Source organism: Streptomyces sp. NPDC050548, from assembly GCF_044457385.1.
Lineage (GTDB): Bacteria > Actinomycetota > Actinomycetes > Streptomycetales > Streptomycetaceae > Streptomyces.
Genome location: NZ_JBITGV010000009.1, coordinates 335,652 through 382,026, shown reverse-complemented (window position 1 = coordinate 382,026; position 46,375 = coordinate 335,652). Strand labels below are relative to the sequence as shown.

Annotated in this window: 43 protein-coding genes and 1 pseudogene (1 of these 44 running past the window's edge); 20 read left to right on the top strand and 24 right to left on the bottom strand. The window is 71.3% G+C overall.

Annotation, left to right across the window (positions count from 1 at the left end):
• Positions 1–297 precede the first annotated feature (297 nt).
• A complete protein-coding gene (locus tag ACIBJH_RS26265) occupies positions 298–2,022 on the bottom strand; it encodes an ABC transporter substrate-binding protein (protein WP_399119301.1) in 1,725 nt (574 codons plus the stop codon).
• Between the two features lie 46 nt (positions 2,023–2,068).
• A complete protein-coding gene (locus ACIBJH_RS26260) occupies positions 2,069–2,965 on the bottom strand; it encodes a proline iminopeptidase-family hydrolase (RefSeq protein ID WP_399119300.1) in 897 nt (298 codons plus the stop codon).
• Positions 2,966–3,094: 129 nt separating this feature from the next.
• Here ACIBJH_RS26260 and ACIBJH_RS26255 point away from each other — a divergent pair, with 129 nt between their 5' ends.
• Positions 3,095–3,979 carry a FadR/GntR family transcriptional regulator gene (locus tag ACIBJH_RS26255; protein WP_399119299.1) on the top strand — a complete coding sequence of 295 codons (885 nt, stop codon included), beginning with the start codon at positions 3,095–3,097 and terminating at the stop codon, positions 3,977–3,979.
• Between the two features lie 230 nt (positions 3,980–4,209).
• Here the strand turns inward: ACIBJH_RS26255 and ACIBJH_RS26250 are convergent, their stop codons facing one another.
• A complete protein-coding gene (locus tag ACIBJH_RS26250; RefSeq protein ID WP_399119297.1) occupies positions 4,210–5,052 on the bottom strand; it encodes a PhzF family phenazine biosynthesis protein in 843 nt (280 codons plus the stop codon).
• Between the two features lie 49 nt (positions 5,053–5,101).
• On the opposite strand from ACIBJH_RS26250, the gene ACIBJH_RS26245 reads away from it, so the two are divergent.
• The 3 genes from ACIBJH_RS26245 to ACIBJH_RS26235 all read left to right on the top strand — a co-directional run bounded on the left by ACIBJH_RS26245 (position 5,102) and on the right by ACIBJH_RS26235 (position 10,071).
• Positions 5,102–6,148 carry a permease gene (locus ACIBJH_RS26245; protein ID WP_399119296.1) on the top strand — a complete coding sequence of 349 codons (1,047 nt, stop codon included), beginning with the start codon at positions 5,102–5,104 and terminating at the stop codon, positions 6,146–6,148.
• Positions 6,145–6,873: a TIGR03943 family putative permease subunit gene (locus ACIBJH_RS26240; protein WP_399119295.1), complete on the top strand. Its 729-nt coding sequence runs from the start codon at positions 6,145–6,147 to the stop codon at positions 6,871–6,873. The genes ACIBJH_RS26245 and ACIBJH_RS26240 overlap by 4 nt, the downstream gene beginning before the upstream one ends.
• A 75-nt stretch (positions 6,874–6,948) precedes the next feature.
• On the top strand, positions 6,949–10,071 hold the full coding sequence (locus ACIBJH_RS26235; RefSeq protein WP_399119294.1) for an ATP-binding protein: 3,123 nt from the start codon (positions 6,949–6,951) through the stop codon (positions 10,069–10,071).
• Here ACIBJH_RS26235 and ACIBJH_RS26230 read toward each other — a convergent pair.
• Together ACIBJH_RS26230 and ACIBJH_RS26225 are read right to left on the bottom strand one after the other, a co-directional pair.
• Complete coding sequence (locus ACIBJH_RS26230) at positions 10,052–10,843, bottom strand: ABC transporter permease (RefSeq protein ID WP_399119293.1); 792 nt, start codon at positions 10,841–10,843, stop codon at positions 10,052–10,054. The two genes, ACIBJH_RS26235 and ACIBJH_RS26230, sit on opposite strands and share 20 nt — an antisense overlap.
• Positions 10,840–11,811, bottom strand: a complete 972-nt coding sequence (locus ACIBJH_RS26225; protein WP_399119292.1) for an ATP-binding cassette domain-containing protein — start codon at positions 11,809–11,811, stop codon at positions 10,840–10,842. Before ACIBJH_RS26225 ends, ACIBJH_RS26230 begins: the two co-directional genes overlap by 4 nt.
• Before the next feature lie 243 nt (positions 11,812–12,054).
• Here ACIBJH_RS26225 and ACIBJH_RS26220 point away from each other — a divergent pair, with 243 nt between their 5' ends.
• Complete coding sequence (locus tag ACIBJH_RS26220; protein ID WP_399119291.1) at positions 12,055–12,507, top strand: phospholipase; 453 nt, start codon at positions 12,055–12,057, stop codon at positions 12,505–12,507.
• Between the two features lie 75 nt (positions 12,508–12,582).
• On the opposite strand, the gene ACIBJH_RS26215 is transcribed toward ACIBJH_RS26220, so the two are convergent.
• Entirely contained in the window at positions 12,583–13,362 is a 780-nt protein-coding gene (locus tag ACIBJH_RS26215; protein WP_399119290.1) for a DeoR/GlpR family DNA-binding transcription regulator, read from the bottom strand.
• A gap of 123 nt (positions 13,363–13,485) precedes the next feature.
• Here ACIBJH_RS26215 and ACIBJH_RS26210 point away from each other — a divergent pair, with 123 nt between their 5' ends.
• Both ACIBJH_RS26210 and ACIBJH_RS26205 read left to right on the top strand, forming a co-directional pair.
• Positions 13,486–14,367, top strand: a complete 882-nt coding sequence (locus ACIBJH_RS26210) for an SIS domain-containing protein (RefSeq protein ID WP_399119288.1) — start codon at positions 13,486–13,488, stop codon at positions 14,365–14,367.
• 16 nt (positions 14,368–14,383) lie between these two features.
• Complete coding sequence (locus tag ACIBJH_RS26205; RefSeq protein ID WP_399119287.1) at positions 14,384–15,253, top strand: ketose-bisphosphate aldolase; 870 nt, start codon at positions 14,384–14,386, stop codon at positions 15,251–15,253.
• Here ACIBJH_RS26205 and ACIBJH_RS26200 read toward each other — a convergent pair.
• Entirely contained in the window at positions 15,243–16,376 is a 1,134-nt protein-coding gene (locus ACIBJH_RS26200; RefSeq protein WP_399119320.1) for a methyltransferase, read from the bottom strand. The two genes, ACIBJH_RS26205 and ACIBJH_RS26200, sit on opposite strands and share 11 nt — an antisense overlap.
• Before the next feature lie 78 nt (positions 16,377–16,454).
• On the opposite strand from ACIBJH_RS26200, the gene ACIBJH_RS26195 reads away from it, so the two are divergent.
• The 4 genes from ACIBJH_RS26195 to ACIBJH_RS26180 all read left to right on the top strand — a co-directional run bounded on the left by ACIBJH_RS26195 (position 16,455) and on the right by ACIBJH_RS26180 (position 19,974).
• Positions 16,455–17,096 carry an alpha-ketoglutarate-dependent dioxygenase AlkB family protein gene (locus tag ACIBJH_RS26195; RefSeq protein ID WP_399119286.1) on the top strand — a complete coding sequence of 214 codons (642 nt, stop codon included), beginning with the start codon at positions 16,455–16,457 and terminating at the stop codon, positions 17,094–17,096.
• A gap of 114 nt (positions 17,097–17,210) precedes the next feature.
• Positions 17,211–18,425 (top strand): ROK family protein, encoded by a 1,215-nt coding sequence (locus tag ACIBJH_RS26190; RefSeq protein WP_399119284.1) that lies wholly within the window; start codon positions 17,211–17,213, stop codon positions 18,423–18,425.
• Between the two features lie 106 nt (positions 18,426–18,531).
• Positions 18,532–18,783, top strand: coding sequence for a hypothetical protein (locus ACIBJH_RS26185; RefSeq protein ID WP_026178689.1), 252 nt, complete (start codon positions 18,532–18,534; stop codon positions 18,781–18,783).
• A 9-nt stretch (positions 18,784–18,792) separates the two neighbouring features.
• Positions 18,793–19,974, top strand: coding sequence for a flotillin family protein (locus ACIBJH_RS26180; protein WP_093630662.1), 1,182 nt, complete (start codon positions 18,793–18,795; stop codon positions 19,972–19,974).
• Positions 19,975–20,000: 26 nt separating this feature from the next.
• Here the strand turns inward: ACIBJH_RS26180 and ilvY are convergent, their stop codons facing one another.
• The gene (gene ilvY / locus ACIBJH_RS26175; protein ID WP_399119283.1) at positions 20,001–20,855 is read right to left on the bottom strand and encodes an HTH-type transcriptional activator IlvY; all 855 of its coding nucleotides are present in this window, start codon (positions 20,853–20,855) and stop codon (positions 20,001–20,003) included.
• A gap of 88 nt (positions 20,856–20,943) precedes the next feature.
• On the opposite strand from ilvY, the gene ACIBJH_RS26170 reads away from it, so the two are divergent.
• Entirely contained in the window at positions 20,944–22,413 is a 1,470-nt protein-coding gene (locus ACIBJH_RS26170; protein WP_399119282.1) for a ketol-acid reductoisomerase, read from the top strand.
• Between the two features lie 7 nt (positions 22,414–22,420).
• Here ACIBJH_RS26170 and ACIBJH_RS26165 read toward each other — a convergent pair whose 3' ends face one another.
• From ACIBJH_RS26165 to ACIBJH_RS26140, 6 genes are all read right to left on the bottom strand, one after another.
• Complete coding sequence (locus ACIBJH_RS26165; protein ID WP_399119281.1) at positions 22,421–23,170, bottom strand: TIGR03943 family putative permease subunit; 750 nt, start codon at positions 23,168–23,170, stop codon at positions 22,421–22,423.
• Positions 23,167–24,180 carry a permease gene (locus ACIBJH_RS26160; RefSeq protein ID WP_399119280.1) on the bottom strand — a complete coding sequence of 338 codons (1,014 nt, stop codon included), beginning with the start codon at positions 24,178–24,180 and terminating at the stop codon, positions 23,167–23,169. Before ACIBJH_RS26160 ends, ACIBJH_RS26165 begins: the two co-directional genes overlap by 4 nt.
• Before the next feature lie 96 nt (positions 24,181–24,276).
• Complete coding sequence (locus ACIBJH_RS26155; RefSeq protein WP_399119279.1) at positions 24,277–25,203, bottom strand: phosphotriesterase; 927 nt, start codon at positions 25,201–25,203, stop codon at positions 24,277–24,279.
• Positions 25,197–25,781, bottom strand: coding sequence for a DUF4865 family protein (locus tag ACIBJH_RS26150; protein WP_399119278.1), 585 nt, complete (start codon positions 25,779–25,781; stop codon positions 25,197–25,199). Before ACIBJH_RS26150 ends, ACIBJH_RS26155 begins: the two co-directional genes overlap by 7 nt.
• Positions 25,782–25,792: 11 nt before the next feature.
• Complete coding sequence (locus ACIBJH_RS26145; protein WP_399119277.1) at positions 25,793–26,188, bottom strand: cupin domain-containing protein; 396 nt, start codon at positions 26,186–26,188, stop codon at positions 25,793–25,795.
• 12 nt (positions 26,189–26,200) lie between these two features.
• On the bottom strand, positions 26,201–26,788 hold the full coding sequence (locus tag ACIBJH_RS26140; RefSeq protein WP_399119275.1) for a TetR/AcrR family transcriptional regulator: 588 nt from the start codon (positions 26,786–26,788) through the stop codon (positions 26,201–26,203).
• A gap of 190 nt (positions 26,789–26,978) precedes the next feature.
• Here ACIBJH_RS26140 and ACIBJH_RS26135 point away from each other — a divergent pair, with 190 nt between their 5' ends.
• Genes ACIBJH_RS26135 through ACIBJH_RS26125 form a run of 3 tightly spaced genes read left to right on the top strand, consistent with a single transcriptional unit; the run spans position 26,979 to position 30,579 of the window.
• Positions 26,979–27,275, top strand: a complete 297-nt coding sequence (locus tag ACIBJH_RS26135; protein WP_093630669.1) for an SHOCT domain-containing protein — start codon at positions 26,979–26,981, stop codon at positions 27,273–27,275.
• The gene (locus ACIBJH_RS26130) at positions 27,272–28,021 is read left to right on the top strand and encodes an ABC transporter ATP-binding protein (protein ID WP_399119274.1); all 750 of its coding nucleotides are present in this window, start codon (positions 27,272–27,274) and stop codon (positions 28,019–28,021) included. Before ACIBJH_RS26135 ends, ACIBJH_RS26130 begins: the two co-directional genes overlap by 4 nt.
• The gene (locus ACIBJH_RS26125) at positions 28,018–30,579 is read left to right on the top strand and encodes an ABC transporter permease (protein WP_399119273.1); all 2,562 of its coding nucleotides are present in this window, start codon (positions 28,018–28,020) and stop codon (positions 30,577–30,579) included. The genes ACIBJH_RS26130 and ACIBJH_RS26125 overlap by 4 nt, the downstream gene beginning before the upstream one ends.
• 337 nt (positions 30,580–30,916) lie before the next feature.
• Here the strand turns inward: ACIBJH_RS26125 and ACIBJH_RS26120 are convergent, their stop codons facing one another.
• Positions 30,917–31,492, bottom strand: coding sequence for an ATP-binding protein (locus ACIBJH_RS26120; protein WP_399119272.1), 576 nt, complete (start codon positions 31,490–31,492; stop codon positions 30,917–30,919).
• Positions 31,493–31,813: 321 nt separating this feature from the next.
• Complete coding sequence (locus ACIBJH_RS26115) at positions 31,814–32,140, bottom strand: hypothetical protein (protein ID WP_019075127.1); 327 nt, start codon at positions 32,138–32,140, stop codon at positions 31,814–31,816.
• Between the two features lie 339 nt (positions 32,141–32,479).
• Here ACIBJH_RS26115 and ACIBJH_RS26110 point away from each other — a divergent pair, with 339 nt between their 5' ends.
• Positions 32,480–33,604, top strand: a complete 1,125-nt coding sequence (locus ACIBJH_RS26110; protein ID WP_399119271.1) for a PLP-dependent cysteine synthase family protein — start codon at positions 32,480–32,482, stop codon at positions 33,602–33,604.
• An 87-nt stretch (positions 33,605–33,691) separates the two neighbouring features.
• Here ACIBJH_RS26110 and ACIBJH_RS26105 read toward each other — a convergent pair whose 3' ends face one another.
• A complete protein-coding gene (locus ACIBJH_RS26105; RefSeq protein ID WP_399119270.1) occupies positions 33,692–34,165 on the bottom strand; it encodes an SRPBCC family protein in 474 nt (157 codons plus the stop codon).
• Positions 34,166–34,246: 81 nt separating this feature from the next.
• Positions 34,247–35,077, bottom strand: a complete 831-nt coding sequence (locus ACIBJH_RS26100; protein ID WP_399119269.1) for a DeoR/GlpR family DNA-binding transcription regulator — start codon at positions 35,075–35,077, stop codon at positions 34,247–34,249.
• A 290-nt stretch (positions 35,078–35,367) separates the two neighbouring features.
• On the opposite strand from ACIBJH_RS26100, the gene ACIBJH_RS26095 reads away from it, so the two are divergent.
• Positions 35,368–37,734: a hypothetical protein gene (locus ACIBJH_RS26095; protein WP_399119268.1), complete on the top strand. Its 2,367-nt coding sequence runs from the start codon at positions 35,368–35,370 to the stop codon at positions 37,732–37,734.
• Here ACIBJH_RS26095 and ACIBJH_RS26090 read toward each other — a convergent pair.
• The 4 genes and pseudogenes from ACIBJH_RS26090 to ACIBJH_RS26075 form a co-directional block, all read right to left on the bottom strand.
• Positions 37,704–40,139 (bottom strand): right-handed parallel beta-helix repeat-containing protein, encoded by a 2,436-nt coding sequence (locus tag ACIBJH_RS26090; RefSeq protein ID WP_399119267.1) that lies wholly within the window; start codon positions 40,137–40,139, stop codon positions 37,704–37,706. The two genes, ACIBJH_RS26095 and ACIBJH_RS26090, sit on opposite strands and share 31 nt — an antisense overlap.
• A gap of 106 nt (positions 40,140–40,245) precedes the next feature.
• Positions 40,246–40,851 (bottom strand): hypothetical protein, encoded by a 606-nt coding sequence (locus tag ACIBJH_RS26085; RefSeq protein WP_399119266.1) that lies wholly within the window; start codon positions 40,849–40,851, stop codon positions 40,246–40,248.
• Positions 40,852–41,057: 206 nt separating this feature from the next.
• A pseudogene (locus ACIBJH_RS26080) lies at positions 41,058–41,150 on the bottom strand (MOSC domain-containing protein); the annotation flags it as partial.
• Between the two features lie 45 nt (positions 41,151–41,195).
• On the bottom strand, positions 41,196–41,627 hold the full coding sequence (locus ACIBJH_RS26075) for a DUF6643 family protein (RefSeq protein WP_019075119.1): 432 nt from the start codon (positions 41,625–41,627) through the stop codon (positions 41,196–41,198).
• Positions 41,628–41,924: 297 nt separating this feature from the next.
• On the opposite strand from ACIBJH_RS26075, the gene ACIBJH_RS26070 reads away from it, so the two are divergent.
• Complete coding sequence (locus ACIBJH_RS26070) at positions 41,925–43,217, top strand: TerD family protein (RefSeq protein ID WP_399119318.1); 1,293 nt, start codon at positions 41,925–41,927, stop codon at positions 43,215–43,217.
• Between the two features lie 4 nt (positions 43,218–43,221).
• Here the strand turns inward: ACIBJH_RS26070 and ACIBJH_RS26065 are convergent, their stop codons facing one another.
• Positions 43,222–44,400: a glycosyltransferase gene (locus ACIBJH_RS26065; RefSeq protein ID WP_399119265.1), complete on the bottom strand. Its 1,179-nt coding sequence runs from the start codon at positions 44,398–44,400 to the stop codon at positions 43,222–43,224.
• A gap of 57 nt (positions 44,401–44,457) precedes the next feature.
• Between ACIBJH_RS26065 and ACIBJH_RS26060 the strand changes: the two genes are divergently transcribed.
• The gene (locus ACIBJH_RS26060) at positions 44,458–45,243 is read left to right on the top strand and encodes a glutamate racemase (protein WP_399119264.1); all 786 of its coding nucleotides are present in this window, start codon (positions 44,458–44,460) and stop codon (positions 45,241–45,243) included.
• A gap of 106 nt (positions 45,244–45,349) precedes the next feature.
• A complete protein-coding gene (locus ACIBJH_RS26055) occupies positions 45,350–45,895 on the top strand; it encodes a hypothetical protein (RefSeq protein ID WP_399119263.1) in 546 nt (181 codons plus the stop codon).
• A 15-nt stretch (positions 45,896–45,910) separates the two neighbouring features.
• On the opposite strand, the gene ACIBJH_RS26050 is transcribed toward ACIBJH_RS26055, so the two are convergent.
• Positions 45,911–46,375, bottom strand: partial view of an O-antigen ligase family protein gene (locus ACIBJH_RS26050; protein WP_399119317.1) — the end only. Its footprint extends 603 nt past the window's final position; 465 of the gene's 1,068 nt are visible here — the last part of the coding sequence; its start codon lies beyond the right edge, outside the window — the gene reads right to left on this strand; the stop codon is at positions 45,911–45,913.

Here is a 46,375-nt window from a genome sequence, read left to right as displayed (position 1 = left end):
GTCTCAAGGGCGTGGGAGGTGCCCCCACTCGCCGCACCGGGCGAAAGCCCACGTACAACCAGTACGAGGGCTTCCACCCGGCACTGGGCCCCCCCGCGGGCGGGGGGGCCCCCCCCCCCCCCCCCCCCCCGCCCCCCCCCCCCCCCCGCGCCGGCCCCCCCCCCCCCCCCCCCCGCCCCCGCCGCCCCCGCCCCCCCCCCCCCCCCCCCCCCCCCCCCCCCCCCCCCCCCCCCCCCCTCCGCCAGGGGCCCGGCGGGCGCCGGGCCTCCGGAGCGGCCAACTCGGTTGGGGCGGTGCTCACTTGACCCATGTCTGGCCGACGAGCATGTAGAACTGCTTGCTGAACTGGTAGTTGCCCAGCCGCTTCGACGTGAAGTCGATGATCTTCGGGTTGATCAGCGGGACGACCGGCGACTGCCGCATGACCTCCTGATCGATCGCGCCCCACTGCGTGTTGGCGGCCGTCGGATCGCTCTGCGCGGTCTTCAGCGCGGTCTGCATCTTCGCGTCGACGCCCTTGTCGCAGAAGCCCGAGATGTTGATGCTGGAGTCGCTTCCCGGGTGGAACGCGGCGCAGGAGAACAGCACGTTGAGGAAGTCCGAGGCCGCCGGATAGTCCTGGTACCAAGAGGTCAGGGCGAGTTGGACCTTGTTCTTGGTGTTCTGGATGTAGGTGAACTGGATGTTCGCCGACAGCGGCTTGAGCGTCGCCTTGTAGCCGAGCTGGGTGAGCAGGCTCTGCAGGTACTGCCCGATCGACTTGTTGACGTCGTCGTCCTGGGTGACGATGCCGACCTCCTGCCCGGCGGTACCGGACTGCTTCACCAGTGCCTTGGCCGTGGCGAGGTCCGCGGCCGTCCAGGTCTTGCCGCCGCCCTTGGTGTAGTCGCAGGAGTCGACGTGCCCGGGGAAGCCCGGCGGCAGGATCGTGCACGCCGGGGAGGCGAGGTTGGTGCCGCCGTACAGCCGCACCACGGCGGACCGGTCCACGGCCCAGTTGATGGCCTGGCGCGCCAACTTGTTGTTGAACGGAGCCGTGTTGACGTTCAGCGTCGCGTACCAGAACGCGGTCAGCGGGTTCACATGCGCCTGGGCGGTGTACTTGGTGCCTATCTCGTTGAGCCGGTCGGCGGGCGGCGGATCGTACATCCAGTCCGCCTGGCCGTTCTCGACGGCGGTGACCTCGGACTCGACGGTCTGCCCGAAGGTGTAGTCGATCTCGTCCGGGTACCCCTGCGGCTCGGCCTCCCGCGACCACTCCTTGAAGTGCGGGTTGCGCACCAGCTTCAGCGCGCGGTTCGGGTCGTAGGAGGCCGCCATGTACGGGCCGGTCGTCGGCAGCGGCTTCGTGCCCGCGTCCTTCGCCGGCGAGTCCTTCGGCATGATGCTGGCGTGCGGGACGGCCAGCTTGTACGGGAACTCCGAGTCCGCCGCGGTGAGGTTGATGGTGACGGTGTTCGCGGTCGCGTCGCCGGTCACGCCGCCCTTGAGCGTGCAGGACGCGGGTGTCTTCAGGCAGGCGGTGGCGCCGACGATGCCGTTGTAGAAGGTGCCCGCGGTGGGGCTGGAGACCTTGAAGATGCGCTGGAAGGACGCCACCACGTCGTCGGTGGTCAGCGCCTTGCCGTTGGAGAAGCTGATGCCCTTGCGGAGCGTGAAGGTGTACGTCTTCCCGCCGTTGCTGACCTTCGGCATCGCTGCCGCCAGGTCCGGGACGACCGTGAACGACGACTGGCCGCCGACCTTCTTGAACGACAGCAGCCCGTCGTACATCGACTGGTACAACTGCCAGTACTGGAGCGTGTAGTTGACCTGCGGATCGAGGCTGCCCGCCGCCGCGTGGGCGACGAGCTTCAGCGTGCCGCCCTTGTGCTGCGGCAGGAAGGCGGAAGAGCCGGACGCCGACGAGGACGTGGTCGCGTCGGCGGAGGAACCGTCGCCGGAGGACGAACAGGCGGCGGTGGTCAGGGCGAGGGCGACGGTGGCGGCGGCGAACGCGCTCCGTCTCGTGGTGCGGGACATCCAGGGAACTCCCGTCGGGGGAACGGCTGTTGGGTCGGCCGGGGGATCAGTCGGTGGAGTCGAGGAAGGTGCCCACGACCCGGAGGTAGAGCTCTTCCTCCTCGACGTGGGGCATGTGGCTGGAGTGCTCGAACATGTGCCAGCGCACGTCGGGGATGTGGTCGGCGAAAGGGCGCAGCGTCTCGGGAGTCGCCTCGTCGTACCGGCCGGACACCAGCAGGGTCGGTGCCTCGATGAGATGCAGCCGGTCGATCACGGACCAGTCCTTCATGGTGCCGACGACATGGAACTCGTTCGGCCCGTTCATCGTGTGGTACACGGTCGGATCGGCCGCGATGTTCTCCCAAGTCGCCTGTACCTCGGGCGGGTTGGGGTTCATACGGCACACATGGCGTTCGTTGAAGACCTGCTCGGCGGCGAGGTAGTCGGGGTGGTCGGTGGTTCCGGCCGCCTCGTGGGCGAGCAGAGTGCGCTGGACCTCGGGCGGCAGCTGGCCGCGCAGTTCGGCCGCCGCCGCGAGCCACAGCTCCATGGACGCGGGGGAGTTGGCGATGACCAGTCCGCGCAGCCCGGCCGGCCGGCGTACCGCGTGCTCGGCTGCGAGCATGCCGCCCCAGGACTGCCCGAGGAGGTGATAGGCATCGGCGATGCCCAACTCCTTGAGGAGATTGTCGAGTTCGTCGAGAAAGAGCTGGACGGTCCAGAAGTCGGCGCCCTCGTCGGGCAGATGGGTGGACAGCCCGGTGCCGAGCTGGTCGTAGTGCACGACGGGCCGTCCCTGCTCGGCGATGCCCGCGATGCTGAGGGTGTAGTTGTGACCGGCGCCGGGGCCGCCGTGCAGGACGACCAGCGGTGTCCTGCCGGGCTCGCCGGTGATCCGGTACCAGGTGGAGTGGCCGTTGAAGTCGACGGTGCCGGTGTGATTCGGTTCGGGAATCGCCACGCGATGGCCTCCCAGGAGGGCCGTCCGCCAGGCCGAATTCCGGGCCCGGCCTCTGGCTGAAACGAAAAGGATGTGACGGATGGCTGTGATGGTGATTGGGTAAAAGGTCAGCGCACAAGACCTTTTGGCGTGGGCTGGGCAAGACGTAACGACGAGTTCACGTGGCCCGCCCGCGTTTACAGCAGCGGCATTGAAGGGGGAGGACAGCTGACATCCGTACCTGAGGCATCCGAGGCCGGGGACGAGTTCTCACGCGTCCTCGACCGTGTCCTCCTCGGCGGCTCCCCGTCCTCCGCGCTGCGCCCGGTCCGGGTCGCCTCGGCGGTCGACGAGGTGTCCGACCGGCTGCTCACCGCGATCGCCGTGGGCGACTTCCTGCCGGGCGAGCGGCTGCCGGCCGAGCGCGAACTCACCGGTCTGCTCCGGGTCAGCCGCCCCACCGTGCGCGAGGCGGTCGCCCGCCTCCAGGCCGTGGGCGTGGTCGAGATCCGCCGCGGGCGCAACGGCGGGACCTACGTCCGGGACAGCTGGACCGAGGCGACGGCCACCGCCGTCCGGCACACCCTGCTGCCCCGCTGGGAGGAGTTCGAGCAACTCTTCGACCTGCGCGGCCTGGTCGAGGGCATGGTCGCCGCGACGGCCGCCCGGCGCCGGGGCCCGAAGGACCTCGACCCCATGCGGGACGCCCTGTCCGCCTACCTCGACGCGAGCACCCCGCGCGACGCGCACACCGCCGACAGCGCCTTCCACCAGGCCGTCCGCGCCGCCACGGGCAACCCCCAGATCGTCATGCTCAGCCAGGACCTGCTGGCCCGCATCAGCCTCGGCTTCCCCGTCGAACCCTGGGGCAGGGGCGAACAGACCCAGTTCCATCAAGGCGGCGAGGACCACAAGGCCCTGTACGAGGCCATCGCGGCGGGCGAGCCCGAACGCGCCGAGGAGATCGCCCGGGGCCACTTCACGATCAGCGCCGACCTGATCCGTGACGTACTGGAGCGGGTCCGGGCCCGCTAGGCCGTGTCCGCGAAGTCCCGCCTGCCCTGCGGCGCCCGGCACGCTCCCCCACTGTCTCAAGGGCGTGGGAGGTGCCCCCACTCGCCGCACCGGGCGAAAGCCCACGTACAACCAGTACGAGGGCTTCCACCCGGCACTCCCCCAGCCTTCGGCCGGGGGACCCCCAGAGCACGCACCGGACGCTGCAGTGCCCGCCCTCCGGGCGGACGACGGGACTTCGCGGACACGGCCTAGACGCCCAACTCCCGCACGGCACCGGCGACTTCCGCGATTCCGCCCAGCCGCAGCACGGGTCGCGCGCTCGCGGTGATCGTGGCCGGGCTGCCCAGGGGGTCGCCCATGTCTACGGCGATCTCGGTGATGCCCCGCTCGGCCAGGTCGGCGGCGAGGCACGCGGTGCTGTTGGCGTTCGCGATGTCCTCCGGGACGCCGATCGACGGCGCGAACATGCGTGCCGCGATCCGACCGGAGCGCTCCGGCACCGAGTAGACGTAGCAGCCGAGGAGTCCGAACCGGTCGCAGGCCGCGCGGAGTCCCTCGAAGTCCGGTGCCAGCGCGGCGAGTTCGGCGCGCGAGGCGACCGGGACGAGCAGGCGCGCCCGCCCGACCGAGGCCACGCGGGCGCCTGGCGCGAGTGTGTCCGAGGTGACGCCCAGCGTGGGCAGGACGAGTGCGCGCTCGTCGGCGGTCGGCTCGCGCAACGCGACGGGACCCGGGTCGAAGACGGCGCGGAACCGTGCCCCCTCCCGTACTGCCCACCCGGCGAAGGAACGCCCCGCCGCGTAGAGGGAGGCCCGGTACTCCGCGACTCCGGCACGGTCCGCGAGGTACGCGAGGGCGGCGACCGTACCGTGGCCGCACGCGGGCAGTTCGCCCTCGGCGGTGAAGAAGCGGAGCGACACCCCGGACTCGCGCACCGAGACGAAGACGGCGTGCGAAGTCTCCGCGAGGACCGGCACCCGACGCCGCTCGTCCTCGCTCAACGGCACCTCGTCCAGCACCGCGGTGGGGCTTCCGCCGGCGCCCTCGCGCAGACACGCGCGGACGATCGTGACGGACAGTCGGCTGATCACGCGAGAACCGTACTATGTTCTGTCGCAACATCAGACATTCGGAGCAAATATGCCAAAAACGGATGAGCTGCTTGATGTGACGGAGGCGGTGGCCCCGGCCACCGTCCACCCACCCGAGCGACGGCGCCGCCGCCTCCCGCGCAGACCCCCGCCCACGACGGCGCTCGTCACCGTCCTCGGCCTCGCGGTCTGCGCCCTCCTGCTGTCGGGCACACCGTGGCTGAACGGCCCCGCCGTGGCCGCCTGGCGCACCGTCTGCCTGGCCATCACCGTGCAGGCGCTGCCCTTCCTCCTCCTCGGCACCGCCCTGTCCGGGGCGATCAACGCCTTCGTGCCGGCCGACCTGTTCACCAAGGTGCTGCCCCAGCGCGCGGTGCTCGCCGTCCCCGTGGCCGGCCTCGCCGGAGCCGTCCTGCCGGGCTGCGAATGCGCGTCCGTGCCGGTCGCCAACAGCCTGATCCGCCGGGGCGTCACCCCGGCCGCCGCGTTCGCGTTCCTGCTGTCGGCGCCCGCGATCAACCCGATCGTGCTGACCGCCACCGCAGTCGCCTTCCCGGGCAGCCCCGCCATGGTGCTCGCCCGGCTGCTCGCCTCGCTCGCCACCGCCGCCGTCATGGGCTGGCTCTGGCTCTGGCTCGGCCGTACGGAATGGCTGCGCCCGGTCGTCCGGCACACCGGACACCGGCACGGGCACAGCCGCTTCACGGAGTTCCGGCTCGGCTTCCAGCACGACTTCCTGCACGCGGGCGGCTTCCTCGTGCTGGGCGCGATGGCCGCGGCCACCTTCAATGTGACCGTCCCGCGCTCCGTCCTCGACACCTTCTCCGGCTCGCCCTGGCTGTCCGTGCTGTTCCTGGCCGCGCTCGCCGTCGTCCTCGCGGTCTGCTCCGAGGCCGACGCCTTCGTGGCGGCCTCACTCACCGGCTTCTCACCCACCGCCCGGCTGGCCTTCATGGTGGTCGGCCCCATGGTCGACCTCAAGCTGATCGCCCTCCAGGCCGGCACGTTCGGCCGGGCGTTCGCCGTCCGCTTCTCCACCGCGACCACCGTCGTCGCTGTGGCCGCCAGTGTCCTGATCGGAGGCGCCCTGCTGTGAAGCGCACCGCACAGATCGCGCTCCTGACCCTGACCGGCCTGGGCCTCCTGCACAGCGCCCTCTTCACCGACCTCTACCTGCGCTACGTCAAGGAGGGCCTGCGCCCGCTGCTGATCGTCTCCGGCGTTCTCCTGCTGCTCCTGGGCCTGGCCCACGCGGCGTTCGACCACGACACCGGTGAGAAGAAGGACCACGCCCACGGCCACGACCACTCCACCGCACCCCGCATCGCCTGGCTCCTCTTCCTCCCCGCGCTCAGCCTTCTCCTCTACGCCCCGCCCGCCCTCGGCGCGTACACGGCAGCGCACGCCGGCCGCGAGACCGTCAATCAGCAGAAGGGGTTCGCCGCACTGCCCGCGACCTCACCCCTCCCGATGACCCTCACGGACTTCACCACCCGGGTCCAGCAGGACAAGCAACGCGCCATCAAGGGCCGTACCGTCGAGATGACCGGCTTCGTGACACCGGGACAGGGCGGTGCCTGGGACCTGACCCGCATCATCTTCACCTGCTGCGCGGCCGACGCCCAGACCGTCAAGATTCGGATGTACGGCACCCCCGCCCCGCCCGCCAACACCTGGCTCGCCGTCACCGGAACCTGGCACACCCAGGGCGCCCTCGGCACCAAGTCCGCTGCGGCGGCCCTCGACGTCCACAGCACCCGGCCCATCGCCCAACCCGTCAACGCCTTCACGGACGACCTGCCCCTCACACCCACCCGCTGACGCGAACTGCCGCTGCCGACACGGGCGTTCGGACAGCGGGAGCCGCGAGGCCCCGACCTTGGTTAACCTGCACGGGTGACCACCGACCTGACCTTGCTGCCCCGCGTCGCCCATCGCGGACAGGAGATCACCGCGCCCCGGCTGCGCGGCCTGCTCGCGCTGCTCGCCGGCGATCTGCGCACCGGATGCAGCACCGAGCGGCTGGTGGCGGGGCTGTGGCCGGACGAGTTGCCGGAGCGGCCCGGCAAGGCGGTCCAGGTCCTCGTGTCCCGGGCCCGGGCACAGTTGGGCGCCGACGTCATCGCCAGCACCCCGACCGGCTACCGGCTCGCCCTCGCCGAGGACCAGGTCGACAGCTCCGTCCTGCTGCTGCACGCCTCGGCCAGCGCCGACCGGTCCAGGGCCGGGGACCATGCGGCAGCCCTGGCCGCCGCCGACGCCGGACTCGCCCTGTGGGAGGGCACTCCGGACGGCGACCCCGACAGCGCCGACCCGGTGGCCGTACTGCGCGCCGAACGCGCCCCCGTCCACGGCACGCTCGTCCGCGCGCGGGCCCTCGCGCTCGCCCGCCTGGGGCGGCACGCGGAGGCGGCCGGCCCGCTCGCCGCGGCCGCCGCCGAGCATCCGCGCGACGAGGAGGTGCTCGCCGAACTCCTGCGCGGCGAGGCCGCGTCGGCGGGCCCGTCCGCAGCCCTGATGCGCTACGAGGCGTACCGCAGGGAACTCCGCGACGACCTCGGCACGGACCCCGGCGCCGGACTCAAGGCCGTGCACAAGGAGTTGCTGAACGGCGAGGCACCCGTGGTCAGACACGGCGTCCCGCACGAACCGAACCCCCTCCTCGGCCGGGACGAGGACATCGCGGCCGTCGAGCGGGCGCTGCACACCTCCCGCGCCGTCACCGTCGTCGGGCCCGGCGGCCTGGGCAAGACCCGGCTCGCGCACGCCGTCAGCCGCCGGGCCGAACAGCGCATGGTGTACTTCGTGCCGCTCGCCGGTGTCACGGCCGACGCGGACGTGGCCGCCGAGGTGGCCTCCGCGCTCGGCGCGGGCGGCATGAGCGGGCCCGCCGCCGGCGACCCGGTGAACGCCGTCCTCGGCATCCTCGGCAACGGGCCCGCCCTGCTGGTCCTCGACAACTGCGAACAGATCGTCCGGGGTGCTTCAGCCCTCGTCCAGGCCCTCGTCTCGTCCTCCAAGGACCTGCGGGTCCTCGCCACCAGCCGCGCCCCGCTGGGCCTCACCTCCGAGGCGGTGTACGCGCTCCCGGAGCTGGGCCTCGCCACCTCCGTCGAGCTGTTCACGCAGCGGGCGCGCGCCGCCCGTCCCGGTGTAGAACTGCCGTCGGGCGCGGTGACCGAGCTGTGCCGTCACCTCGACGGGCTGCCGCTCGCCGTGGAGTTGGCCGCGGCGCGGGTGCGCGTCCTCTCGGTGCCGGACATCGCCCGGCGTCTCGGCGACCGGTTCGCGCTGCTGCGCGGCGGCGCACGGGACGCACCCGAGCGGCACCGCACGCTGCACGCGGTCGTGGAGTGGAGCTGGAACCTCCTCGCGGAGGACGCCCGGGCCGCGCTGCGCACCCTCTCCGTGTTCCCCGGCGGCTTCCTCGCCGAGGCGGCGGAGCAAGTCCTCGGCGAGGACCCGCTGTTCCTCCTGGAGCAACTGGCCGACCAGTCGCTGCTGACCGTCGCCGACACCCCGGCGGGCGTACGGTTCCGCATGCTGGAGACCGTACGGGAGTTCAGCGCGGCCCGGCGCACCGAGGCGGGCGAGGACGAGACGGCCGTAGACCAATTCCTGCTCTGGGCACGGGACTTCGGGGTCGCGTTCCACGACTGGTTCTTCGGCTCGGAACCGCGCGCTGCCTGGGAGCGGATCAGGGGCGAGCAGGACAACCTCGTGCTGGCCCTGCGGTACGCCCTGGCCCGGACGGACTGTCCAACTATCGCCGCCCTCACCGCGGTTCTCGCCGCCCTGTGGTCGACCGGTTCCAGCTACCCCCGCCTCACCGCGCTCGCCGCGGACACCGGCCCGCCGCTGTCGCACTACCGCCCCGAGCCCGAGTACGTCGAAGTCGCCCGCGCCGCCGCGGTGTTGTGCACGGCGAGCCTCTTCATGGGTTTCGGCCCGCAGGTCGTACGGCAGCTCGTCACCCTCCGGCGGCTGCCCCCGGCCCCGCCGGACACCCTGCTGCGCGCCATCTCGGCCGTGCTGGGCGCGGTCCCCGAGATGCTGCCCCCGGACTACGGCGTGCTGCGCGAACTCTGCGACAGCGAGCGGCCGTTGCTCGCGGGCATCGCCGAATGCGTCGCCACCTACGTCTGGGAGTACGAGCACGACATCGACCGCTCGCTCGCCTCCGCCCGGCGCAGCATCGAGGCACTGGCGCCGGTCGACCACCCCTTCCTCCAGGTCCTCGGGCACGCCCGGCTGAGCGAGCTGTGCCTGCAGACGGAGCAGGGGGAGGCCGCGTACGAAAGTCTCAGGGCGGCGCTCGCGGCGTTGCCACGACTCGGTGACGAGCACGACTCCATCGGCGTCCGCTGGGGTCTCGTCCTCGCGTGTCTGCAGCGCGGCGAACCCGACGAGGCCGAGTTCTGGCTGCGGCAGGCGGAGGAGCGCAACCCCGCGCACAAGGACGACGTCTACAGCCCCGACTTCGGCGGCCGTGCCGAGATCGCGCTCGCCCGCGGGCTGACGGAGGTCGGACTCGGCCTGTGGCGCCGCAACGTGGAGGCGATCACCGCGGTCGGTTCGACGGGGAGCGACGACCCCTTCTACGACCGGTGGCTGCTCCAGGTCCAGTCGGCGGCGGTGACGGCACACGCGCACGCCGACCGGCTCGGGCTTGTCACGGACGTGGCCGACCGGCTGCGCCGGCGGTTGCGCACGCTGCTCGCGGGACCGGCCCGCTCGCCCATGGAACTCCCCATGTTCGGGACGGGGTTGCACGCCCTAGGCATGGCCGGGATCGTCTCCGGCGACGCCTCCGCCGTACGGTTGATCGCGCTCGCCGAACGGCTGCGGGTGCTGCGCGACTTCCAGCCGACCATGTCGGCGGAGCGTGCCCGGCGGGCGGCCCTGGACGCCGACAGGGCGGCGTACGCCGACGCGGTGTCGGAGTTCGCCGCCCTGGAGCGGGACGAGCTGCGGGAGGTGGCCCGCGCTGTCATGGCGGTTACTTCGGATCGCGGTTGAACTGTGCCGTCGACCAGCGGTAGCCGAGCACGGTGAGCCCGACGCACCAGGCGAGCGCGATCCACCCGTTGTTGCCGATCCCGGTGCCCAGCAGCAGACCGCGCAGGGTCTCGATGGCCGGGGTGAAGGGCTGGTACTCGGCGATCGGCTGGAACCAGCCCGGCATCGTGTCGGCCGGGGTGAAGGCGCTGGAGATGAGCGGGAGGAGGATCAGCGGTGTCGCCATGTTGCTGGCCGCCTCGGGGTTGGGGCTCGCCATGCCCATCCCGACCGCGATCCAGGTGAGCGCCAGGGCGAAGAGCGCGAGCAGCCCGAAGGCCGCCAGCCACTCCAGGACCGTGGCGTCCGTGGACCGGAAGCCGATGGCCACGGCGACGGCACCGACCAGGATCAGACTGGCGAGCACCTGGAGCACACTGCCGACGACGTGCCCGATGAGGACGGAGCCGCGGTAGACCGCCATCGTGCGGAAGCGGGCCATGAGCCCCTCGCTCATGTCCATGGAGACGGAGACCGCGGCCCCGATCACGGTGCTGCCGATGGTCATCACCAGGAGGCCCGGGACGAGATAGGCGATGTACTCGGAGCGGTCGGCACCGCCCCCGCCGATGCCCGCGCTCATCACGTTGCCGAAGACGTAGACGAAGAGCAGTAGCAGCATGATCGGGGTGAGCAGCAGGTTCAGGGTCATCGACGGGTAGCGCCGGACGTGCAGCAGGTTGCGGCGCAGCATCGTGGACGAGTCGCGGACGGCGAGGGCGAGAGTGCTCATCGGGCGTTCTCCTTCGGCTGGTGGGGGACCTTGCTGTCGCCGGTGAGGGCGAAGAACACGTCGTCGAGGTCGGGGGTGTGCACGGTCAGTTCGTCCGCCTCGATGCCGGCGGCGTCCAACCAGTCGAGGACGGCCCGCAGTTCGCGCTGGCTGCCGTCGCTGGGGATCTGGAGTGACAGCGCCTCGTCGTCGCGGGTGACCTCGCGCAGGGCGGTGGCGGCGGACTGGTAGGCGACCGGGTCGGTGAAGCGGAGCCGGACGTGTCCGCCGGGGACGAGCCGCTTGAGTTCCTCGGCGCTGCCCTCGGCGGCGATCCTGCCGTCGTTCAACACCGCGATGCGGTCGGCGAGTTCGTCGGCCTCGTCCAGGTACTGGGTGGTGAGGAAGACGGTGACCCCGTCGGCGACGAGCGTGCGGATGATGCCCCACATGGTGTGCCGGGAGCGCGGGTCCAGGCCGGTGGTCGGCTCGTCGAGGAAGATGATCCGCGGGCTGCCGACGAGCGTCATGGCGATGTCGAGGCGGCGCTTCATGCCGCCGGAGTAGGTGGAGGCGGGCTTCTTCGCGGCCTCGGTGAGGTCGAAGCGGGCGAGGAGTTCGGCGGCCACCCGGCGTCCCTCCTTCCGCGGCAGGTGATGCAGATCGGCCATGAGGAGCATGTTCTCCTCGCCGGTGATCAGTCCGTCGACGGCGGAGAACTGCCCGGTGACGCCGATCGCGGCCCGTACGGCCTGCGGGTCCACGGCCAAGTCGTGGCCGCCGACGCGCAGTTCGCCGGCGTCGGCGGCGATGAGGGTGGAGAGGATCTTGACGGCGGTGGTCTTGCCGGCGCCGTTCGGGCCGAGCAGGGCGAACACCGTGCCGGCCGGTACCGCCAGGTCGATGCCGTCGAGGACCGTCTTGTCCCCGTAGGCCTTGCGCAGCCCCTTGGCCGCGATGCCCAGTGAGTGCGATGTCGTTGAAGTCATGCCGCAGAGCGTGCGGCAGGCCGCATTCAGCGCGGTTTCACGACGGTTTCACTGCCCCGGAACCGGGTCGCCCGAGCCCCGCCACCGGTGTCTCCCATGGGGTTCATGTCCCGATCTCCTGCCACATCCGAGAGTTAACGGGTCATTGGGGCACATGCGGTGTGAAGGCGGGGTCGAGCCGGAAATCATCTTGTCATGAACCTGCGATCCGATGGGCGGATCGCGGTCTCATGGAGGTGTTGGATGCACCGCAGACTCGCCACCGGTCTCGCCGCCTCGACTCTGGCCCTGGTCGCCGTCGTGGCGACCGCGACAGCCGCCACCGCCGTACCCGCCGACAAGCCCCAGGTCCTCGCCGGCTGGACCCAGACCAGCGCGTCGAGCTACGACCTCTGGGCCGCCGCCCGCGCCAACCAAACCGCCTGGTCCGCCTACGAGTTCGACTGGTCCACCGACTACTGCTCCGACTCGCCCGACAACCCCTTCGGCTTCCCCTTCGCCACGTCCTGCGCCCGCCACGACTTCGGCTACCGCAACTACAAGGCCGCAGACAGCTTCGACGCCAACAAGTCGCGGCTCGACAGCGCCTTCCACGAGGACCTCAAGCGCGTCTGCACCGCCTACAGCGGCGCCACCGCGACCGCCTGCAACAGCACGGCATGGACGTACTACCAGGCCGTGAAGGTGTTCGGCTGACGTATCGTTAACTGCACGGACAGTGCGGGACGTCGACGTCGGGCGTCCCGCAACTCCGGCTCCGGCGAGGCGGGTTCACACCGCCACGACCCGAACCCCCGCCTCCTCGAACCGCCTTGCCGTCTCCGGCGCCACCGCCGAGTCCGTCACCAGCGTGTCCACCGACTCGGCCGAACAGATCCGGGCGAAGGCCCGCTGTCCGAGCTTGCTGGAGTCGGCCGCGACAATGACACGTTCGGCGCGCTCGCACAGCAGCCGGTTGATCGCGGCCTCCGCCTCGTCGTGGGCCGCGGCACCGTGCGTCACGTCGAAGGCCACCACACCGAGCACCGCCACATCGACGGTGATCTGCGAGAGCACCCCGTCCGCGAGCGGTCCGACGAGTTCGTACGACTGCGGGCGCGCGACCCCACCGGTCAGCACGATCTTGAACTGGGGCCGTACGGCAAGCTCGTTGGCGATGTTGAGCGCGTTGGTCACGATGGTCAGCGAGGGCGATCCGGAGCTGAGATCGCCGCGCACGGCCAGGGCGCGGGCCACCTCCGTGGTCGTCGTACCGCCGGTCAGGCCCACCGCCTCGCCCGGTGCGACGAGTTCCGCGACCGCCTTGGCGATGCGCTGCTTCTCGGAGGCGTGCCGGGCGGTCTTGTAGCGCAACGGCAGTTCGTACGACACCCCGTGCACCACGGCGCCGCCCCGGGTGCGCACCAGCATCTGCTGCTCGGCGAGCTGGTCGAAGTCACGGCGGATCGTGGCGGCCGACACCGCGAGGTCGGCGGCCGCCTCCTCGACGTCGAGCCGCCCGCGCTCCACGAGCAGCTCCAGCAGCGCCTTCCAGCGGGCGTCGCGCGACATCCGCACTCTCCGTTCCTCGATTCTCCGCGACCTTAACGCACGCCCCCTTGGTTCGTTTGCTTGATTATGCTCGAAAGATCGCTATATCTTGCAAGAACGAGCATCTCTGGGGAGGGGAACGACATGACCCATGTCGAGGACGAGCTGAGGAGCCAGCCCGAGTGCTGGACACGCGCCGCGTCTGAGGCGCCGGGCTACCAGGACGTGCTTCCGGCGCCGGGGGAGCGGGTCGCGATCGTCGGCTGCGGCACCTCGTACTTCATGGCACAGGCCATAGCCGCGCTGCGCGAGGGGACGGGCCAGGGCGAGACCGACGCCTTCGCCGCCTCCGAGTTCCCCTACGGCCGCCCGTACGACCGGGTCCTCGCCCTCACCCGCTCCGGCACCACGACTGAAGTCCTGGAACTTTTGGGCCAGTTGAAGGGCCGCACCCGTACCACCGCGATCACCGCCGACCCGCACACCCCCGTCATGACGGCCGCCGACGACATAGTGGTCCTCGACTTCGCCGACGAACGCTCCGTCGTGCAGACCCGGTTCGCGACCACCGCGGTCACCCTGCTCCGCGCCCACCTGGGCCTGCACACCGACACCGCCGTCGCCGACGCCCGTACCGCGCTCGCCGCCGAACTGCCCCAACAGCTCATCGCCTGCACCCAGTTCACCTTCCTCGGCCGAGGCTGGACCGTCGGGCTCGCCAACGAGGCCGGGCTGAAGATGCGCGAGGCCTCACTCTCCTGGACCGAGGCCTACCCGGCGATGGAGTACCGGCACGGCCCGATCAGCATCACCACCCACGGCACCGCCACCTGGATGCTCGGCGAGGCACCCGAGGGACTCGCCCAACAGGTGCGCGCCACCGGCGGGTTGTGGATCGAGGGCGGCCTCGACCCGCTCGCCGAACTCGTCCGCGCCCAGCGCCTCGCGGTCGCCGTCGCCGCCCACCGCGACCTCGACCCCGACCGCCCGCGCCACCTCACCCGCTCGGTGATCCTCGCCCCCTGAAAGGACAGGACAGGCCGTGCCCCTCGTCACCACCGGCGAACTCGTCACCCGCGCCGCCGAGACCCGCTCCGCCGTGGCCGCCTTCAACATCATCACGCTGGAACACATCGAGGCCGTCATCGCGGGCGCCGAGTCCGCCGACAGCCCCGTCGTCCTCCAAGTCAGCGAGAACGCCGTCAAGTTCCGCCACGGCCGCCTCCTCCCGCTCGCCCGCGCGGCCGTCGCCGCCGCCGAACGGGCCGCCGTACCCGTCGCGTTGCACCTCGACCACGTCCAGACAGACGACCTGCTACGCCAGGCACAGGCCGCCGGGTTCAGCTCCGTCATGTACGACGCGGCCCGTCTGTCCTACGCCGACAACCTCGCCGCGACCCGCGCCGCCGCCGACTGGGCACACTCCCAAGGGCTGTGGATCGAGGCCGAGTTGGGAGAGGTCGGCGGCAAGAACGGCGAGCCGCCGCTCGACGCCCACGCACCCGGCGCCCGCACCGACCCCGCCCAGGCCCGCGCCTTCGTCACCGACTCCGGCGTGGACGCCCTCGCCGTGGCCATCGGCAGCTCCCACGCCATGACCACCCGTACGGCCACCCTCGACCACGACCTCCTCAAGCGGCTCACCGCCGCCCTGGACGTCCCCCTCGTCCTGCACGGCTCCTCGGGAGTCCCCGACGACGAGCTGATCGCGGCCGTCGCGGGCGGCATCGCCAAGGTGAACGTGGGCACGGCCCTCAACCTCGCGATGACCGGCGCGATCCGCGCGTACCTCGTCGAGCATCCCGAGGCGGTCGACTCCCGCAAGTACCTGAGCGTGGGGCGGGAGGCGATGGCCGGGGCGGTGGCCCGCATCATCGGCGTGCTCGCCGCCCCCGGTCCGGCTAGCGCTTGACGGCCTTCAGCACCACGAACTTCGGGTCGCTGGCGACGAGTTGACTGTTGCCGAACAACCGCTTCAGCTTCACGTGGTAGGCGAGATGCCGGTTGCCGATCACGTGGAGTTCTCCGCCCGGCCGCAGCGCCCGCCGCGCGTCGCTGAACATCCGCCAGGCCGTCGCGTCGGTCGTCGCCTGGTGCGAGTGGAACGGGGGATTGTTCAGCACGAGGTCCACACTCTCGGCCGGAACCCCGGTCAGCCCGTCCCCGACCCTGAACTCCGCATGCCCCGGCACCCCGTTGGCCTTGTACGTGGCCTCGGCGGAGGCGACGGCCTGGAACGACTCGTCCACGAACAGGACTTCGGCCTCCGGATCGGCCAGCGACACCGCCGTACCGACGACACCGTTGCCGCACCCGAGGTCAACGACCCGGCGGGGACCGTGACTTGAGGGCAGGTGCTGAAGGAAGAACCGGGTGCCGATGTCGAGGCGCTCGGCGCAGAACACACCGGCGTGGTTGACCACGGTGTGCCCCGAGACGACACCGATGCCATCGGGCAGGGCGTAGCTGTGCGGCCACGGATTGGTGGCACGCGCTCCCGACGACCGGGGCGAACAGTGGATCAGCCGGGCCTTCTTCTCGGCCAGCGAGGTCCGGGTCGGGCCGAGGATCCGCTCGAACAGCTTCAGCGTCGAGGTGTGGATCTCCTTCACCATCCCGGTGCCCACGACGACCGTGCCGGCGTGCACCGCGGGCGCCAGCCGCAGCAACTGGTCCTCCAGCAGCGCGAGACTCTTCGGCACCCGCACCAGCAGGACGTCGACGCGCTCGGGCGGCGGATCCTGGGTGGTGAGCAGCCGTACGGAATCGGCGGCGACCTCGTTCCGTGCCAGGTTCGCCTTCGTCGCCTCCTGGGTGAGGAAGGAGTCCGTGATCTGCACCGGGCCGTGCTCCGCGAGCGCCGTGGCCAGGGCGCCCCAGCGGTCGCCCACGATCACGACCGTGCCGGACAGCGGGGTGTCCTGTGCCGCGAGATGTCGCAGCAGGTACTCGTCGGAGGCGTCCCAGGCGCGCAGCCGGTCGCGCGGGTCCTCGGGGAAGCGGGCCAGGGCGCGGTCGCCCCACGGAGTCGTCATGCGGTCGATATGGTCGTCCATCGTGCGCCAAGGCTAACCGAGTACCAGCTCACGGCCGGTCGGGGCAGGATGGAGTGCATGGACGCCGAGCTGTTTCCCCGGGCCCGCACGGAGATCGCGCCGGGCGCGGTGCACATCCCGGACTGGCTCGACCCGGCCCGCCAGCGCGACCTCCTCACGGCCTGCCGCGACTGGGCCCGCCCGCCCGCAGGCCTGCGCACGGTCCGCACCCCCGGCGGCGGCACGATGACCGCCCGCCAGGTCTGCCTGGGCTGGCACTGGTACCCGTACGCCTATGCCGAGACGGTCGTCGACGGCGACGGCACCCCGGTGAAGCCGTTCCCCGCGTGGCTCGACGAGCTGGGGCGGCGCGCGGTCGCCGACACCCTGGGGGAGCCGACCGCGTCGTACGACATCGCCCTGATCAATTTCTACGACGGCGACGCCCGCATGGGCATGCACCGCGACAGCGACGAGAAGTCCGACGCACCGGTCGTCTCCCTCAGCCTCGGCGACACCTGCGTCTTCCGCTTCGGCAACACTGAGACCCGTACAAAGCCTTACACCGACGTCGAGTTGAGGAGCGGGGACCTGTTCGTGTTCGGCGGCCCGTCGAGGCTGGCGTACCACGGGGTGCCAAGGGTGTACGAGGGGACGGCGCCGGGGGAGTTGGGCCTGAGGGGGAGACTCAACGTGACGCTGAGGGTCAGCGGCTTCTAAGACGGGGGCAAGCTCTGAAGGGGTGCGGGGAACTGCGCGACCAGCCCCCACCGGCCGTCACTATGACCACAACCCCCACCGGCTCTCGATACGGATCATGGGAGACTCCCCCTCATGAGCGGCGAAGGGACAACCTCAAGAGCGCGGCTGGACCGAGGACGCGGAGCCCTCGGCCCCGCACTGGAGCTCGTGCACACCGGCCGCGCCCCCACCCGCGCCGTACTGACCGCAGAACTGGGCGTGACCCGGGCAACGGCCGGCGCGGTCGCCGCCGAGCTGGAGGCACTGGGCCTGATCAGGGTCGACGCGAGGCCCGGCGCGGCGGCCGGCTCGCAGGGCCGCCCCTCGCACCGGCTGGCCCTCGCCGAGGACGGCCCCGTCGTCCTCGCCGCCCAGGTGCACGCCGACGGCTTCCGCGCCGCGCTGGTCGGCCTCGGCGGCCAGATCGTGGCGACAGCCCCCGGCTGCGAGGCCGTGGACGCCGACCCGGCGAAGGTGCTCGGTTCGGTCGTAGAGGCGGGCGCGGATCTGCTGCGCGAGACGGGCCGGCGCTGCGTGGGCGCCGGACTCGCCGTACCGTCCGCCGTCGCCGAACCCGAGGGGCTGGCACTGAACCCCCTCCACCTCGCCTGGCCCGCGGGTGCGCCGGTGCGCCGGATCTTCGCGGAGTGCGTGCGCGCGGCGGGCATCGCCGGACCGGCGTTCGCGGGCAACGACGTCAACCTCGCCGCGCTCGCCGAACACCGGCACGGCGCGGGCCGGGGCGCCCGCGACCTGCTGTGCGTGGCGACCGGGCACCGGGGTGTCGGCGGTGCCCTGGTTCTCGACGGGCGTCTGCACACGGGGAGTTCGGGCCTCGCGCTCGAAGTCGGACATCTCACCGTCAACCCCGAGGGCCGCCCCTGCTACTGCGGCAGCCGCGGCTGTCTCGACGTCGAGGCGGACCCGCTCGCGTTCCTCACGGCCGCCGGTCGGGAGCCCGGCCCCGAGGTGTCCCTGCTCCAGCAGTCCAACGACCTGATCCGTCGGCACTACGACGACCTGTCCGTCCGGAGGGCCGCCGAGACGCTCATCGACCGGCTCGGGCTGGGGCTGGCCGGGCTGGTGAACATCCTCAATCCCGACCGGATCATCCTCGGCGGACTGCACCGCACCCTCCTGGACGCCGACCCGGACCGGCTGCGCGCTGTCGTCGCCGACCGCAGTCTGTGGGGGCAGAGCGGGGGCGTGCCGATCCTCGCCTGCACCCTCGACCACAACAGCCTGGTGGGTGCCGCCGAGTTGGCGTGGCAGCCCGTGCTGGACGATCCGCTGGCGGCCCTTTCCTGAGCGCGCGGACGGCACGTGACGGAAGGAATTGACGAGCCCGTTGGGAGCGGGGGCAGAGTAGGTCTATCGTCGGAAACCTAAGGCCAGAGGATGGAGGCGGCCGGTGATGCCGCAGGATGAGCCCGTGATCGGATGCACGGGGCAGGTGATCATCGGAACCCGTGGGAACGCGGGCCCCGGCGAGATCCTGGTGCGCGTCCGCGGCGGCTCCGAGACCTTCCTCGCCTGGTCTGACGACCCTCTGCCCACGGGGGCGACCGTGCTCGTGATCGAGTCGCGTGGGGGTCGTGAGGTCCACGTCATCGAATGGGTGGATCCATTGGACGCGCTGGGCGGGGACCCCGCCGGCGCAGAGTGAGGAGTACCAATGTTCGGTTACCGCGTTCCCGCTCCCGATGAGGCGATGCTGATCTCGGGTGGCAGGCGGGGACTGGGGGGCGCGCCGTTCCGAGTGGTGACGGGGCACGGAAAGTTCGTGCTCCCGGTTTTCCGCAAGACCCGTTTCCTCACCCTGGCGATGTGCGAGGCAGAGGTCACCGAGACCTGCGTGACCCGGCAGGGCATCGCCCTGAACGTCCGCGCCGTCATCGCCTTCAAGGTCGGCAACGACACCGAGAGCATCATCAACGCGGGCCAGCGCTTCCTGTCCGACCAGGACCAGATGTCGGTCCTGACCGGCCGGATCTTCGCCGGTCACCTGCGGTCCATCATCGGCTCGATGACCGTCGAGGAGATCGTCACCGAGCGGCAGAAGCTCGCCGCCGAGGTCCTGGACACCTCGAAGATCGAGATGGCCAAGATCGGCCTCATCGTGGACTCGCTGCAGATCCAGTCCATCGACGACGGCGACACCGGCTACATCGAGGCCATGTCCGCCCCGCACAAGGCGGCCATCCAGCGCCAGGCCCAGATCGCCCAGGCCCAGGCCACCCAGGCCTCCGCCGAGGCGCAGCAGGTCGCGGCCCGCAACCAGGCCGAATACGCCCGGCAGACCGCCGTCGTCAAGGCCGAATACTCCGCCGAGGTGGACCGCGCCCAGGCGCAGGCCGCGCAGGCCGGACCGCTCGCGCAGGCCCACGCCCAGCAGGAAGTGCTCGCCGCGCAGACCGAACTGGCCCAGCGCCAGGCCGAGTTGCGCCAGCAGCAGCTGGTCGCCGAGATCGTCAAGCCGGCCGAGGCCGAAGCGCAGCGGATCAAGCTGCTCGCCATCGCCGAGGCCGACCGCATGAAGATCCAGGCCGAGGCGGCGGCCTCCTACGACCGGGTCGCGCTCGACCGCATGCTGATCGACCAGCTCCCGCAGATCGTGAAGGAAGCGGCGGGTGGCCTCGCCGGCGCCAACGTCAACGTCCTCAACGGCGCCGACGGCCTCGGCGAGATCGCGGCCGGCCTGGTCTCGCAGGGCCTCACGATCCTCGACTCGGTCCGGGGCAACCTGGGCAACGCGGACAATGACGGCCGCCGCCCCGGCGACGAGGTCAAGAACCTCCTCCAGCTCCCGGCGAAGAAGGACGACAAGAAGGACGACGGTCCGGTGGACCTCGACTAGCACACGCTGCGGAAGGCAGGCCGGTCCTACCAGCGAGCCGTGAGGCTCCACAGCGTCGCCACCAGCGGGCGGCGCAGATCGGCCCGCCGTACGCACAGCCCGATCGGGAGCGGCTCCGGCGCGGGATCCGCCGCGACGACCGCCAGCCGCTCCCGTACGGCACTGCACTCCAGCACCAGCCGGGGCACCACGCCCGTACCGCAGCCCAGGGCGACCAGCGTCAACAGCCCTTCGTGGCCGTCCGGTTCACAGACCACGTCGGGTGTCGTGCCCCGGGCCCGGAACCAGCGGTCGGCCGCCTCGCGGACCAACCCGCGGTGCGGGAGGACGAACGGGCCGTCAAGCCCGGGGTCGGGACGGTCGCGAGCGGTGACCAGCACCAGCTCGGTCACCGCGACCGTCCGGCTCACCAGCGGCTCCGGCAGCCGCGCCGGGATCCCCGCGACCGCCACGTCCACCTCACCCTCGTCGAGCCGGGCCAGCGCGGCCGCCGCGTCACCCGTGCGCAGATCGAGCCGCACCTGCGGATGGGCGGCCCGGAAGGGCGCCAACAGGTCCGGCAGCAGGGCCTGGCAGGCGGTCACCGTGGCGAACAGGCCCAGCCTGCCGGTGAGTTCGGCCGGGTCGGGATGCTCCTCGCGGTAGGCGCGCCACAACTCCAGTGCCTGGACGGCGTATTCACGGAACCGATGCCCCTCCGCCGTCAACGACACCCCACGCGCGCCACGGTCGAACAACCGGTGCCCGAGGCCGGCCTCCAGCCGCTGCACGGTCCGCGTCAGCGTCGCCGGACTCACGTGACAGTCGAGACTCGTCCGCCCGAAGTTCAGCGTCTGCGCCAGATGCAGGAAAAGCTGCAGCTCCCGACGGTCGTCCCGCATCCCTTGACCTGGCCCTTTCACTTCCCGCAACAGTCCGATGCGCAGATTGCGCTTGCCGCAACACTCGCCCGGAGCCTACAACTCGACCATGACCTCGACCACGCACACCTCCGCCGTCTTCACCCTCGAAACGATGGACGTGCCCGGCGGCACGGAGACCATCCTGCGCGGCGGCCGACACCTCTTCCCGCTGCTCCCGCAGGCCTTCGCCGACGTCCACCGCATCGGCGTCATCGGCTGGGGACCGCAGGGCCGCGCCCAGGCCCGCAACCTGCGCGACTCCCTCGCCGGTACGGACATCACGGTGAGCGTCGGACTGCGCCCCGGCTCGGCGTCCGCCGCCGATGCCCGCGCCCACGGCTTCACCGAGGAGGACGGCACGCTCGGCGACTGGCTCGCCGTCACCGCCGCCAGCGACCTGGTGATCCTGTTGATCGCGGACGCGGCCCTCGCCGCCCATCACGAGGAGATCTTCGCCGCGTTGAAGCCCGGCGCCACCATCGGCCTCTCCCACGGCTTCCTCCTCGGTCATCTCCGGGCGAGCGGCGGCGAGTTCCCGCCCGGACACGGCGTCATCGCCGTCTGCCCCAAGGGCATGGGCGACTCCGTGCGCCGCCTCTACGAACAGGGCGCGGAGATCAACGGCGCGGGAATCAACAGCAGTTACGCCGTCCATGCCGACCCCGACGGCAAGGCCACCGACCGCGCGCTCGGCTGGTCGGTCGCGCTCGGCTCGCCGTACACCTTCCGCACCACCCTGGAGAGCGAGTACCGCTCCGACATCGTGGGCGAACGCGCCATCCTGCTCGGCGCGGTCCACGGCATCGTCGAGAGCCTCTACACGCGCTACCGCCTGGCCGGCGACGACCCGGTGACCGCGTACGAGCGCTCCTGCGAGAACGTCACCGGACCCATCGCCCAGACCATCTCGCAGGCCGGACTCCGCGCCGTCCGCGAGGAGTTGGACCCGGCCGGACGCGAGGTCTTCGACCGCGCGTACTCGGCGACCTACGGCCCCGCCCGCGAGATCGTCGCCGAGATCTACGACGAGGTCGCCGACGGCACCGAACTGCGCAGCGTCGTCCTCGCCGAACGGCGGCTCGGCGCACGGGAGATGAGCGAGATCGGCGGCTCACCCATGTGGGCCGCAGGACCGGAGGTGCGCGCCCGCCGGGCCGAACGCGCCCTGCCCGTCGAGCCGTTCACCGCCGGGGTGTTCGTGGCGACGATGACCGCCCAGGTCGACGAGTTCGCCGAGCGCGGCCACCCCTGGTCCGAGATCGTCAACGAGTCGGTCATCGAGGCGGTGGACTCCCTGCTGCCCTACATGCACGCCCGCGATGTGGCGTACATGGTCGACAACTGCTCCCGCACGGCCCGCCTGGGCACCCGCCGGTGGGGCCCGCGCTTCCAGGCGGCCTACGAGCAGATCGCCTACCCGGCGTCCGAACTCCCGCCGAACGAGGCCCTGTTGACGGCCTTCGACACCCACCCCATGCACGAGGCACTGGCCGCCGCGGCGAAACTCCGCCCGTCCGTGGACATCTCCGTGGCCTAGACGCCCGTCACCGCGAAGTCGGGAACGGCAGGGCGTCCTGGTAGGCGTTCACCGGCTTGGCGACCTTCTCGACGGTGACGCCGTCGAGCGCGGCCGGGGCGGAACTCGTGCCCAGGGTTCCGCCCGCGTGCCAGGTCCCGGTGATCGTCACCCAGGTGTTGGCGGCCAGGGCCGGGATGCCGTAGACCCGCACCTTGATGGACTGGGCGTCCGCCGCGCAGCACGAGATCATGATGCGGGTCAGGTCCCAGGAGGTGCTTCCGCTGTCGGGCGTGACGAAACCGGTCATCTGGACGGTGCGGCCCTTGATGGTCCCCTTGCGGTCCTGCTGCACACGGGTGGTGAAGTCGGTCAGGGTCATCGGCAGCGGCGAGGCCGCGGGCAGCGGGTCGAAGGAGTCCTGCTGGGGGACGGCCTTGGGCGCGGCATGGGAGGCCGTGTAGGCACCGAGGGCGGGTGGGGCGTAGAAGAGCAGGCTCAGCGCGGGGAGGAAGAGCAGCCAGGCGACTCGGGGCACCTTGGAGTGGTTGTGGCCCGCATGCTCGTCGGAGGCTTCGATGTGGTCGCTGTCTGTGTCCGGTCTCCGCCGTGACCATGCCTCCGCGATGCCCAGCAGGATCAGCAGGAACCCCGAGACAATGAGCAGCGGGCGCATGCTCGGCTTCACGTAGCGCAGGCACAGGTCGGTGAAGAGCGAGGCGTGCAGCAGGCCCAGGCCGCTGAGGACGAGCAGGGTCACCTGGAGGGGGCGTCTCACAGCAGTACGGCTCCGATCAGCGCGCTGGACAGGACCGCGACGACCGTCGTGGCGGCGGAGAAGCGGGCCGCGAAGGCCCGGCCGAACGTGCCGGCCTGGAGGGCGATCAGCTTCAGGTCCACCATGGGGCCGACCACCATGAAGGCCAGCCGGGCGGTGGGGGAGAAGCCCGTGAGCGAGGACGCCACGAACGCGTCGGCCTCCGAGCAGACCGCGAGGATGATCGCGAGCGCGGCCAGGAACAGCACCGACAGCCACGGCGATCCGGCGAACGTGTCGAGCACCGAGCGCGGTACGGCGACATTGAAGGTCGCCGCCGCCATGGCCCCCACGACCAGGAACCCACCGGCGTGCAGGAAGTCGTGCTGGAACCCGGTGCGGAACTCCGTGAAGCGGCTGTGCCCCGGCTGATGCCCGGTGTGGCGCGCGACCGGCCGCAGCCACTCCTCCCGCCCCAGCCAGAGCCACAGCCAGCCCATCACCACGGCGGTGGCGAGCGAGGCGAGCAGGCGGGCCAGCACCATGACCGGACTGGCCGGGAACGCGATCGCGGTGGCGGTCAGCACCACGGGGTTGATCGCGGGCGCCGACAGCAGGAACGCGAACGCGGCGGCCGGGGTCACCCCGCGCCCGATCAGACTGTTCGCGACCGGCACCGACGCGCACTCGCACCCCGGCAGCACGACCCCCGCCATCCCGGCGACCGGCACCGCGAACGCGGCCCGCTTCGGCAGGATCCGCGTGAACACCCGCGCCGGCACGAACGCGTTGATCGCCCCCGACAGCGCCGTACCCAGCAACAGGAAGGGCAGTGCCTGCGTGGTGATCGCGAGACAGACGGTCCGCCAGGCCTGCACGGCCGGCGAGTCCAGCCACCGCCCGACGGAGAAGAGCAGCAGCCCGGGAAGAACGGCCGCCCCCAGCAAGAGCAGCGGCCAGGACCGGGGCCATCCGGCCGCCGCGACATCCTCAGCCTCCGCCGCTCTGGGCGGCTCCACTGTCGTCTGCACACGAGCTCCACATGTTCGATGTCCGCGTCGAACATATCGGGCCCTCGCCGGCCCCCGACGACCGCCTCCGGCGCGGAGGCGTACCGCACCCTCCTCTCAATGCCGGTCGACGGCGAAAGCCCGCGCGGGGTTCTCCCTGAGGACGCGTCCCACAAGCTCCTCGCCCAGCTCCAGCGCGAGTCGTGGCGCGACCCGCCGCAGCAGATACGGCATCCCCGGCCCGCCGTCCACCGAACGTGCCCCGGCGACCACCGTGTCCCCGCCGAGCAGCAGCCGGTCACCGAAACCGGCCTCGGCCAGCGCCCGCACTCCGTCCGGCATGCGCCAGTCCGTGGCGTGGTGGGCGCGTGACGGGCCGTCGAACGCCAGGTAGGCCCCCGTTTCCGCGGCCTGTCGCTGGACCACGAGATCGGGGGCGCGGTTGAGATGACCGAGGATCACCCGGTGCGGCTCGACGCCCAACTCCCCGCACAGCAGGTCGAGTACGTCGAGCGCGCCCGTGCCCATCTCCAGGTGGACGGCGATCGGCGCACCCGTCGCCCGGTGGGCCTCGGCGGCGGCGGTCATCGTCCACCGGGCATGCGCGTCGAGTCCGTGGAAGCCGCCCGCGACCTTGATGACCCCGGCACGGACACCGGACGGCCCGACGCCCTCCGTCAGCTCGGCGACGAACACCTCGGCCAGCCGACCGCGCAGACCGGCCAGCAACTCCCGCCCGTAGTGGGCCGCTTGATGCAGCCCGGTCGCGCACACCACATGCACACCCGCACCCCGGGACAGCGAGGGCAGATCGGCGACCCGCCTCCCCATCCCGTACGGCGTCCACTGCACGACACTGCCACCGCCCACGGAACGGAACGCGGCCAGCTCGGCGCGTGCGGCCGAGGCGTCCTCCAGTTCCTGGCCGGGCAGCTGGGGACTGCGCAGAAAGAGGTGGTCGTGGGCGTCGCACACGCCCAGCTCCCCGGGGGCCACATCCCCCAGCACCGTACGGACGAAGCCGACGGCACTCACCGCTACCACTGCCGGCCGCGCGGCAACGCGCCCCGCCCGGGCTCCGAAAGATGCAGCACCTGGAACACGTCCCCCTCCGCCTTAGGCGTGTCGTGCTCCCAGAGCGAGAAGTGGACCAGCTCCCAGCCGTGCGGGTCGACGGCCGCCGCGGCGAGCACCGCGCCGTCCTCACCGGCCAGCCGCAGGGTCTCACCGACCGCTTCCTCCATGACCGCGGCCAGTTCAACCCCCTCCGGTATCGGCCGCCGACTGCGCACGGCGACGACGGCGGGGGAGCCCGCAGCCACACCCTCCTCGCAGACGAGACCGGTCCACTGTCGAACCTCCGGCCGCCCGAAGTCGTCGGCGAGCCGCTGGAAGGCGCCGCCCCAGAGGAAGCGGTTCATGCCCTCCACCGTGTTCCAGAGATAGAACGGCGCGTACTGGTTGACCGGAGAACCGTGCACCCCGCGCTCACGCAGCAGATACGTCTTGAAGCCGAGCCCGTCCCAGTCGTCGAGCAGCTGCCCGACCCGCGCCACTCGCTCCCGGATGATGCCCATGTCGTAGTCGGCGGGCAGGGTCAGTTCGTACTGCATGGCGTGCATCAAGTGCCTCCTCAGGAGGGGTAGTCGGCGGGGTCGACGTGCTCGTGCCAGTCGGCGGTCGTGCCGTCCTCGGCGGCCTCGACGACGGCGATGTGCGTCATGAACGTGCGCGGTCCGGCGCCGTGCCAGTGCCACTCGCCCGGTTCGATCCACACGGTGTCGCCCGCGCGGATCGGCTCGACGGCACCGCCCCTGCGCTGCACGAGCCCCTCGCCCTCCGTCACGTACAGCACCTGGCCGTGCGGGTGGGTGTGCCACGCGGTGTGCGCGCCGGGCGTGAAGTGCACGCTGAACATCCTTGTCCGGGACGGTGGTTCGGGCGCCGCGAGCTCGTCGAGCCACACCGTGCCGGTGAAGTTCTCCGCCGGACCCTGCCGCGTGTCGGGGCGCTTCCTGCTGATCTGCACGTACCCGGACTCCTATCGGGAGGACATGGAAGTGGGGGAGAGCAGGGACAGCAGTCCCCTGACACCTGCGTCGAACGCGCCCGGCGAACCGGAGGCACGGGCCAGGACGTACCCGCCCTGCACGGTCGCGAGGATCGTCGACGCGATCTCCTCACCGTCCAGCTCCGCCCCGAACTGCCCCTGCTCCTTGCCCTCTTCGACGATTCCGGCGAGCCGCTCACGGATCGCGTCGAGCGCGTCGTCGACCGGCTCGCGCAACTCGGCGCTGGCGATCACATCCGGATCCATCGTCAGCCGCCCGACCGGACACCCGCGCAGCACATCGCGCTCGCGCCGCAGATACGCCTCGATCCGCTCGTACGGCGTGCCCGGCCCGTCGAGTACTCCCTCGGCGGTAGCACGCAGCTCCTCGGCCGTCCGCCGGATCGCGGCCAGCGCCAGATCCGGCTTGCCCTTGAAGTGGTGGTACATGCTGCCCTGCCCGGCGCCCGCGCGTTCCAGGATCGCCTTGGGGCTGGTGCCCACGTAGCCGCGCTCCCACAACAGCTCGCGGGTGGACTCGATCAACCGCTCCGGAGTGCTCACACGACCACTGTACATACTAGTAGTTACAGAAGTCGAGGCCTCAAGGAGCAGCCGCAACGACCCCACCTACTCCCCGGGAGGTACAGGCACTGCCGCTGGCCGTACGACGACTCACCCCCCTCCCCGGAGCCAGTCTCGATACATCACCACATCACCACATCACCGGAAGCCCCACCGGGGCTCCACCTCAGGGAGATGAATCGACATGCAGACTCTGGCGAACTGGAACGGCGGCGGCCCCGGCCCGTGGATCCTGTTCTTCCCGCTGATCTGGGCGGCCGTAGTGGTCGGCGTGGTGACCGTGCTCCGCCGCACGGCCTGGCGCGGACGCGGAGCCCCCTGGCGGGCCATGGCCGACCCCCGCCCCACCGGCGACTCCCCGCTCGCCGTCCTCGGTCGCCGCTTCGCGTCCGGCGAGATCGACGAGGACGAGTACTGGCGCCGACTGTCCGTCCTGGACGAGCAGTTCGGCCGCGTCGGCAAGGGCGGCGGCCCGGCATGACCACTCAGACCACCACCCGCACGGCCGCGCGGGTCGTCGACGCCGTCAAGGTGTACGGCGTCGGCGACACCGCAGTTCGCGCCCTGGACGGGGTGAGCGTGGACTTCCCGGCCGGCCGCTTCACCGCGATCATGGGCCCCTCCGGCTCAGGCAAATCCACCCTCATGCACTGCGCGGCCGGACTCGACACACTCACCTCCGGAGCCGCCTACATCGGCGACACACAACTCGACGCGCTCGACGACCGTCGCCTCACCCTCCTCCGCCGCGACCGAGTCGGCTTCGTCTTCCAGGCCTTCAACCTGATCCCGACCCTGACCGTCGCCGAGAACATCACCCTCCCCCTCGACCTCTCCGGAGCCGGCGGCGACCACGACCGGATCGACGAACTCATCGACGTCGTCGGCCTGCGCGACCGCCTCCACCACCGCCCCTCCGAACTCTCCGGCGGCCAGCAGCAACGCGTCGCCGTGGCAAGGGCGTTCGCGGGCCGCCCCGATGTCGTCTTCGCCGACGAGCCGACCGGCAACCTCGACTCCCGCTCCGGCGGCGAGGTCCTGGGCCTGCTCCGCCGCGCCGTACGCCAGACGGACCGCACGGTCGTCATGGTCACCCACGACCCGGTCGCCGCCGCCCACGCCGACGAGGTCGTCTTCCTCGCCGACGGACGCCTGGTGGACCGTATGGAATCCCCCACGGCCGACAGGGTGTTGGACCGCCTCAAGGCCTTCGAGGTGAGGTCATGAACGCGTCCGTACGCCTGAGCATGTCCTCCCTGCGGGCCCACAAAAGGCGCTTCGCCGGCACGTTCCTCGCCGTGTTTCTGGGTGTCGCCTTCCTCGCCGGGACCCTGGTCATGGGCGACACTCTCCGCGCCAACTTCGACACGATGTTCGGCGACGCGACCAGCGGCACGGACGCCGTGGTCCGCAGCGCGGACGCCATCACGGCCCCCGGCGAGAGCCAGGGCGTACGACAGCCGGTGAGCACGTCCCTGGCAAAGACCATCACCCAGATCCCCGGCGTCGCGGCCGCGGCCCCCAGCATCCAGGGCGCGGGCCAACTGGTCGGCGCCAACGGCAAACCGATCGGCGGCCAAGGCCCGCCCACCCTCGCCGGCAACTGGATCACCGACCCGAAACTCAACCCGTACCGCCTGGCCGAGGGCCGCACTCCCACCGCCCCCGGCGAGGTCGTGGTCAACCGAGGCGCCGCGGACAAAGGCCACTTGAAGATCGGCGACACCACAACACTGCGCACACCGAACCCCGTCAAGGTGAAGATCGTGGGCCTCGCGACCTTCGCAGGCGAGGACGGCATGGCGCAGGTGACGTTCACCGGTATGACCCAGTCCGACGCCGAGAAGTACCTCACCGCCAAGCCCGGCGAGGCATCGAGCATCAGCGTGCGCGCGGGCCCCGGCATCAGCCAGCGCCAACTGGTCGACCGCCTGACTCCCGCACTCCCCAAGGGAGTTGAGGCCATCACGGGCCAGCAGTCGGCACAGGAGAACACGGACATGGTCTCCTCCCGATTCCTGACGATCTTCACCACGTTCCTCCTGGTCTTTTCCGCCATCGCCCTCCTGGTGGCGACCTTCTCCATCCACAACACCTTCGCCATAGTCATCGCCCAACGCACCCGCGAGAACGCCCTGTTGCGGGCCCTGGGAGCCTCCCGCCGCCAGGTCACCGCAGCCACAGTCACCGAGGCGAGCGTGGTGGCCGTAACCGCGTCGGCAGCGGGCCTGGCGGGCGGCATAGGCATCGCAGCCGGACTCCAGGCACTGTTCCCGGCAATCGGATTCCCTTTCCCGAACGGCGACTTGGTGATCCGCACGCTCTCCCTCACCCTGCCCCTGCTGGTAGGCGTGGTCGTCTGCCTGGCCTCCGCCCTCATGCCGGCCATCCGCGCGGGCCGCATCGCCCCCCTGGCCGCACTCCGCGAGACGGCAGTCGACGAGTCCGGCGCGTCCCGCACCCGAGCAGTGATCGGAATGACCCTGGCCACCCTCGCGGTAGCCGCGACACTCACCGGCGTACTGGTCTCACCGTCCCTGCCGCTGGCGGGACTTGGGGCGCTGCTGGCCCTGATCGCATTCGTGGTCCTGGGCCCGGTCGCCTCCACCACGGCAGTACGAGTCCTGGGCATCCCGCTCGACCGACTGCGAGGCATCACCGGCGGCCTCGCCCGCCGCAACGCCCTGCGCAACCCCCGCCGCACGGCCGCCACCGCGAGCGCGTTGATGATCGGCGTGGCCGTCGTATCCCTCTTCACGGTTTTCGGCGCCTCACTGAAGGCCACGATGGACCAGACCGTGTCCCGCTCCTTCGCCGGAGACGTGGCGGTCAGCACCCCCTCCTTCGGCGCGGGCGGCAGCGGACTGAGCCCTCAACTGGCCGGAGCCATAGCCAAGTTGCCCGAGGTGGACACAGCAGTGGGCCTGGGCCGAGGAGTGGCCGAAGTCAACGGCAAGGGAAGGGCGTTGACGGTGACGGACCCCACAGCCCTGGCCCGCACCTTCGACCTGGGAACGGTCCAGGGCTCCCTGACCACCCTGGGCACGGACGGCATCGCCATCACACGCACAGAGGCGAACCGCCAGCACCTCACCACAGGCAGCAAGGCCCAACTAGCCTTCACCGACGGCAAGAAGAAGACCTTCACGGTCCGCGCGGTCTACGGCGAGTCCGAACTCGCCGGCGACTACGTCATCACCCGAGCCGCCTGGTCCCCACACCGCACCCAGGACTCGGACACACTGATCGCAGTCTCCTTCACCAAGGGCGTGAGCACGGCGAAGGGCAAGGCCGCCGTAACGAAGGTCGCCGACCACTACGGCGCCCCACAAGTCCAGACCCGCCACGAATACGCCCAGTCCTCGGCAGGCGGCATAGACATGATGCTGACCCTCGTCTACGCCCTACTCGCCCTGGCAGTCCTGATCGCCCTCCTGGGCATCGCCAACACACTGACCCTGGCAATCCACGAACGCACCCGAGAACTGGGCCTGTTGAGGGCCGTAGGCCAGACCCGCCCCCAACTGAGGGCCATGATCCGCTGGGAATCGATCTTGCTGGCCGCCTTCGGCACACTGGGTGGCCTCACCCTGGGCGCCTTCCTGGGCTGGGTCCTGGTAAAGGCCTCGGACGGAGCAAGTGACAGCACCTTCGCCTTCGCCATCCCACCCCAACAACTCCTCCTGGTAGCCCTGGTAGGCGTAACAGCAGGGGCACTGGCAGGCCTCCGCCCAGCCCGCCGAGCCGCACATCTGGACCCACTCCGGGCTATCGCCACGGAGTAACTCCGTTGAGGGCCCACCAACTTGTTCTGTCCCCACGCGCCGGCCGAGAGGGAGCCGTAGGGGTGCGCCGGTGTCGAGAGGCTGGGGGTCCCCCCTCTGGGGGAGCGCGGAGGCGCGCAGCGCCGAGCACGGTGGGGCTCTCGACACCGGCACCCAGCGCCCCGAAGGCGACCGAACCAAAAGAGGTGCACGCGACGCCTTTTCAGCACCGGCTCAGCTACCCGGCGCCTACTCAACACCGGCTCAGCTGTGCGGCGCCTACCCCACACCGGCCCACCTGCGCGGCGCCTACCCAACACCGCCCCAGTCGCCTCCCCCAACCCAAGTCACCGCCCGGTCAACCGGCAACGGCCGACCGGGCGGGAGCGTGCTGGGACCGGTGTTCGTCCACCGGAAGTTCGACCTCGCTGACGAACCGGTGCGCAGGTTTCTCCGATCCAACCCCCACCCGGCGAGCGGGCCGAGCCGATGCCGGCGTAGACACCACCGCCGTCGGCAAAGGCGCAGGCTCAGGAGCAGAGAGCATGAACCAAACAACCTTCCCGGACTCCCCCTCCGGTCGCACCCCCCAGCTCTCGCTGACGGCGGCCACCATGGCAAGCCCCCGCCCACAAGTGGCAGTGGTCGCGACGTCGGAGATGTCGCCGGCGACCGGAAGCCGGGGATCGTGGTCGTGCACGGAGACGACGAGGTGGTCGAGCAGCAGCTCGATCTCGACGGTGCATGTCTTGTCGGGCTGGGCGTGCCGGTGGACGTTGGTCAGGAGCTCTGTCACACCGAGCGCCGCCCGGTCTATCAGTGGATCCAGATGCCAGTAGCGCAACTGCGCAGATACGATTCTGCGGACCTGGCCGATCCGCGACGGCAGGGCTTGGAGCTCTACCGCGCAGTGCCTGCTTGGGTGAGTGATCACGGCTGCGACTCCCCGACGAGAGGTCCGGAAGAACACGGAGTTCGGATCCAGCAGGCTGGTCGAGGGAAATAGGCCGCCTGCTGTTGTGCCCGGCGGCTGGTTCGCAGCGTTATCGCCGGTAAACCCAGAGTGACGTGAGACCAGAGTGACGCAGGGGTCCCGGTCCCGCAACTCGCAGCTGCTCAACGCCCGCGCGCCACGGTCAGCCGCCAGCCTGCCAGCGGCACCCAGCGGCACCCAGCGGCACCCAGCGGCACCCAGCGGCACCCAGCGGCACCCAGCGGCACCCAGCGGCACCCAGCGGCACCCAGCGCAGCCCGGTCAGCCGCCCCCGCGCCCGGCAGCCTTGCGCACGGCCTCGATGAACCGCCGTGCCGCAGGAGGCCCGGGCTGCCCCGGGGCCGGGTCGTGCTCGCCGAGGGTCAACAGGTACCGATTGCCGTTCAGGTCGGCCAGCGCCCGGTCCTCCGGCGCGAACCACGGCTTCGACGCGCGTACCGCCTGCACCGGCGCGCTGTCGATCTCGCTGCCGTAACTGGTGAGCAACTCCAGTCTGCCGTCGTTGATTCGGACCTGTCCGGCCCGGGTGAGTGACCGCAGCCGCTTCCCGATCCGCACGCCCGTGGCCGTGAACTCCGGCTCCGCCATGCTTCCCCGCCCCCTTGCTCCCCTTGCTCCAGGACATCCGGTGATCCAGTGTGCGCCCCCGTTCAGGACGTTCGTCCCGCTCCGGTGCAGTCTGCCCGCACCGGGCGTCGAGCACCAGTACGCACGACGCGGTCACGGTGAGTACCCGGAGCACTCGCATAAATGCGCCCCCTGGATCCGCCGTGATCGCCGGCCCTGATCCGCCGTGATCGCCCCCCAGGGGTCCCTTTGACCTCCCCAAAGGTGTGTTTATGCAGGTGAGAAGCGTGCGGAAGGTGCATATGATCGGGGTGTCGGCCGCGCGAGACGCCGTCGGCGTGAAGCGTAAGGAGCCCCGCCGTGAGCACCACCCCACAGGCCCGGACCGGTGCCACCCTCGATGTCGACCGCAGCGACACCGCGTACCGGAGCTGGCTGAAAGAAGCCGTTCGCAAGGTCCAGGCCGACGCCAACCGCTCCGCCGACACGCACCTGCTCCGCTTCCCGCTGCCCGAGCAATGGGGCATCGACTTGTACCTGAAAGACGAGTCCACCCATCCCACCGGCAGCCTCAAACACCGCCTCGCCCGCTCCCTCTTCCTCTACGGCCTGTGCAATGGCTGGATCCGGCCCACCCGCCCGGTGATCGAGGCGTCCAGCGGCTCCACCGCAGTCTCCGAGGCGTACTTCGCCAAACTGATCGGGGTCCCCTTCATCGCGGTCATGCCGCGCACGACCAGCGCCGAGAAGATCCGCCTCATCGAATTCCACGGCGGCCGCTGCCACTTCGTGGACGACCCGCGCAAGATGTACGAGGAGTCGGCAGCCCTGGCGGTGGAGACCGGCGGCCACTACATGGACCAGTTCACCTACGCGGAGCGGGCGACGGACTGGCGCGGCAACAACAACATCGCCGAATCCATCTTCCGCCAGCTGGAGTTGGAACGTTTCCCGGAGCCCGCGTGGATCGTCGCCACGGCCGGCACCGGCGGCACCTCGGCGACGCTCGCGCGCTACGTCCACTACACGCAGCGCGACACCCTGGTCTGTGTCGCCGACCCGGAGAACTCCTGTTTCTTCGAGGGCTGGACCACCGGCGATCCGGACGTCACCCGCGACTGCGGCTCCCGTATCGAGGGGATCGGCCGTCCCCGGATGGAACCGAGCTTCGTACCCGGCGCCATCGACCGCATGATGAAGGTCCCGGACGCGGCCAGCGTCGCCGCGGTACGAGCCCTGGAACAGGCCATCGGCCGCAAGGCGGGCGGCTCCACGGGCACCGGCCTCTGGAGCGCCCTGAAGATCATCGCCGAGATGGTGGCAGCGGGCCAACAGGGCAGCGTGGTAACCCTGTTGTGCGACCCGGGCGACCGCTACCTGGACAAGTACTACTCGGACGAGTGGCTGACGGAACAGGGCTTGGACATCGCCCCCTACGGCGAGGCGATCACCTCGCTGTTGAATACGGGAGTATGGCCGAACTGAGCTTATGAACGCCCTTGGGGAAGCGCCCCGAAAGGGGCGCGGGGAACTGCGCGCCCAGCTACAACGGACCCGCAGACGGCAACGAGCTTACTTCTCCAGCCGCCGATCCAATGCAAGCACTGCCCCTTTGAACGCCCGCCCCAACCCAGGCCCCGCCAACCGCACAACACCCCGAAACGCGGCGTTCCCATCCGCGGCGAACGTCCACTGAACCCGAGTCCCACCGCCCCCCGCAGGGACCAGTCGCCACTCCTCGGCCAACGCCCGCACCCCCGGCGCATTCGTGACGTCGACCCGATACGCGTACACCTCGGCCGCCTTCGCCGCGATCACCGTCTCCCGGAAATACCCGCCACCCTTGAGCCGGATGTCCCGCCCGGCACCGTCGTCGACCGACTCGGCCCGGGTCACGGAGGCGAACCATTCGGCCCACCCGGGCACATCGTCGTTGAGGGCGTGGAAGACCGCGTCCGGCGCCGCGGACATCTCCTGCGCGAAGATCAGCCGTACCGGAGCGGTGTCGATGAAGTCGAGCCCGACGGGGCGCAGTTGGTGGGCCATGGAAGCGAACCCCCTTGACGAATAAGGGAAGTTGACCGAAGCGACGTTGACCGAAGCGAGGTCACCATAGCTGGCGAACCGTCAGATGTCTGCCTCGTCGTCGGGTTCGCCCGCGACCACCAGTCGCCGCAGATGCTCGGAGATGTCCTCGCGTGCCTCGGCCGGCAGCCCCGCGTCCGTCACCAGCGTGTCGACCTGCTCCAGCGCGGCGAACGAACTCAGGCCCACCGTCCCCCACTTGGTGTGGTCGGCGACCACCACGACCCGCCGCGCGGACTGCACGAGCCTGCGGTTGGTCTCGGCCTCGGCGAGGTTCGGCGTGGACAGCCCGGCCTCGACCGATATGCCGTGGACACCGAGGAAGAGCATGTCGAAGTGGAGCGCCGCGATCGCCTGGTCGGCCACCGGGCCCACCAGCGAGTCGGAGGGCGTCCGCACCCCGCCGGTCAGGACGACCGTCGCCGCGCCCTGCCGCTGCCCCGAGGTGCGCTGTGCCGCGTGGAAGACGTCCGCCACCCGCACCGAGTTGGTGACCACGGTGAGATCGGCGACCTCAAGGAGATGGTGCGCCAGCGCGTAGGTCGTCGTACCGCCCGAGAGCGCGATCGCCGTGCCGGGCGCGACCAGTTCCGCCGCGGCCCGTGCGATGTCCTCCTTGGCGGTCAGTTCAAGACCGGACTTCGCCTCGAAGCCCGGTTCGTGCGTGCTCGCCTCGACGACCGGTACCGCCCCGCCGTGCACCTTCTCCAGGACGCCCTGGCGGGCCAGCGCGTCGAGGTCGCGGCGGACGGTCATGTCCGACACGCCGAGCTTGCGGGTCAGTTCGTTGACGCGGACGCCGCCCCGGCGCCGGACCTCGTCGAGGATCAGGGCGCGCCGCTGCTCCGCGAGGAGGTTCTGATTCTCACTCACGTACGCTCCGGTCCTTTCGCCTCAACCCGTCCGACCGTCCGGCGCACTGGCTCGGAGCAGGACCTTCGTCCCGGCTGCGGTGCGCGGACGTCCCATCCTCGCACGCCCCCGCAAGCACTGCGCCATCGCCTGTCCCGACGCGCACATGCCATCGGGGCCTCACGCGTCCCCCGTGTTGTCACACGGATCGGGGAGATTCGGTGACAGGGCGTGTGCGACGCGCTGAAAGGGGCGATCCTGGTGGTCACACGGACACAGCCAGACGGTACGTCACGGGGGATGTGCGAACAGTGGAGCGTGTGCAGGAACATGCCGTCACGAGCGGGGCCGACGAGCCCACCGGACGGCCCGACCGAACCAACTCAACCGACCGGCCCGACCGGACCGAACCCGCCCTGGAACTACTGGTCCACGGAGTCGGCGGCGCCACACCCGAGGAGATGCTCGGTGATCCGCGCACGGTGCGGATCACCGGTGACGACACAGCGGCCGTCTTCCGGCGCACCGCCGACGTCGACGCCGAGTCCAGAACCGCCGACGGCCGCACCGGACCGATCCGCGAGGCCTACGTCTGGTGCAACCTGACCTCCGGCAACGGCACCCGCGCCCTGTGGCTGTTGCTGCTGCCGTTCATGGTCGTCAACCTCGCGCACTGGATGCGCCCCACCGCCCGCGACCGGAAACGGACAGTGCGCTTCTACGGGCTGCTGGTACGGCTCGCGGGACTCACCCTGACCGTGCTGCTCGTGGCGGCGGCCTGCGAGGTCGCCCTCGATCTCGCCGCCTGGCAGTGCGCGGGCACGCGCGCGTGCGCCGAGCGACACTCCTGGCTGGGCTTCCTGTCGCCCGCCGTGTCGCACGACAGCTGGTGGAGCCGCCCCGGCCGCCGCCTCGCGCTCGCCGCCCTGGTGCCGACCGCGCTGACCGTCCTCCTCTGGTACCTGTCCCGCCGTACCTGGAGCGAGTACGAGTCCCAGCAGCCGATGCCCCGCAGAGCCGAACCCGACGACGAGCCCGACAGCAGTGCCCTGGGCCGGCCCGGGTTCTGGTACGGCCGCCGCCTGGTCGCCCGACTCCGCGCCGCCCACACGGCGGCCGGCCTTCTGACGGTCGCCGCGGCCGTCACCGTCTCGGCGACCCGCTTCGACCGCGGACCCGACGGCTCCCACGCACTGGCCGGCCTCGGCGCGCTCCTGGAGACCGCGATCGCCGCCCTCGCCTTCGTCGTGGTCTACGTCGTGTGCCGCCGGGGCCGCAGCGAGCACCGCCTCGACCAGGCCCTCGACCGCCGTCTCGTACGACGCCTGCCGCTCGGCGCGCTCCTGCTGCTCGCCCTCGCCCTGCTGTACGCCGGCTGGTCGCGTCCGGGATGGGAGTCGTCCGGGCGGCTGCCGGGAGACCCCGTCTTCGGTGGAATCGCCCTGGTCCAGGGCCTGCTGGTGATCGCCCTGGCGGTCGTCGCCCACCTGCTGCACCGCACCCACCCCGACCCGCGCGCCGCGATGCGCGGCCTCGGCGGACCGGCCGTCGCGATGCTCGCCTGCGCGCTCGGCGGTGTGATGTCCGGCGGGGTGTCCCAGCGGGTCTCCGACTGGCTGGACGGCACCGGCACGTCCATCGCGGGCCCGCCCGTCCTGCTCACCTGGCAGGCCTCGGTGATCCCGCTGCTCCTGGTCGTCGTACTCGTCCTATGCGCCGTACTCGGCCACCGCACCTGGCGGCTGCGCCGTGCCGAACTGGCCGCCGTGGCGCTCGACTACCCGGGCGGGCGCAAGGACCGGACGCGCACCGCCCGGATCGCGAGCACGCGCGCGATGGCCACGCTCACCGACCGCGGCCCCCTCCTCGTCGCCGTCACCGCCACCGCCACGCTGCTCCTGGGCGCCGGAGCGCTGGTCGGCGCGTTCACGACCGACAGGACACCGTCGCGGGCAGGGCAGGGGGGCCACGCCTTCGTGCACGGCGCCGCCCAGACCTCCCAGGGACTCGGCTCCTGGCTGATCGGGCTCGGCTTCATCCTCTTCGTCACCTGGGGCAGGCGCGCCTACAAGGACCCCTCCGCGCGGCGCACGATCGGCATCCTGTGGGACGTCGGCACCTTCTGGCCGCGCGCCGCCCACCCCTTCGCCCCGCCCTGCTACGCCGAGCGCGCGGTCCCCGACCTGACCTGGCGCATCGCCACCTGGACCCGCGCCACCGGCGGTCGGCTCGTCATCTCCGGCCACTCCCAGGGCAGCGTCCTGGCGGCAGCCGCGGCCTGGCAGCTCAAACCGGCCCAGCGCAAACGAGTCGCGCTCCTGACCTACGGCTCACCCCTGGAGCGCCTCTACGGCCGCTGGTTCCCCGCCCACTTCGGACCGTCCGCGCTCAGCCGCCTGCACCACGAGGTCGACTGCTGGCGCAATCTGTACCGGCTCACCGACCCCATCGGCGGCCCGGTGCGGCTGACCGGCGACTGCGGCCCCGAGGTGGACCACGGCCCCCTCAAGGACCCGCTGGAGTACGGCCGTACCGCCCAACACCCCCTGCCCGCCCCGATCCTGGGCCACTCCGACTACCAGGCAGACCCGGCGTTCGCCGTGGAACGGGAGCGGCTGCTGGCCCGGCTGCGGCCCGAGGTGCCGCCTCAGGGCAGCTCGGGCAGGTCGTCCGCGTAGAGCAGGGTCAGGTCGTCCGTGCTCGGCTCCTCGACCTGGGCGACCCGGCTCGCGTGCCGCTCCACCATCGCCTCGAAGGTCTGCCGCGCGGTACGGCCGTTGCCGAACGCGGCACCCTTGGGGATTGCGGTGAAGTACTTCGTCAGCCCCTCGGACGCGCCCTCGGCGAGCCGGTACTCGTGCTCCTCGGCCTGCTGCTCGACGATCCTCAGCAGTTCCTCGGCGTTGTAGTCGCTGAAGGTGATGGTCCGTGAGAAGCGGGACGCCACACCGGGGTTGACGGACAGGAACCGCTCCATCTCCGCCGTGTAGCCCGCGACGATCACCACGACCGCGTCCCGGTGGTCCTCCATCAGCTTCACGAGCGTGTCGATGGCCTCTTTGCCGAAGTCGCGGCCCGAGTCCTCCGGGGAGAGCGCGTACGCCTCGTCGATGAACAGGACCCCGCCGCGCGCCTTGTCGAAGGCCTCCTGGGTGCGGATCGCCGTAGAGCCGATGTGCTCGCCGACCAGGTCGACGCGGGACACCTCGACGAGATGCCCCTTCTCCAGGACACCGAGCGAGGCGAGGATCTCGCCGTAGAGGCGGGCGACCGTCGTCTTGCCGGTGCCGGGGGAGCCGGTGAAGACCAGGTGCCGTTTGACGGAGGCCGCCTTGAGGCCGGCCTGCTGGCGGCGGCGGCCCACCTCGATCATGTCGATGAGGGAACGCACCTCGCGCTTGACGCTGTCCAGGCCGACAAGACCGTCGAGTTCACCGAGGACCGCCTTGGAGGTGCGGGACTCCTTGTCCGGCTCCGGCGCGGTGACCGGGGGCGCCTTCTCGGCGGTGCGCTGGCCTGGGATCGCGCCCAGCACACTGGTGGCCTGGCTCGCCGTCTCCACGGCCGTCTCGTGGGCGGTGGGCTGCTTGAGGCCGCTCTCGTCGCTGGTGCAGTCCTCGACGACGGGTCCGGTGCCGGGCCCCGCGTCCGGTCCGGCGTCCGCGAACTCGTAGCCACCGCGCGCGCATCGCTCCGTGCGGCACTTCTTGAGCGTCGTACGACAACCGTCTATGACATGGAAGCCGTAGCCGCCGCTGCCCGTCACGCGGCAGCCCTGGAAGGTGCCCCGGCCGCCCGCGGAGACGTAGAAGCCGGCCTCGGCGGGGGAGTCGACCGTGCAGCGCTCGATGGTGGGGTCGGCGCCCTTGGTGACGATCACGCCGGTCTGGGTGGCGTCCACCGTGCAGTTGTTGAGGGTGCCGCCGCTGCCGTGGTCGCGGAACCACGCGCCCGTGGCCGCGTCCCGGATCCGGCAGTCGTCGAGCTGCGCGGTCGCGCCGTCGCTCACCGACACGGCCGTGTTGCGCACCTGGGAGATGTCGCTGTCGACGACGTCCGCGCGCGAGCCGCGGTCGAGCACGAACAGCGCGTCCGGTACGTCGTGCACCCGGCAGGAGTCGAGGACCACCGTCGCGCCGTCGCTGACCCACACCGCCGGATAGTCGCCCGTGCTGTCGAAGATCTCGCACTGGTTGGCGTCCACGCGCGTGCCCGGGTCCCACACCGACAGCCCGTTGCGCCCGAACTGACGCACCGTCGTCCGCGTCAGCGTCAGGACCGAACGGGAGCGCAGGTCGACCGCGTTCTCCGGGATGTCGTGGATACGGCAGTCGGCGAGTGTCAGCACCGCGTCCGTGTCGAGCGTGACGCCGTCCGCGGCCGTACGGTGCACATCGCAGTCGGTGAGGTGCGCGGTGGCGCGGGCGGTGATCTGGACGCCGCTGCCGCGCGTCTCGTAGACCTCGCAACCCACCGCCTCCAGCGAGGAGTTCTCGCCCGTCGCGGACAGGCCCACTCCCGAGGCGTGGTGGATGCGGCAGCGCTCCAGGCGCGGGTGGCCGCCGGCGCGGACCGCGACGCCCGCCTGGCCGGCGGAGACGACCTCGCACTCCTCGAACACCCCGCCACCGCCGTCGAGTACGGCGATCCCGATGCCGGCCGGGTTGTCGACCGTGCAGCGCCGCACGGTGGGGCGGGCACCGCCGCGCACCTCGATGCCGGACGCGGAGCGGGTGACGATCCGCAGATCCGTCAACTCCGGTGTCCCGTCCTCGACAAGGAGGGCGGGCGCGGCCGAGTCCTGGCCCTCGACATGCAGGTCCTGGACGATCGCCGAGGCGCGCACGGTCAACGGCACGCCGTCCAGGGGCGCGATGCGCACCGAGCCGGGCGAACCCTCGGGGCCGCGCAGGGTCACCGACCGCTGCACGACGAGGTTCTCCCGGTAGGTACCGGGAGCGACGGTCAGTACGTCGCCCTCGGCCGCGGCCTCCAGGGCGGCGGCGAGCGACGCGTACTCACCTGTGCGGCGCCGCCACCGCGATGTACCGGTGTGCGTCACCTGGACCGTGCCCTGTGCCATGGCGCTGCTGTGCCCCCACCTCGTGATATGCGGGTTGATGCCGAAGCCTTCGCCGGTCCACCGTAGCGTGCGTGCGGGCGGTGGGTTGACCAGAGCCGGAAGGCTGTCAGCTGCCGGTGCCGGTCCGGCCCCAGTCCGGGCCCGCCCGCTCCCATGCCCGGTCCCAACGCGCGTACCTGCGGCGGACCATGCGCCACAGCACGAACCGTCGGCCGCTGTCGACGAGCCCGGCGGTCAGCAGCGCCGCACCGAACCCGGCGAGCACGGCGTGCGTCGTCGCCGTGGCCGAGTCCAGCGGGCGGGTCACTATGTGCCCTTGCTGGTCCGTCCAGACCTTGAAGTGGTCGCCCGTGTGCGGGGTGTTGAGGCTCGCCATCACCGCGCCGTGCTGTGCGGTGCCGTCCGGCGCGGTCCAGTCGGCGAGGACCCGGGTGCGGACGTCCCGCGCGGTGGCCGAGTCGGGGTCGGGGTCGATCTCGGCACCCTTGAGTTTCTTGACCACCGTGGCCGTCACGGCATGCCGGTCCGCGCGCTGCTCCCGCACCGACCGCTGCAGGGTGTCCTGCGCGACGGCACCGACGAGCGAACCGATCAAGGGCGCGGCGACCAGGACCAGCAGCAGGACCACGAGGGCCAGCCAGGCCTCGACCAGATCGGTCGCGCGACGCAGCGGATTGCGCCGCCAACGCCACAGACCCCTGATTGCTCCCACCGTCCCGCACCCCCTTCCCGCTCCGTGATAACTCCTGGAAGAGCCGTTCACGCGAGACGAGCGTCGAAGAGAGAGCGAAATCACCTCTCCCCGGGCCTCTCATGAACTTCTCACGGGATCTCAACGACCGGGCCCACGGGGAGGGTTCCCGCCCGACACCTCCAACGGTGGATCTTCGCCGGGCGAGAATCCGGACCGTCGAGGCGGGGCGCGGACAGACGAACACCGCCGCCGGGCAGAAGCCCGGCGGCGGCCAGTGCGAGCAGCGAGTGCTCGCGTTGCGTGACGACCTTTCCCCCCATCACTCCATCGTGCCAGCCAGCACCGACAGCGCAGGGTGCGGATCAGTACCCGCGGTACTGCTGGTTGTTGCTGTACGGGTCCTGCTGGTACGGGGCGGGGGCGGGGCGGGGAGCCGCCGGACGCATCGCCTCGTAGCCGGCCGGAGCCGCCATCGGACGCGGCTGCTGTTGCTGCTGGCCGTAACCGCGCGGCGGGGCCTGCTGCGGGATGTAGGCGGCGGGCGCCTGCTGCAGCGGTGACGGCTGCTGCGCCTGCGGGTAGCCGTAGGGGGTCTGCGAGGGACCCGCCGGGAGGGCGGGCAGTGCCGACGGCAGCGCGGGCAGGTTGCTCCCCGGCATGTCGTACGCGGCGGGAACCCGGATCGGGGCGATCTGCGGGGTCCCCCGCTCGGCCACGAGGGAGTCGTAGATCGGAGTGTCCGGGAAGGAGGCGGAGTAGTAGCCGCCGCCATAAGTGGAGCGGGGGGAGGTCATGGCACATAAGTTAAGCCCACGATGTGGTGGTTGGGGAGACCGATTAGAGGGTTGTTTTCCGTGTCGGCAGTGGCATGGGATCCCCAATGCGAGCGAACTTGTCAAAAAAGGGCATGGATCCGTGTTCGGATCGTGTAAAGCCCGAGTTCCCGGCGGGTTACCAGCGGTTGGCCACGGGTGTTGCCGCGCTTCGCATGGGCGTTCGCCGCCTCGGGGAATAGGTTGTGCGAGTAGACACCCAATGGGCTGCCGGGGCGTGTCCTGGCACGGCGACACGTGATGGGGGCAGACATGTCAATGCCGAAAGGATCGAATGTTCCGGTGCCGACGACGGCACTGCGCGTCGAATTGGGGTGGCGGCCCGGGCCCGAAGTCCCCGACGCGGACGCCTCGGCCCTGCTCCTGGTCGACGGGAAGGTCCGCACCGACGCCGACTTCGTCTTCTACAACCAGTCGACGCACTCCTCCGGCGCGGTCCGCCACGAGGGCAAGAACAACGCCGGCGGGCGGATGACCGACGCCCTGCTCGTCGACCTCGCGCGCGTGGAGCCCGCCGTCGACCGGATCGTCCTCGCCGCCTCCGCCGACGGCGGAACGTTCGGCCAGGTCCCCGACCTGTACATCGAGGTCCGGGACGCCGCACAGAACACCGTGGTCGCCCGCTTCGACAGCACGGGCGCGACGGTCGAGACCGCCTTCGTGCTCGGCGAGTTCTACCGCCGCCAGGGCGCCTGGAAGTTCCGGGCCGTCGGCCAGGGCTACGGCAGCGGGCTCGAAGGCCTGGCGACCGACTTCGGCATCACCGTGGACGAACCGCAGCAGGCGGCACCGGCCGCCACCATGCCGCCGCCCTCGGGACCGCCGGTGCACCTGCCCCCGCCGCCCGTGACCGTGGCTCCGCCCGTGACGATGGCTCCGCCGCCTCCGCCCCCGATGCCGCCCACCGCCCCCGTCCGGCTGTCCAAGGTGACGCTCACCAAGGCGGCCCCCTCGGTCTCCCTGACCAAGCAGGGCGGTACCTCGGGCGCCATGCGCGTGAACCTCAACTGGGAGGTGCGCAAGCAGTTCTCGGGCTGGGGCAGCAAGCGCGGCCGGGCGGTCGCGATGCATGCGGACCTCGACCTCGACCTGTGCGCCCTGTACGAACTCGCCGACGGCCGCAAGGGCGTGGTCCAGGCCCTCGGCAACGCCTACGGCTCTCTTCAACTGCCGCCGTACATCCACCTCGACGGCGACGACCGGACCGGCGCGTCCGCGAGCGGCGAGAACCTCACCATCAACCTCGACCACATCCGGGACTTCCGGCGCATCCTCGTCTTCGTGACCATCTACGAAGGCGCCCGCTCCTTCGCCGACCTGCACGCCACGGTCACCTTCCAGCCCCAGCACGGCGCCGCGATCGACTTCTCGCTCGACGAGTGCACGGTCCCCTCCACGGTGTGCGCGCTCGCGCTGATCACCAACACCGGGGGTGACCTCGTCGTCCAGCGCGAGGCCCGCTACCTCGTCCCGGATCGCGGGGTGAGCCCGCAGCGGACCGTGGACCGCGTCTACGGGTGGGGCATGAACTGGACCCCGGGTCGCAAGTGAGCGCTCAGCTCTCCTCGCCGACGACGGCGTCAGGACGCGCGTAGGTGCGGCCCTTCCAGGCCGCACCGCGTCCCCTGTAGTGCTGCACCGCGGAATCGACCGTCATGAAGAGGTACAGAAACGCGGTGAACGGCAACAGGGGAGCGAGCCACAACGGCTGCCCGTAGTAGCGGAGCATCGGGACGTACGTCCCCGTCATCACCAGCCACGCGAGCCCGCCGAGAACCGCCGCCTCCGTACTTCCCGCGCCCAGCCCCACGAACAGGGCCACCGGGGGCACGAGATACACCAGCGCGAGCCCCAGGACGGTGCCCAGGAGGAGCAGCGGGTTGTGCCGCAGTTGCGCGTACGCGCTGCGCGAGACCATCCGCCACAGGTCGTGCAGCCGCGGATACGGGCGCACACTGTCCACCCGCTCGGCGAGCCCCAGCCAGATGTGACCCCCACGGCCCTTGACGGCACGCGCGAGTGCCACGTCGTCGATCACCGCGTGCCGGATGGCGTCGGGGATCCGCGCCCGCTCGGCCGTATCGGCGCGCAACAGGACACAGCCGCCCGCCGCCGCCGCGGTGCGGGCACCCTTCCGGCCGATCCGGCGGAACGGATACAACTGCGCGAAGAAGTAGACGAACGCCGGCACCACCAGCCGCTCCCAGGGACTCTCCACCCGCAGCCGGGCCATCAGCGAGACGACGTCGAAGCCGCCGGTGCGCGCCGCCGCCACCAACTCCCGCAGGCTGTCCGGGGCGTGCGCGATGTCCGCGTCCGTCAGCAGCAGAAACTCGGGGCCACGCGCGCGTGCCGCCTCGACACCGTGCCGTACGGCCCACAGCTTGCCCGTCCAGCCCGCCGGCGGTTCACCGGGGGAGTCCACGGTCAGCGGCAACCCGCCGTGCGTCCGCGCCAGTTCACGGGCCAGCTCCCCGGTGCCGTCCGAACTCCCGTCGTCCACAAGGAAGATCTCCGCCCGCCCCGGATAGTCCTGGGCGAGCAGCGAGGGCAGACTCTCCGGCAGTACGGCGGCCTCGTCACGGGCCGGGACGACCACGCAGACCGGCGGCCAGTCGTCCGGGGCGGTGCGGGCCGGCAGTCTGACGTCCGTGCGCCAGAAGAAGCCCTGACAGAGCAGCAGCCACAGCCAGGCGGCGAGTGATACGGCGGCGATCCACGCGAGGGTGCTCACGGCCGCAGTTTGCCCCACGGGAGCGGCTCCACAGAGGCCATCGTCTATCGTGGCCGGGTGAAGATCGCGCTCATGGACTCCGGAATCGGCCTTCTGGCGGCCACCGCGGCGGTACGACGTGTACGCCCCGACGCGGATCTCGTGCTCTCCCTGGACCCCGAGGGCATGCCCTGGGGACCGCGGACTCCGGAAGACCTCACGCGGCGCGCGCTCGCCGTCGCCGAGGCCGCCGCCGCGCACCGGCCCGACGCCCTGATCATCGGGTGCAACACGGCGACGGTCCACGCCCTCACCGCAATCCGGGACCTCCTGGAGCCGGGCATCCCGGTCATCGGCACGGTCCCGGCGATCAAGCCGGCCGCCGCGGCCGGTACACCCTTCGCGATCTGGGCCACGCCCGCCACCACCGGCAGCCCCTACCAGCGCGGTCTCGTCGAGGACTTCGCCGAAGGTGTGCCGGTGACCGAGATCCCGTGCTGGGGACTGGCCGAGGCCGTGGAACACGCGGACGAGACGGCCATCGACACCGCCATCGCCGCGGCCGTCGCGCTCACCCCCGACGATGTAACGACCGTCGTCCTGGGCTGCACCCATTACGAAATCGTCGCCGAACGCATCCGCGCCGCCGTCCAGCGCCCCGACCGCCCGCCGCTCGTCCTGCACGGCTCCGCCGACGCGGTCGCCGCCCAGGCGTTGCGCCGGATCGGTGCGCAGCCCGCACCCGAGGCGTCGGCCGACGGCACCCTCACGGTGCTGCTGAGCGGTCGTGAGGGCCCGCTGCCCGTCGAGGCGGCGGCCTACGCGGAAGGCCGGCTGCTGCGGGCCGTCACCCCCGCCCACTGACCGCCGGCGAAGAAGCGGACGCTGTGCGTCCACCTTGTCGTCGCGCAAAACGGTCACCCTGCGCAACGCGGTACCCGCGCAGCGAAACCTGAGTAGTCTCGTAGGTATGAGGGACCACCCCCGCGACGAAACCTTCCCGCAGACCGAGATCTGGACGGGACGCGCCACCAACAGGTTCCAGTGGCTGCTGGCGCTCGCCGGTGCCGCCTGCATGGCGCTCGGCATCGAGCTGGCCGTGGACTCCGCCTGGACGTCCGGCGTGGCCGCGCTCGCCATGTCCGTCGTCGGGTGCATCGCGGCCGGACTGCTCATGCTGTTCGGCACGCTCGCCTTCGTGCACGTCGCCCTGAAGGTGGACACGGAGACCCTCGAAGTGCGCTGCGGCCACATCGGTGTGCCGCGTCGCCGCATCCCCCTCGCCAGCGTCGCGGGCGCCGAGTTCGCCCCGCACGTCACCCCGCGCCAGTGGGGCGGCTGGGGCTACCGCTGGCGGCCCGAGAAGGGCACCGCCGTCGTCGTACGGCGGGGCGAGGGCATTGTGCTGCGGCTGTGGGACGGGCACACGTTCACCATCACCGTGGACAACGCGGAGACGGCCGTACGGATCATCACGGACCGGCTGGTGCCGCCCACGCCCGGCGCGGTGCACTGACGTCACCCTCGCCCCTCATGGGGCAAGGCGGTCGCCACGCGCGCGTGCCTCCGGGACGGTGCGTGAGGCGTCGTCGGTGATCGGGTGGGCCGTGGCAAGACCGGCCAGGAAACCCGCGCCCGCTGTGACCGTGGTGAAGCTGAGCGCGTTGCCCACCGAGGCGACGACCGCGAGCCCCGTCAGCGCGGCCCCCGCCGTGAGCGCGATCGAGGTGGAGCGGGGAGTGCGCCACAACGCGTGGAGCACCCAGCAGAAGGCCGCCGCCAGCAGGAGCACGCCGACGACGCCCTGCTCGGCCGCCATCTGGAACGGTGCCGAGTGCGGCTTCCCGTCCGGCTGCAGGGCCTCGGCCGCCGCGTTGCTCAGCTCCCCGAAGCGCCCGGGGCCCACACCCAGGGCGGAATCCTTGTGCGCCATGTGCAGGGCGTCCTGCCACAGCTGCACCCGATGAAGGCTCAGCTGGCCCTCCAGGGACTCGGT

Bases quoted from the DNA above. Each gene is read 5' to 3' on its own strand.
- ACIBJH_RS26265 (WP_399119301.1), bottom strand. From the start codon at position 2,022: ATGTCCCGCACCACGAGACGGAGCGCGTTCGCCGCCGCCACCGTCGCC.
- ACIBJH_RS26245 (WP_399119296.1), top strand. From the start codon at position 5,102: ATGCCAAAAACGGATGAGCTGCTTGATGTGACGGAGGCGGTGGCCCCG.
- ACIBJH_RS26230 (WP_399119293.1), bottom strand. From the start codon at position 10,843: ATGAGCACTCTCGCCCTCGCCGTCCGCGACTCGTCCACGATGCTGCGC.
- ACIBJH_RS26225 (WP_399119292.1), bottom strand. From the start codon at position 11,811: ATGACTTCAACGACATCGCACTCACTGGGCATCGCGGCCAAGGGGCTG.
- ACIBJH_RS26220 (WP_399119291.1), top strand. From the start codon at position 12,055: ATGCACCGCAGACTCGCCACCGGTCTCGCCGCCTCGACTCTGGCCCTG.
- ACIBJH_RS26215 (WP_399119290.1), bottom strand. From the start codon at position 13,362: ATGTCGCGCGACGCCCGCTGGAAGGCGCTGCTGGAGCTGCTCGTGGAG.
- ACIBJH_RS26210 (WP_399119288.1), top strand. From the start codon at position 13,486: ATGACCCATGTCGAGGACGAGCTGAGGAGCCAGCCCGAGTGCTGGACA.
- ACIBJH_RS26200 (WP_399119320.1), bottom strand. From the start codon at position 16,376: ATGACGACTCCGTGGGGCGACCGCGCCCTGGCCCGCTTCCCCGAGGAC.
- ACIBJH_RS26195 (WP_399119286.1), top strand. From the start codon at position 16,455: ATGGACGCCGAGCTGTTTCCCCGGGCCCGCACGGAGATCGCGCCGGGC.
- ACIBJH_RS26190 (WP_399119284.1), top strand. From the start codon at position 17,211: ATGAGCGGCGAAGGGACAACCTCAAGAGCGCGGCTGGACCGAGGACGC.
- ACIBJH_RS26185 (WP_026178689.1), top strand. From the start codon at position 18,532: ATGCCGCAGGATGAGCCCGTGATCGGATGCACGGGGCAGGTGATCATC.
- ACIBJH_RS26180 (WP_093630662.1), top strand. From the start codon at position 18,793: ATGTTCGGTTACCGCGTTCCCGCTCCCGATGAGGCGATGCTGATCTCG.
- ilvY (WP_399119283.1), bottom strand. From the start codon at position 20,855: ATGCGGGACGACCGTCGGGAGCTGCAGCTTTTCCTGCATCTGGCGCAG.
- ACIBJH_RS26170 (WP_399119282.1), top strand. From the start codon at position 20,944: ATGACCTCGACCACGCACACCTCCGCCGTCTTCACCCTCGAAACGATG.
- ACIBJH_RS26150 (WP_399119278.1), bottom strand. From the start codon at position 25,781: ATGCACGCCATGCAGTACGAACTGACCCTGCCCGCCGACTACGACATG.
- ACIBJH_RS26140 (WP_399119275.1), bottom strand. From the start codon at position 26,788: ATGTACAGTGGTCGTGTGAGCACTCCGGAGCGGTTGATCGAGTCCACC.
- ACIBJH_RS26135 (WP_093630669.1), top strand. From the start codon at position 26,979: ATGCAGACTCTGGCGAACTGGAACGGCGGCGGCCCCGGCCCGTGGATC.
- ACIBJH_RS26130 (WP_399119274.1), top strand. From the start codon at position 27,272: ATGACCACTCAGACCACCACCCGCACGGCCGCGCGGGTCGTCGACGCC.
- ACIBJH_RS26125 (WP_399119273.1), top strand. From the start codon at position 28,018: ATGAACGCGTCCGTACGCCTGAGCATGTCCTCCCTGCGGGCCCACAAA.
- ACIBJH_RS26115 (WP_019075127.1), bottom strand. From the start codon at position 32,140: ATGGCGGAGCCGGAGTTCACGGCCACGGGCGTGCGGATCGGGAAGCGG.
- ACIBJH_RS26105 (WP_399119270.1), bottom strand. From the start codon at position 34,165: ATGGCCCACCAACTGCGCCCCGTCGGGCTCGACTTCATCGACACCGCT.
- ACIBJH_RS26090 (WP_399119267.1), bottom strand. From the start codon at position 40,139: ATGGCACAGGGCACGGTCCAGGTGACGCACACCGGTACATCGCGGTGG.
- ACIBJH_RS26075 (WP_019075119.1), bottom strand. From the start codon at position 41,627: ATGACCTCCCCCCGCTCCACTTATGGCGGCGGCTACTACTCCGCCTCC.
- ACIBJH_RS26070 (WP_399119318.1), top strand. From the start codon at position 41,925: ATGCCGAAAGGATCGAATGTTCCGGTGCCGACGACGGCACTGCGCGTC.
- ACIBJH_RS26055 (WP_399119263.1), top strand. From the start codon at position 45,350: ATGAGGGACCACCCCCGCGACGAAACCTTCCCGCAGACCGAGATCTGG.